57 protein-coding genes are annotated in these 57,671 nt (G+C 32.0%); 22 read left to right on the top strand and 35 right to left on the bottom strand.

Going from position 1 to position 57,671, the window contains the following annotated elements; translation table 11 throughout:
- Positions 1-33: 33 nt before the first annotated feature.
- The 4 genes from ACKTTV_RS19475 to ACKTTV_RS19460 form a co-directional block, all read right to left on the bottom strand.
- A complete protein-coding gene (locus ACKTTV_RS19475) occupies positions 34-1,407 on the bottom strand; it encodes a peptidylprolyl isomerase (protein ID WP_408032556.1) in 1,374 nt (457 codons plus the stop codon).
- The gene (locus ACKTTV_RS19470) at positions 1,370-2,242 is read right to left on the bottom strand and encodes a hypothetical protein (RefSeq protein WP_408032555.1); all 873 of its coding nucleotides are present in this window, start codon (positions 2,240-2,242) and stop codon (positions 1,370-1,372) included. The genes ACKTTV_RS19475 and ACKTTV_RS19470 overlap by 38 nt, the downstream gene beginning before the upstream one ends.
- Positions 2,243-2,249: 7 nt before the next feature.
- A complete protein-coding gene (locus ACKTTV_RS19465; protein ID WP_408032554.1) occupies positions 2,250-3,866 on the bottom strand; it encodes a peptidylprolyl isomerase in 1,617 nt (538 codons plus the stop codon).
- Positions 3,867-3,999: 133 nt separating this feature from the next.
- Entirely contained in the window at positions 4,000-4,281 is a 282-nt protein-coding gene (locus ACKTTV_RS19460; protein WP_408032553.1) for a DUF493 family protein, read from the bottom strand.
- Between the two features lie 89 nt (positions 4,282-4,370).
- Here ACKTTV_RS19460 and ACKTTV_RS19455 point away from each other — a divergent pair, with 89 nt between their 5' ends.
- From ACKTTV_RS19455 to ACKTTV_RS19440, 4 genes are all read left to right on the top strand, one after another.
- On the top strand, positions 4,371-4,904 hold the full coding sequence (locus tag ACKTTV_RS19455; protein WP_408032552.1) for an AAA family ATPase: 534 nt from the start codon (positions 4,371-4,373) through the stop codon (positions 4,902-4,904).
- Positions 4,905-4,909: 5 nt separating this feature from the next.
- A complete protein-coding gene (locus ACKTTV_RS19450; protein WP_408032551.1) occupies positions 4,910-6,799 on the top strand; it encodes a RecQ family ATP-dependent DNA helicase in 1,890 nt (629 codons plus the stop codon).
- Positions 6,800-6,862: 63 nt separating this feature from the next.
- Complete coding sequence (gene fmt, locus ACKTTV_RS19445) at positions 6,863-7,807, top strand: methionyl-tRNA formyltransferase (protein WP_408032550.1); 945 nt, start codon at positions 6,863-6,865, stop codon at positions 7,805-7,807.
- A gap of 184 nt (positions 7,808-7,991) precedes the next feature.
- Positions 7,992-8,264: an HU family DNA-binding protein gene (locus ACKTTV_RS19440; protein WP_408032549.1), complete on the top strand. Its 273-nt coding sequence runs from the start codon at positions 7,992-7,994 to the stop codon at positions 8,262-8,264.
- Positions 8,265-8,359: 95 nt separating this feature from the next.
- On the opposite strand, the gene bioA is transcribed toward ACKTTV_RS19440, so the two are convergent.
- From bioA to ACKTTV_RS19360, 16 genes are all read right to left on the bottom strand, one after another.
- Entirely contained in the window at positions 8,360-9,631 is a 1,272-nt protein-coding gene (bioA, locus tag ACKTTV_RS19435; protein ID WP_408032548.1) for an adenosylmethionine--8-amino-7-oxononanoate transaminase, read from the bottom strand.
- A 46-nt stretch (positions 9,632-9,677) separates the two neighbouring features.
- On the bottom strand, positions 9,678-10,163 hold the full coding sequence (locus tag ACKTTV_RS19430; protein ID WP_408032547.1) for a hypothetical protein: 486 nt from the start codon (positions 10,161-10,163) through the stop codon (positions 9,678-9,680).
- 13 nt (positions 10,164-10,176) lie between these two features.
- Positions 10,177-10,485, bottom strand: coding sequence for a cupin domain-containing protein (locus ACKTTV_RS19425; RefSeq protein WP_408032546.1), 309 nt, complete (start codon positions 10,483-10,485; stop codon positions 10,177-10,179).
- Positions 10,454-11,542, bottom strand: coding sequence for a biotin synthase BioB (gene bioB / locus ACKTTV_RS19420; RefSeq protein WP_408032545.1), 1,089 nt, complete (start codon positions 11,540-11,542; stop codon positions 10,454-10,456). Before bioB ends, ACKTTV_RS19425 begins: the two co-directional genes overlap by 32 nt.
- Positions 11,529-12,701 carry a beta-ketoacyl synthase N-terminal-like domain-containing protein gene (locus ACKTTV_RS19415; RefSeq protein WP_408032544.1) on the bottom strand — a complete coding sequence of 391 codons (1,173 nt, stop codon included), beginning with the start codon at positions 12,699-12,701 and terminating at the stop codon, positions 11,529-11,531. Before ACKTTV_RS19415 ends, bioB begins: the two co-directional genes overlap by 14 nt.
- 10 nt (positions 12,702-12,711) lie before the next feature.
- Complete coding sequence (locus ACKTTV_RS19410) at positions 12,712-14,163, bottom strand: NAD-dependent succinate-semialdehyde dehydrogenase (protein WP_408032543.1); 1,452 nt, start codon at positions 14,161-14,163, stop codon at positions 12,712-12,714.
- Between the two features lie 157 nt (positions 14,164-14,320).
- Positions 14,321-15,298: a 5-oxoprolinase subunit C family protein gene (locus ACKTTV_RS19405; RefSeq protein ID WP_408032542.1), complete on the bottom strand. Its 978-nt coding sequence runs from the start codon at positions 15,296-15,298 to the stop codon at positions 14,321-14,323.
- Entirely contained in the window at positions 15,298-16,173 is an 876-nt protein-coding gene (locus ACKTTV_RS19400; RefSeq protein ID WP_408032541.1) for a 5-oxoprolinase subunit B family protein, read from the bottom strand. The genes ACKTTV_RS19405 and ACKTTV_RS19400 overlap by 1 nt, the downstream gene beginning before the upstream one ends.
- 89 nt (positions 16,174-16,262) lie before the next feature.
- On the bottom strand, positions 16,263-17,027 hold the full coding sequence (locus ACKTTV_RS19395; protein ID WP_408032540.1) for a 5-oxoprolinase subunit PxpA: 765 nt from the start codon (positions 17,025-17,027) through the stop codon (positions 16,263-16,265).
- Between the two features lie 6 nt (positions 17,028-17,033).
- Positions 17,034-18,311: a 4-aminobutyrate--2-oxoglutarate transaminase gene (gene gabT, locus ACKTTV_RS19390; RefSeq protein WP_408032539.1), complete on the bottom strand. Its 1,278-nt coding sequence runs from the start codon at positions 18,309-18,311 to the stop codon at positions 17,034-17,036.
- Between the two features lie 14 nt (positions 18,312-18,325).
- A complete protein-coding gene (locus ACKTTV_RS19385; RefSeq protein WP_408032538.1) occupies positions 18,326-19,372 on the bottom strand; it encodes an ABC transporter permease in 1,047 nt (348 codons plus the stop codon).
- Positions 19,372-20,877: a sugar ABC transporter ATP-binding protein gene (locus ACKTTV_RS19380; protein ID WP_408032537.1), complete on the bottom strand. Its 1,506-nt coding sequence runs from the start codon at positions 20,875-20,877 to the stop codon at positions 19,372-19,374. The genes ACKTTV_RS19385 and ACKTTV_RS19380 overlap by 1 nt, the downstream gene beginning before the upstream one ends.
- A 185-nt stretch (positions 20,878-21,062) precedes the next feature.
- The gene (torT, locus tag ACKTTV_RS19375; protein ID WP_408032536.1) at positions 21,063-22,175 is read right to left on the bottom strand and encodes a TMAO reductase system periplasmic protein TorT; all 1,113 of its coding nucleotides are present in this window, start codon (positions 22,173-22,175) and stop codon (positions 21,063-21,065) included.
- A 230-nt stretch (positions 22,176-22,405) separates the two neighbouring features.
- The gene (locus ACKTTV_RS19370) at positions 22,406-23,746 is read right to left on the bottom strand and encodes an acetyl-CoA carboxylase biotin carboxylase subunit (protein ID WP_408032535.1); all 1,341 of its coding nucleotides are present in this window, start codon (positions 23,744-23,746) and stop codon (positions 22,406-22,408) included.
- Positions 23,743-23,994, bottom strand: a complete 252-nt coding sequence (locus ACKTTV_RS19365) for an acetyl-CoA carboxylase (protein WP_408032534.1) — start codon at positions 23,992-23,994, stop codon at positions 23,743-23,745. Before ACKTTV_RS19365 ends, ACKTTV_RS19370 begins: the two co-directional genes overlap by 4 nt.
- Positions 23,995-24,041: 47 nt before the next feature.
- Positions 24,042-25,328: a porin family protein gene (locus ACKTTV_RS19360; RefSeq protein ID WP_408032533.1), complete on the bottom strand. Its 1,287-nt coding sequence runs from the start codon at positions 25,326-25,328 to the stop codon at positions 24,042-24,044.
- 185 nt (positions 25,329-25,513) lie between these two features.
- On the opposite strand from ACKTTV_RS19360, the gene ACKTTV_RS19355 reads away from it, so the two are divergent.
- The 3 genes from ACKTTV_RS19355 (at position 25,514) to ACKTTV_RS19345 (ending at position 27,982) form a co-directional block, all read left to right on the top strand.
- Complete coding sequence (locus tag ACKTTV_RS19355) at positions 25,514-25,999, top strand: Lrp/AsnC family transcriptional regulator (protein WP_408032532.1); 486 nt, start codon at positions 25,514-25,516, stop codon at positions 25,997-25,999.
- 81 nt (positions 26,000-26,080) lie between these two features.
- On the top strand, positions 26,081-26,854 hold the full coding sequence (locus tag ACKTTV_RS19350; RefSeq protein WP_408032531.1) for a pentapeptide repeat-containing protein: 774 nt from the start codon (positions 26,081-26,083) through the stop codon (positions 26,852-26,854).
- 30 nt (positions 26,855-26,884) lie between these two features.
- Complete coding sequence (locus ACKTTV_RS19345) at positions 26,885-27,982, top strand: serine hydrolase domain-containing protein (RefSeq protein ID WP_408032530.1); 1,098 nt, start codon at positions 26,885-26,887, stop codon at positions 27,980-27,982.
- 49 nt (positions 27,983-28,031) lie between these two features.
- On the opposite strand, the gene ACKTTV_RS19340 is transcribed toward ACKTTV_RS19345, so the two are convergent.
- Positions 28,032-29,201 carry a THUMP domain-containing class I SAM-dependent RNA methyltransferase gene (locus tag ACKTTV_RS19340; RefSeq protein ID WP_408032585.1) on the bottom strand — a complete coding sequence of 390 codons (1,170 nt, stop codon included), beginning with the start codon at positions 29,199-29,201 and terminating at the stop codon, positions 28,032-28,034.
- Positions 29,202-29,394: 193 nt separating this feature from the next.
- Between ACKTTV_RS19340 and ACKTTV_RS19335 the strand changes: the two genes are divergently transcribed.
- From ACKTTV_RS19335 to ACKTTV_RS19300, 8 genes are all read left to right on the top strand, one after another.
- Positions 29,395-30,123 carry a class I SAM-dependent methyltransferase gene (locus ACKTTV_RS19335; RefSeq protein ID WP_408032529.1) on the top strand — a complete coding sequence of 243 codons (729 nt, stop codon included), beginning with the start codon at positions 29,395-29,397 and terminating at the stop codon, positions 30,121-30,123.
- Complete coding sequence (locus tag ACKTTV_RS19330) at positions 30,120-30,806, top strand: ZIP family metal transporter (protein WP_408032528.1); 687 nt, start codon at positions 30,120-30,122, stop codon at positions 30,804-30,806. The genes ACKTTV_RS19335 and ACKTTV_RS19330 overlap by 4 nt, the downstream gene beginning before the upstream one ends.
- A 98-nt stretch (positions 30,807-30,904) precedes the next feature.
- Positions 30,905-31,417, top strand: a complete 513-nt coding sequence (locus tag ACKTTV_RS19325) for a hypothetical protein (RefSeq protein WP_408032527.1) — start codon at positions 30,905-30,907, stop codon at positions 31,415-31,417.
- Positions 31,417-33,336 carry a tetratricopeptide repeat-containing sensor histidine kinase gene (locus ACKTTV_RS19320; RefSeq protein WP_408032526.1) on the top strand — a complete coding sequence of 640 codons (1,920 nt, stop codon included), beginning with the start codon at positions 31,417-31,419 and terminating at the stop codon, positions 33,334-33,336. The genes ACKTTV_RS19325 and ACKTTV_RS19320 overlap by 1 nt, the downstream gene beginning before the upstream one ends.
- A gap of 61 nt (positions 33,337-33,397) precedes the next feature.
- Complete coding sequence (locus ACKTTV_RS19315; RefSeq protein ID WP_408032525.1) at positions 33,398-33,991, top strand: hypothetical protein; 594 nt, start codon at positions 33,398-33,400, stop codon at positions 33,989-33,991.
- A 24-nt stretch (positions 33,992-34,015) separates the two neighbouring features.
- The gene (locus ACKTTV_RS19310) at positions 34,016-34,657 is read left to right on the top strand and encodes a response regulator (RefSeq protein WP_408032524.1); all 642 of its coding nucleotides are present in this window, start codon (positions 34,016-34,018) and stop codon (positions 34,655-34,657) included.
- Between the two features lie 82 nt (positions 34,658-34,739).
- Positions 34,740-35,150: a hypothetical protein gene (locus ACKTTV_RS19305; protein WP_408032523.1), complete on the top strand. Its 411-nt coding sequence runs from the start codon at positions 34,740-34,742 to the stop codon at positions 35,148-35,150.
- Between the two features lie 10 nt (positions 35,151-35,160).
- Positions 35,161-36,018: a hypothetical protein gene (locus tag ACKTTV_RS19300; RefSeq protein WP_408032522.1), complete on the top strand. Its 858-nt coding sequence runs from the start codon at positions 35,161-35,163 to the stop codon at positions 36,016-36,018.
- A 76-nt stretch (positions 36,019-36,094) separates the two neighbouring features.
- On the opposite strand, the gene ACKTTV_RS19295 is transcribed toward ACKTTV_RS19300, so the two are convergent.
- A complete protein-coding gene (locus ACKTTV_RS19295; RefSeq protein ID WP_408032521.1) occupies positions 36,095-36,655 on the bottom strand; it encodes a hypothetical protein in 561 nt (186 codons plus the stop codon).
- 46 nt (positions 36,656-36,701) lie between these two features.
- On the bottom strand, positions 36,702-38,213 hold the full coding sequence (locus ACKTTV_RS19290; protein ID WP_408032520.1) for a helicase HerA-like domain-containing protein: 1,512 nt from the start codon (positions 38,211-38,213) through the stop codon (positions 36,702-36,704).
- Positions 38,214-38,318: 105 nt separating this feature from the next.
- Here ACKTTV_RS19290 and ACKTTV_RS19285 point away from each other — a divergent pair, with 105 nt between their 5' ends.
- Together ACKTTV_RS19285 and ACKTTV_RS19280 are read left to right on the top strand one after the other, a co-directional pair.
- Entirely contained in the window at positions 38,319-38,798 is a 480-nt protein-coding gene (locus ACKTTV_RS19285) for a RidA family protein (RefSeq protein WP_408032519.1), read from the top strand.
- Entirely contained in the window at positions 38,767-39,396 is a 630-nt protein-coding gene (locus ACKTTV_RS19280) for a 7-carboxy-7-deazaguanine synthase QueE (RefSeq protein WP_408032518.1), read from the top strand. The genes ACKTTV_RS19285 and ACKTTV_RS19280 overlap by 32 nt, the downstream gene beginning before the upstream one ends.
- 73 nt (positions 39,397-39,469) lie before the next feature.
- On the opposite strand, the gene ACKTTV_RS19275 is transcribed toward ACKTTV_RS19280, so the two are convergent.
- The 10 genes from ACKTTV_RS19275 to hemA form a co-directional block, all read right to left on the bottom strand.
- Positions 39,470-40,795 carry a dihydrolipoamide acetyltransferase family protein gene (locus tag ACKTTV_RS19275; protein WP_408032517.1) on the bottom strand — a complete coding sequence of 442 codons (1,326 nt, stop codon included), beginning with the start codon at positions 40,793-40,795 and terminating at the stop codon, positions 39,470-39,472.
- A 264-nt stretch (positions 40,796-41,059) separates the two neighbouring features.
- Positions 41,060-41,962: an oxygen-dependent coproporphyrinogen oxidase gene (gene hemF / locus ACKTTV_RS19270; RefSeq protein ID WP_408032516.1), complete on the bottom strand. Its 903-nt coding sequence runs from the start codon at positions 41,960-41,962 to the stop codon at positions 41,060-41,062.
- Between the two features lie 29 nt (positions 41,963-41,991).
- Positions 41,992-42,738: an EI24 domain-containing protein gene (locus ACKTTV_RS19265; protein WP_408032515.1), complete on the bottom strand. Its 747-nt coding sequence runs from the start codon at positions 42,736-42,738 to the stop codon at positions 41,992-41,994.
- 81 nt (positions 42,739-42,819) lie between these two features.
- Positions 42,820-43,416: a TlpA family protein disulfide reductase gene (locus ACKTTV_RS19260; protein WP_408032514.1), complete on the bottom strand. Its 597-nt coding sequence runs from the start codon at positions 43,414-43,416 to the stop codon at positions 42,820-42,822.
- Between the two features lie 31 nt (positions 43,417-43,447).
- Positions 43,448-44,473, bottom strand: a complete 1,026-nt coding sequence (gene hemE, locus ACKTTV_RS19255) for a uroporphyrinogen decarboxylase (protein ID WP_408032513.1) — start codon at positions 44,471-44,473, stop codon at positions 43,448-43,450.
- An 81-nt stretch (positions 44,474-44,554) separates the two neighbouring features.
- Positions 44,555-45,844: a glutamate-1-semialdehyde 2,1-aminomutase gene (gene hemL, locus ACKTTV_RS19250; RefSeq protein WP_408032512.1), complete on the bottom strand. Its 1,290-nt coding sequence runs from the start codon at positions 45,842-45,844 to the stop codon at positions 44,555-44,557.
- A gap of 35 nt (positions 45,845-45,879) precedes the next feature.
- Positions 45,880-46,290, bottom strand: a complete 411-nt coding sequence (locus ACKTTV_RS19245; protein WP_408032511.1) for a hypothetical protein — start codon at positions 46,288-46,290, stop codon at positions 45,880-45,882.
- Positions 46,291-46,385: 95 nt separating this feature from the next.
- Entirely contained in the window at positions 46,386-47,366 is a 981-nt protein-coding gene (hemB, locus tag ACKTTV_RS19240) for a porphobilinogen synthase (RefSeq protein WP_408032510.1), read from the bottom strand.
- 105 nt (positions 47,367-47,471) lie between these two features.
- On the bottom strand, positions 47,472-49,064 hold the full coding sequence (gene hemC, locus ACKTTV_RS19235; RefSeq protein ID WP_408032509.1) for a hydroxymethylbilane synthase: 1,593 nt from the start codon (positions 49,062-49,064) through the stop codon (positions 47,472-47,474).
- Positions 49,045-50,316: a glutamyl-tRNA reductase gene (gene hemA / locus ACKTTV_RS19230; RefSeq protein ID WP_408032508.1), complete on the bottom strand. Its 1,272-nt coding sequence runs from the start codon at positions 50,314-50,316 to the stop codon at positions 49,045-49,047. The genes hemC and hemA overlap by 20 nt, the downstream gene beginning before the upstream one ends.
- Before the next feature lie 212 nt (positions 50,317-50,528).
- Here hemA and ACKTTV_RS19225 point away from each other — a divergent pair, with 212 nt between their 5' ends.
- From ACKTTV_RS19225 to ACKTTV_RS19210, 4 genes are read left to right on the top strand one after another with little or no spacing between them, the layout of a single operon-like run.
- Entirely contained in the window at positions 50,529-51,413 is an 885-nt protein-coding gene (locus tag ACKTTV_RS19225; RefSeq protein ID WP_408032507.1) for a helix-turn-helix transcriptional regulator, read from the top strand.
- Between the two features lie 46 nt (positions 51,414-51,459).
- Positions 51,460-51,972, top strand: coding sequence for a TrmH family RNA methyltransferase (locus ACKTTV_RS19220; RefSeq protein ID WP_408032506.1), 513 nt, complete (start codon positions 51,460-51,462; stop codon positions 51,970-51,972).
- Positions 51,973-51,985: 13 nt separating this feature from the next.
- On the top strand, positions 51,986-53,008 hold the full coding sequence (gene hemH / locus ACKTTV_RS19215) for a ferrochelatase (protein ID WP_408032505.1): 1,023 nt from the start codon (positions 51,986-51,988) through the stop codon (positions 53,006-53,008).
- A 6-nt stretch (positions 53,009-53,014) separates the two neighbouring features.
- A complete protein-coding gene (locus ACKTTV_RS19210) occupies positions 53,015-53,608 on the top strand; it encodes a CopD family protein (protein ID WP_408032504.1) in 594 nt (197 codons plus the stop codon).
- A gap of 69 nt (positions 53,609-53,677) precedes the next feature.
- Here the strand turns inward: ACKTTV_RS19210 and ACKTTV_RS19205 are convergent, their stop codons facing one another.
- Both ACKTTV_RS19205 and ACKTTV_RS19200 read right to left on the bottom strand, forming a co-directional pair.
- Positions 53,678-54,613, bottom strand: coding sequence for a T9SS type A sorting domain-containing protein (locus tag ACKTTV_RS19205; RefSeq protein WP_408032584.1), 936 nt, complete (start codon positions 54,611-54,613; stop codon positions 53,678-53,680).
- Between the two features lie 51 nt (positions 54,614-54,664).
- Positions 54,665-55,645, bottom strand: a complete 981-nt coding sequence (locus tag ACKTTV_RS19200) for a phosphatidylinositol-specific phospholipase C domain-containing protein (RefSeq protein WP_408032503.1) — start codon at positions 55,643-55,645, stop codon at positions 54,665-54,667.
- A 1,003-nt stretch (positions 55,646-56,648) separates the two neighbouring features.
- Here ACKTTV_RS19200 and ACKTTV_RS19195 point away from each other — a divergent pair.
- Positions 56,649-57,536: a LytTR family DNA-binding domain-containing protein gene (locus ACKTTV_RS19195; protein ID WP_408032502.1), complete on the top strand. Its 888-nt coding sequence runs from the start codon at positions 56,649-56,651 to the stop codon at positions 57,534-57,536.
- Positions 57,537-57,671: the final 135 nt, after the last annotated feature.

Genomic DNA, 57,671 nt, shown 5'->3' with positions numbered 1-57,671 from the left:
CATAGTTTTTAAACGGATTATAGTTTTAATTTTTTACTTATTTTCTTTTTTCCAATCTTTTTTGAAAGTACATTTTTTATGATCTCCACTTAACTTAATGTAAGTTTCTTGAATTTTATCTTTCGACCATTTTTCTAAAGTTTCTTCTTTCTTTTTTTCTAAAGCAAATTGTTGCATTCTTACATAATCTTCTATTATATCTGCTTTGTGAGTATTTGTTTTATGGCGTATAAAAACAACCTTATACATTTTCTCTCCTTCACGAGTTTCGTCATAGAATACATCGGTCATTTCTCCTTGATCTAATTCACTAATTCTACCAAATAAATCTGGAGGTAGCCTTGTTAGCTCAAAAATAGGTTCGCCTGTATATGGATTCATTATTAAACCACCACTTAGCTTAGTGTCTTTATCTTCAGAGTGTTTTCTTACGGCTTCTTCAAACGTTATTTTTCCTTCTTTAACATCCTTTACAATCTTTTCAATTTCCTCTTTAGTTTCTTTTAACTTTTCGTCAGAAATTTCTGGTTGCATTAAAATATGAGAAACCTCTCTTCCGTTACCTCTAATTTTATGTAATTTAATAATATGATATCCAAAATCAGTTTTAATTGGTTCAGAAATTTGACCTTCATCTAACGAAAATGCAGCTTCTTTAAACTCCTTAATAAAAGGCGTTTCTTTTGTTATTACCCCTAAGTTTCCTTTATTTTCAGCTACACTAGGATCATCTGAATTAATAATCGCTTTTAAACTAAAACTAGATCCACTAATGATATCTTCTCTAATTTTATTTAGTTTATCAATTATACGTTGTTCTTCCTCTTTCGCTGGTTCGGCATTTAAAACTAGTTGTGCTAATTCAACTTCAGCAGGAATTTCAGGTAATTCTCCTTTTTCTTTTAATCCATTAAAATAAACTCTCACCTCTTCAGGAGTAACATCAACAGCTTCAGTTATTTTTAGTTGCTCTTTTTCTATAAGTGCATTTTCTTTTTGCACTCTTTCCAATTCCTTTCTTAAATCTTGAATATCATTGAATCCATAGGCTTCTACCACTTTTTGTTCATCACCATATTCATTTATAAAGAACTGAATACTTCTGTTTACTTTATTGTCAATTTCTCCTTGAGAAACAGTAACACTATCAACAATAGCATGATGCGCTAATAACTTCTGATTCATTAACTCCTCCAACATCTCACAATCTGAAATTGTAATCTTCCCTTCACTTCGGAGCTCAACTTCTTTTTTAAATTTTTCAATATCAGAATTAAGTACAATATTTTTACCTACTACTACAGTAACTCCATCAACCTTCGTTTTCTGAGCATTTGTTGTTATAGCAAATAATAAGGTTGCTAAAAGACTAATATTCTTTAAAGTTTTTGTTTTGAATAGCATCATTTATCAGCGTTTTTTCAATCTCTCTAATTAATTCTCGTTTTCTCTTATGTAAAATAATTTGCTTAATTCTTTCAGTTACATGACTCAAAGGAGCAATGTTGTTTTTTTGCAAAATATTTTTTACCGACACCAAATATACTCCTAAACTATCTTCTTTCTGTATGAATTTTGATATTTTTAACAGATTTTCTTTAGATTCTGCACCAAAGGGTGGAATTTTTCCTTTTAAAAAGTTAAGAGTTACCCAAGTTGAATCTTGAAGTCGATATGATTTCAGACTTAATAGTTGCCTTTCCAAAGATTCTCGGTCTTCCTCCTCCTCAGATTTAAAACTTTTAATGATATCATCTTTTTCAAGGTGATCATTTCCAAAATGGACATAATCAAATTGAACAAGTTCATCATTTAAACGAAAGTTACTTTTATTACTTTCGTAATATTCCGCAACCTGTACATCTGAAACTATAGTATCAAGTTTTTGTTTTATTAATCTTTCTTTATAATTATTGATATACAAACTCGATTTGTAATCATTCACCAACTTTTCTATTTCAATACTATTTACTTCTGAAATGTTTTCTTCAGCTTTAATTAAAAAAAGTTGTTGTTTTGCCCATGTATTAATCAATCCTTTTACCACAACAGTACTGTCTTCCTTAGACATATTTTTTGGTAACAAGTCTATTATATCCTTTCTATATAAATGCTTGTTATATACTGTAGCGATAGGTTTTTCCTGCTGAATATTTTGCGTTTTAAAAGTAACTAAATCGCAAGAAATTAGTAGTTGAATACATAGTAGTAGTAGTAGTAGTAGTAGGAATATTTTTTTCACTGTTTATCTATTGATTATATATTTTTTTCAGTTTTTTAACCTCTTTTTCTCTTATTTGTATTTTGTTTTTATTTCTTAATTGCTCAATCCAATTGTTCTCCAAAGATTGCTGATAGTCGCTAATTACCTCCCCTTTTACATCTTCTAACTTTTGTTCTTTATACTTAGCTTTCTTACTATCAAAAAACTCTTGTAATCCTAAAGTATCTGTTGTTGACTTTTTCCATATTTTCTTTTGCATTAATTCAAATAGTAATAAGCCTTCTTTATACTCAGTTAATGTATACCTAAAATCTGGTTCTATGTTTACCAAGTCCTTTTTAAAATACTCAGTTAACTCATAGTTTTTAAATTGTTCAAATAATTCCAATAAATTTGAATTTCTTCGATACTTAATATACTCGTTAAACTTGTTGCCGTCTATTTTGGTATTGTCAATGGATATTACCCAATCTTGATTCTTTCCTGCGATATAATCTTTTACAGAAGAGGATTTAATTTTAGCAAAAGATTCTTTATTAACTTTTACATCATATTTCTTTTTTAACTTTTTTAAAACAGCTTCATATGATGCTTGTAATCTATCCGATCTTTTTACTTTACCTTCAATCTTCTTTTTAGCTATTTCATAAGGTTCAACAGGAAATTTATTTAATAATTTAACAATATGCCATCCAAAACGAGTTTTAAATGGTTCACTAATGTCATTAATATTTTTCATTCCTAGAACAGTATTTTCAAACTGTTCGACCATACTTCCGGTACCAAATCGTGCTAGTTTACCACCATTTTTAGCTGTTCCAGTGTCTTCTGAATACACCTTTGCTATATCATTGAACAAAGCTCCATCTTTTAACTTTTGGTATGCAGAATCAATTCTTACCTTTCCTACAATAGACTTATCTCTTACTAAAATATGAGCTGCTTCAAATTCACCTTGAGATTTACGTCTATCGGTAACTTTTACCAAGTGATATCCAAATCGAGTTCTGAATGGTTTTGAAACTTTTCCTACTTCAGTAGCATATGCATTGTCTTCAAAATTATAAACCATTTTAAAGGCAGAAAAATATCCCAAATCTCCTCTATTTAACTTAACAGAAGGATCTTCTGAAACCTCTAATGCTACATTTTCGAAAGATTCTCCTTTAAGTATTCTCTCTCTTGCATTTACAATTTTATTATAAGCTTCTAACGTATCTTTAGCACTTGCCTTTTGCGATACTCTTATAAGTAAATGACTTGCTCTGATTTCATTTACTGTTCTGTAATAAGCATCTTTAACTAATTGCTCCAAAGTTTCTTTATCTTGTAAATATGGCGCTATTAACTGGTTTTTATAGCCTTCTAATTCTTTTTGATACGATTTTAATGTATCCAATTTTAAGTCGTAAGCTTCCTTTACCTTTAATTTATAATTGATATATAAATCGAGATAATTATCAATATCCTTGGCTTCATTATCTACAACCAATCCTAAGTTTTTCTCATAAACTCTCTTAAACTCCGATACAGTTACTGAATTATCATTGATTCTAAATAACTCTTTATCTTTCTTTTGAGCAAATGTTGTTATAGCAATTCCTTGCAATACTATAGCTATTCCTAAAATTTGATTTTTCATGAACTTGTTTATCTATAAAGTTGGTTAAAGTTTATTTCTTAAAATTGAGATAAAAAGTCAAACTATGTTATTAAACGTTCTATTTAAGCAATGGTTTGAATAGATGATCTCATTAATTTGATTGAAAATCTAGTTACAACGATATAATTCCTTCTATAACCTCAGCCTTTCTGTAATATTGAATTACTTCATCAGAACTTTTTACAGTTATTTGAACTGAAACACTAATATATTTTCCAGTTCTTGATTTTTTTGTATTGATTACCGCTCCTCCATTATTAAACAAATCTTGAACCTCTTGTACTTGATTTCCAGTTGTTGGAACGATAAATTTATACAAATATTTTGAAGGAAATGTAGTAGTATCTTCTAATTGAACTTTTAATTTATTGTAAAATTCTTCTCTATCTGCCATAATTAATTGATCGACATTTTATTTTTACTCGCGTCGGGGACAAAATTACACTATTTATTAAATTTATAAATTGAAACTTCTATTTTTGCATGATGCAACAAAAAATCGTTCTTATTGGAGGACCAGGTACTGGTAAATCCACTGTTTTAAAAGAGTTTATTAAAAGAGGGTATCAATGTATGCCTGAAATTTCAAGAGAGGTTACTTTGAAAGCTCAAGAAGACGGAATAGATCAACTTTTTTTGGAAAAGCCTCTTTTATTTAGCGAACTTTTGTTAAAAGGGAGAGAAAAGCAATTTACAGATGCGGAATTGTCAAAGAATAAACTTGTATTTTTTGATCGTGGAATTCCTGATGTGCATGCCTATATGGATTATTTAAAAACGGATTATCCTAATACTTATGTAGAAAAAAGTTTACAATATAAGTATGATAAAGTGTTCATGCTCCGTCCATGGAAGGAAATTTATACTCAAGACAACGAACGCTATGAATCATTTGAACAGGCTATTGAACTTGATAAATTTCTTAGAAAAGCATACGAAGCCTTAGGATATTCAATAATTGATGTTCCTTTTGGTTCGGTTGAATATCGTTGTGACTTTATTCTAAATTCTCTTTAAAAACAATGTCTAATGACGCTCTTCATATATTAAAAAAATACTGGGGACATGACAGTTTTAGAGAACCTCAACATGAAATAATTACATCTATTTTAGAGGGTAATAATACCATTGCTCTCTTGCCTACAGGAGGTGGTAAATCTATATGTTTTCAAGTACCGGCACTCTTAAAAAGTGGAGTTTGCCTGGTTATATCGCCTTTAGTTGCTTTAATTCAAGACCAAGTTGATAGCTTGATCAAAAAAAACATTAAGGCAACAACAATTCCAGCAGGTTCTAGTCAAGATGAAATTATTACGTTGTTCGATAATATAAGGTTTGGAAACTACAAATTTCTTTATGTTTCACCCGAACGTTTACAATCAAAATTTATTCAAGAAAAGATTAAACAATTAAATGTTAATCTTATTGCCATCGATGAAGCCCATTGTATTTCGGAATGGGGCCATGATTTTCGTCCATCATATCTTGATTTGGATATTTTAAAGGAACTTCAACCAAATGTTCCTTTTATTGCTTTGACAGCTACAGCTACTAAAAAAGTAATTACTGATATTGGTAAACATTTGGGCATGGTTAATCAGAAAATTTTCTCGAAATCTTTTGTTCGAGAGAATTTAGCCTATCAAGTGTTTAAAGTGAATGATAAATTGGGAAGATTAGAAAGAATTCTAAAAAAAATCAATGCACCCATAATTATTTATGTTTCTTCCCGAAAAAAGACAAAAGAAATCAGTAATTATTTAAATGCTCAAGGTTTTAAATCGACTTATTATCACGGAGGACTAACCTCTATCGAAAAACAAACGTCCTTTGATAAATGGTTTTCGGAAGAATGCTTAATTATGGTTGCTACTAATGCTTTTGGGATGGGAATTGACAAACCCAACGTTAGAGCTGTTATTCATTTAAATTTACCCTCTTCTCTTGAGAACTATACTCAAGAAGCTGGAAGAGCTGGAAGGGATGGAAAAAAAGCATTTTCTGTAGTATTGACCAACGAGAATGATTTCCGTTCTTTTGAGGAAAATCAAACGAATAAATTCCCTAGTGTCAAGGAGATTAAAGAAGTTCATCAGAAATTATATCAAAACTTTCAAATTGCTAAGGGTGAATTAATCGATACTGCCTTTAGCTTTAATTTTCTTGAATTTTGTAATAAGTATAGTTTTAAACATGCGAAAACAAAAATTATATTGCAATTACTCAATTCTAATGGAATAATTGAGTTAAATACTCCAATTAATAAACGATCAACTATACAATTTTTGGTAAGAAGTAATCAATTGATTCAACTTGGAAAGAATAAAGATTATGGATTATTGATTCAAACATTATTGCGTTTATACGGGGGAGTATTCGAACAACCTGTAAACATCGATGAGTTTTTCGTTGCAAAAAAAATTGGAGCTACATCGTTCACCGTTGTTGAAAAACTCGAAAAATTAGGTAACCTAGAGGTACTAAATTATCAGAAAACAGGTAAGAATTCGGAACTCTATTTCTTACAACCAAGAGAAGATGACCTTGCTATCAATCGTATTTCTAAAAACATTAAAGCTTTTTTAAATCAGAAAATAAAAAAATCGCGTCAAGTACTTGATTTTATGAAGAACAAAGATATTTGCAGAGCTGTTTTATTGGTTGACTATTTCAATGAAAGCATTGAAGATTGTGGTATTTGTGATATTTGTTTAGAAAAGAAAAAAAGTAAAAACAATACTAGTATAGATAAAGCTATTATCAAACTACTTTCTAATTCAAAAGAATTATTTTCTAATGAAATCTGTGAAGGCATAAATGGTAAAGAAGAAGACATTTTAATAAATTTGCGAAGATTACTTGCTGATGATGTAATCGGCATAACTTTGTATAACAAATACTTTTTAAAATGATGGATTTGAAATAGTTTCTATATTGACTCCATCAGTAAACCTAAAAGATCTAATATAAATTAAATGAAAGACTTACGCATAGTTTTTATGGGAACACCAGATTTTGCTGTAACCATATTGAAACATTTGGTAGACAATGATTATAATGTTGTTGGTGTTATTACTGCCGTTGATAAGCCAGCAGGACGAGGAAGAAAACTAAACGAATCTGCCGTAAAAAAATATGCGCTATCTCAAAACCTCCCTTTGCTACAGCCTAAAAATTTAAAGAGTGAAGAGTTTCAAGAGGAATTAAAAAAATGGAATGCTAACCTACAAATAGTTGTAGCCTTTAGAATGTTACCTCGTTCCGTTTGGGCAATGCCAGAATATGGCACCTTTAATTTACATGCCTCTTTACTTCCTGAATATCGCGGTGCTGCTCCAATTAATTGGGCTATTATTAATGGAGAAACAAAAACAGGAGTAACGACCTTTTTTATTGATGATAAAATTGATACTGGAGAAATCATTCTTCAGAAAGAAACTTCTATTGGAGAAAATGAAACTGTTGGAGAACTGCATGATAAACTAATGTATTTAGGTGCTGAGCTTGTTAAAGAAACTGTAGACTTAATTTCGAAAGGTGATGTGACTACAACAAAGCAACCTGAGTTGGAAGAAAAACCAGCTCATAAGCTTTTTCCTGAAAATTGTAAAATTGACTGGTCAAAGTCATTATCCGATATATTCAATCATATTAGAGGTCTAAACCCTTACCCAGCGGCTTGGACAACTATTTATAATAATGAAAAGGAAATTAGTGCAAAACTTTATGGTGTTTCCAAAGAATATTTTGAGCATGAATTCGATCCAGGTAAAATAATCACATCAAAATCTGAGTTAAAAATTGCCACCAAAGATGGCTTTCTAATTATTGACCAAATTAAGCTTTCTGGCAAAAAATTAATGGACGCTAAAAGTTTATTAAATGGATATCAGTTTTCAGAAGATGCTATAGCTCGCTAGCCCTTTATTTATAAGGAATTGCAGTTTTCAACAGAAAAACAAGCTCGGTTATTAACAATTATTTGGTTTTTATTAACAAAATACTATTTTTTCCGACCCAAATGTTGCACAATCCCGCATTCCGTCTATATTTGTTAAGCTTTTTAGCGAGAAATATTAATTAATTTTTAAAATCATTAAAATTATGAACAAATCAGATTTAATCGATGCAATGGCTGCTGACGCAGGAATTTCAAAAGCTGCTGCAAAAGCTGCATTAGAATCATTCACTAACAACGTATCTAACACTTTAAAAGGTGGAGGTAAAGTTGCTTTAGTTGGATGGGGAACTTGGTCTGTATCTGAAAGAGCTGCTAGAACAGGGAGAAATCCTCAAACTGGTAAAGAAATCCAAATTGCTGCGAAAAATGTAGTTAAGTTTAAAGCAGGAGCTGGTTTAAGCGACACTGTAAACTAAGATTTTAATATCACGTCTATATAAAAGGCTACCAATATTGGTAGCCTTTTTTGTTACTTCATATTATTTAAGTATAAAACTTTATATACATCGTATTATAATTCATCTATCGCTTTTTCTATAACCTCGTAAATTCTATTCAACTGCTTTTTTTCAATAATATAAGGAGGCTGGATATAAATTGTATTTCCTAAAGGTCGCAAAAAAACACCTTCATCCATAAAGAAACTCAAAATCTTATCTCTTAAATTTCCATAATATCCAAACTCAGAATTCAGCTCTATACTTAGAATAACTCCTAAACTGGAAACAGTTTTAACCTTTTTATTCCTTAAAATCTTTTTACGAAAATCTGAATGCATTTTAGTTATTTCCTTTATTTTCTTTTGCATGGCTTCAGTTTGCAATAGTTCAATTACTGCAATAGCCGCTGAACAGGCTATCGGATTGGCAGAATAAGTATGACAATGGAAGAAACCTTTGGAAATCTCATTACTTAAAAAGGCTTCGTATATTTCTTCTTTACATGAGGTAATAGCCATTGGAACCATTCCTCCTGTTAATGCTTTACTTAAACAAATGATATCAGGTTTTGTTTTCATATGGTCGGATGCAAACAACTTTCCTGTCTTTCCAAACCCCGTCATTACTTCATCTGCAAGCAATAATATATCTCTTTTACGCAAAAAACTTAATACCAGTTCTAAATCTCTTGCTTCATGTATTTTCATACCTGCTGCTCCTTGAACTAAAGGTTCATAAATAAAACCAGCAACATTCTTCTTTAACACGATAGCATCTAACATCTTTAGAACTTTTACATTATTTAACCCATTTGGAACTGGAATTCTTTCAATATCCATAAGATAATCCTCAAAAGGTCCGTTATACACAGAAAGACCTGAAACTGCCATTGCTCCAAAAGTATCTCCATGAAATCCGTTTTCAAACGCAATAAATGTATCTCGTTTTTCTCCCTTATTAAAGTGATACTGTAACGCCATTTTTATAGCCGCTTCCACGGCAGTTGAGCCGTTATCATTAAAAAATATCCTATTTTGATTATTAGGTAAAATTTTAATCAGCTCTTCTGATAATTTTACGGCAGGTTCATGCGTAAAATCACTAAACATTATTTGATCCAATGTCGTTAGCTGTTTATATACACTTTTTATGATCGTATCATTACAGTGACCAAACATACAGGTATACCAAGAAGAGATAGCGTCGATATACTCTTTTCCATCCTCATCTGTTAAGATACATCCCTGCCCTTTTACAATTGCTAGACTATCAGGATGTGTTTGATGCTGTTTCATGGGATGCCAAAGATGCCTTTTATCCCTTTCTTTTAGTGTTGGTTCCATATCCCACTTTATATCAATTAAAATTACAATGTAAATAAATTGGTTATTATTCTTTATGTTCTTTCAACCATTTTTTTGCATTTATAAGATCCCCCTCTTTTCTTCCTAAACAAAATTCTCTATAATAAATCTTCCCATTTTCATCAGGCACCGCTTCATAACCTGTCATATAATCACCTCTCGCCGCGATTGTATAAATAAACACTCCACTAGCGTAAGCTGCTGAATTCAAAGAATACCACTCTCCTACTATGTATCTTTTATCCAGAATTTTTCCATAACCAATCCAATTATATCCTTTTGAATTATTCCTACTTTCAAAACGTATACCTCTGAAAAAATCTTTTTTAATTTGAATTTCCTCTATTACCCAATCCTCTTTTTCATTCGCCATTTTCCATGATGAAACCCACTTACCGAGGATTTTTTGCTTGGTTGTTTTTGCCAAAAAATAATTAAATGATAACGGGATAAGATATGACGTTATGCCTCCCAATAGTAATCCTGAAACTACTTGTAAAACACTATTCATTTCCTTACTTATGTCATTTTAACTCTATCTCAATAAATGAAAAACAATAATTATTTTCATTTATAACGTTATGTTCAACACCCAGCTCTCGATAATAAGACTTTCCTTTTTCTATATGATGCAAAACCTTCGTCTCTTTATTTTGAATTGAAAGAGTTCCTTCCGATTGTGGAACTACAATATAGTTATATGCATGTTTGTGCCAACCAGTTTCAGTATTGGGTTCAAACAACCATGAAGTTACTCTAACTTTTTCGTTGTCAATTTGTATCGCACTACTTGCCTTTCTTCTATCCCCCTCTTTTCTTTCTTGATTTTTCATTTCGCTCAATTTTATATTCTGGACGTGTCCATTTTGGATTCTCTCCTAAAGATTTATATCGAGAGTTTTCTGCTTCAACTGTCTGAGGTTGCTCTTTTTTAGTAAATGGCTTTTGAGGAATTAATCCTAAATTTTCAAACATTTTCATATCCTCATCTACTGCTGGGTTTGGTGTAGTTAATAATTTATTACCAGCAAAAATAGAATTTGCACCTGCGAAAAAGCACAATGCTTGTCCTTCTTTACTCATTTGGGTTCTACCCGCAGATAAACGTACTTGTGTATTTGGTAGTACAATTCTAGTAGTGGCTACCATACGAATCATGTCCCAAATTGCAACAGGTTTTTCCTTTTCTAAAGGAGTTCCCTCAACTGCCACCAAAGCATTAATTGGTGTTGACTCTGGTTGTGGATTCAAAGTTGATAATGCCACTAACATCCCAGCTCTGTCCTTAGCTGCCTCACCCATTCCAATAATTCCACCCGAACAAACTGTAATATTTGTTTTACGAACATTCTTAATAGTGTCTATTCTATCTTGATACCCTCTTGTTGAAATAACCTTTTTATAATATTCCTCAGAAGAATCTAAGTTATGATTGTAGGCATATAATCCTGCTTCTGCTAGCCTCATTGCTTGATTTTCTGTAACCATTCCAAGTGTGCAACAGACCTCCATATCTAGTTTATTAATCGTTCTAACCATCTCCAACACTCTGTCAAACTCAGAACCATCTTTCACATTTCTCCATGCTGCTCCCATACAGACTCTAGAACTACCACTATTTTTTGCTTTATTGGCAAGCTCTTTAACCTCCGCTACCGACATCAAACTGTTTTTATTAATATTCGTATGATACCTTGCTGCTTGAGGACAATATCCACAATCTTCCGAACAACCTCCTGTTTTAATGGAAAGTAAGGTCGAAACCTGAATCACATTCGGATCGTGCTGTTTTCTATGTATCGTTGCCGCTCTGTACAACAACTCCATTAGTGGACTATTATAAATTTCTAAAATTTCTTCTTTCTTCCAATTGTGCCTAACTTCTTGCATAAAACTCTTTATTTGATAATATTACACTTACAGCATTCCCTCCAAACCCAACCGCATTTATGAGGACATTTCTTATTGGATTTGGAGTTCGTTGCTTATGAATATAGGGGACGTCTATGACTTTTTGATATTGCAACATTAAGATTGCCATTTCAACACTAAGCAATCCAGATGCTCCAAAAGTGTGTCCTATTTTCCATTTGTTTGATGTTAGAAAAGGGAGTTGCTTTCCAAACACTTTCTGAATAGCTTTATATTCTGAAAAATCCCCCTTAATCGTTCCAGGTGCATGCATCACGATTACATCAATTTCTTCTTTATTGATATTTTTTAATGCCATTTTCATTGAATCTTGAAAGCATTTAGCATCACTAGAAATTGATATATTATGAGTTAATACCTCAGTTGCATAACCGACTTCCTTTATATATGCCAAAGTATTTTCTGTTTTCGGGTCTCTCTCCAAACAAATACTGCACGCACCCTCACCTAACACCATGGTATTTACAGTTTTTGTCAAGTCGAGTGACCTACAGGGGTATTCTTCGTCATTTTTAGCATAAATCTTCAAAGCATTCATCTGTGCCAATGTGAAAGCAGTTAATGGTGCTTCACTACCTCCAACAAGAAACTTATCTGTCATTCCTGATTGTATCCATGCAACTCCATTGAGTAACGAATGTAAAGCCGTTGAACATGTTATTGAATGAGAAATTTGTGGTCCCTTTGTTTTTAAATCATGACCTACCCAAGAAGATATGTTACCCAATGTGGTCGTTGGCGATGCCAATGTTGAACTTTTACCTTCAATTAAAAACTCCGAAAAATACTTCTCAAAAAGTTCTGTTGCTCCTCTAGATGACCCTATGTTAACACCAAAACTGTCCTCCGGAGTCCAATTGGAACTTTTATATGCCTCTCTAGAAGCATATAATGCGTACAAAACAGACAAGTCCAACCTACTATATTTTTCATCTTCTTTCTGTAATTTTTCAATTACAGCGTTGGTATTTATTTTCCCTGTAACTTTTACTTCATTCTCTACCTCTTGTAGACTCAAAAAATGCTTAGATAACTTATAATTCTTCCAAATTTCTTCTTTAGTGTCTCCTAAAGAAGAAATCGATCCAATCCCCGTAATTCCAATAACCTCATTCATTTATTCAATCTTACAATCCTCCAACACATATGTACTTTATTTCTAAATACTCTTCAATACCATATTTCGATCCTTCTCTACCTATTCCACTTTCTTTAACTCCTCCAAATGGAGCAACAGTCGTGGAAATTTTACCTGTGTTAACACCTACCATTCCATAATCTAGTGCTTCGGATACCCTCCAAATTCTTGCATAATCTTTACTAAAGAAATAAGAAGCCAATCCATACGGTGTATTATTGGCCATAGCAATTACTTCTTCTTCTTTAGAAAATCTAATAAGTGGCGCAATAGACCCAAATATTTCTTTATTAAATACATCCATCTCTTCATTCACATTTCCAAGTATTGTTGGCGGAAAAAAGTTTCCTTTCTCTTTATCTAGACTCCCTCCAACAATAACCTCTGCTCCTTTAGTGCTAGCATCCTCAACCAAATCACTTAAAAAGTTTACTGCACTTTCATTTATTAATGGTCCTATGACTGTATCCTTTTCTACTCCATTTCCAACTTTCATTTTTGTCACCTCTTTAGATAATTTATAAGTAAATTCATCATAAATACTATCATGAACAAATATTCGGTTTGTACATACACATGTTTGACCTGAATTTCGAAACTTAGAAGCAATTACTCCTTCAACAGCAGTATTGATATCAGCATCATCAAAAACAATAAATGGCGCGTTTCCTCCTAGCTCCATAGATACTTTTTTCACTGAGTTTGCACATTGCTTCATAAGTATCTTTCCGACATGAGTAGAACCCGTAAATGATATTTTTTTTATTATCGGGTTAGAGGTTAGCTCTTGCCCTACCTCAATAGGCCTATTGGTTGTTATAATATTAATTACTCCTTTCGGAATACCCGCCATTTCAGCTAATATTCCAATAGCCAATGCTGATAAAGGAGTACTCTCTGCTGGTTTTACAACCACAGTACAACCAGCGGCCAGTGCAGGAGCAATTTTTCTTGTAATCATTGCATTAGGAAAGTTCCACGGAGTAATAGCTGCAACGACCCCTACTGGTTGCTTAATGGTTAAAATTCGTCTATTCTTAGCATTTGTAGGAATTGTTTCCCCATACGTTCTTCGAGCTTCTTCCGAAAACCATTCTATAAAAGAGGCTCCATACTTAATTTCTCCCAAAGCTTCTGTCAAAGGCTTTCCTTGTTCTAAGGTTAGTATGTATGCTAATTCATCTGCGAATTCTAATTGCAAATTGAATAACTTTTTCAATAATTTCGCTCTGTATTCTGCCGTTTCATTCTTCCAGTCTTCCAAAGCTACTTGAGCCGCGGAAATTGCTTCTTTGGTTTCCTCTCTTCCTAAATCTGGAACCTCAGCAATTTTGCTATTGTCAAATGGGTTTCTCACCTCGAATGTTGCTCCATTTGATTCTAAAACCCACTCTCCATTGATGTAGGCTTTCTCTTTTAAAAATCTCTTATAATCTCTCATATATCCCTTTGTTTAGGACAAAACATATCCCTTTACGTATTTAAAACTCACTGTTTTTAATACATATTCTGTTGGTTATTTAAATGAAAGAGTGCTTCATCCTTTATGAGTGAAGCACTCATAATCAATCATAACTCAAACTATAATGAAAAAAAATTTAACTTTTATCTATAAAACGTTTCACCTCCTGTAGTTGTTTACTTCGCTCTTTTCTTGCTAGCAAAGCCTCATCCATGGTGACTTTAATAAATTTTACAGGTCGGTTTGGAGGTAGTTGACCTATAATATCCATATCCGCAGAAATTACTGCTCCTAAAGTAAAATAGCCCCCTCCTGAAACGGCATCTCGATGTAAAATTATAGGTTCCGTTCCTCCTGGAACTTGAATAGAGCCATAAGAATAGCAACTATCGACAATGTTAGAAGGATCCGAACCTGCTCCAAACGGTGGTTCTCTATCTACAAACTCTAATTTGGTTCCTCCTTTAAATCGATATCCCATTCTATCAATTTCTAACCCAACCTTCCAAGTATCTTTAAAAAACTGTTCTTGAGAAGCTGGTTTTATCCTATGCCAATAAAGCCCTGGCAATACCCTTAATTCGGTAACTTCGGAGGTAGCTCTCCTTAAATTTTCAGGGATTGTTTTTCCTATTTCTGCTGTATTACTTGTATTTCCTATTGGTAACGAATCTCCTTTTGCTATTACCTTTCCTTTAACACCTCCTAAAGAACCTATTACATAGGTCGATCGACTTCCTAAATCTTTAGGCACATCAATTCCTCCAGCAATAGCTATGTAAATTCTTGCACCAGATTTGATAGATCCAAAAGACAAAACCTGTCCTAATTTAATCTCAAGTGCTGTCCAAGTAGGAACTTCTTCACCATCTATTTTAACGGTAATTTCGGCTCCTGTGATCGCTATAACCGAGTCCTTGTTAAACATCAAATGTGGTCCCATAAACACTGCTTCCAGTCCTGCTTCTCCTTCATCATTTCCTACTAATAAATTCCCTACCTTCAAAGCAAAACTGTCCATAGCTCCAGACATTGGTATTCCTAAGTGAAAATATCCTGGCCTTCCTAAATCTTGAATACTTGTAATAAGTCCATGTTTTAATACTGTAACCATTATTCTGATATTTTTTGAACTAAGTTCTTGTTATACGAATTGATATCTCTGTTATATTCATCAAGATTAAAGGTTACTTCCTTTATATTAGGTTTATACGTATTTACTTCAATCTCTCTGACTATTTGATCATATTCATTCCTTTCTATTGGCCTGAATTTTATAATATCACCTGGTCTAAAAAAGACCATAAAATCTTCAAGGTATCTGACATCTTGCTTTGGGTCGTAAATTGGCAACGGTGTTACTCCAAACATTTGATACCCTCCTGCTCCTTTGACTGAATAAATACAAGCAAAACAACCTCCATGCCCCAAGGTTAACTTGGGAGTATCGGTTCTTGGTCGTAAATATTTTGGTACTTGAATTTGTTGTTCACGTTCTACCATTTGATACATAAATGGTAAGCCTGCAACAAACCCAACCATTGAAACAAACCAAGGAGAAGAAGAATGTGCTTCAATAAAAGCTTCCACCGATTGATAATTATTTATTTCCGAAGCATACTCTAAATCGGTTCCATCGGGTTTCTGATGTCGATCTCGGAATCGCATTAAAGTTTCATGGGTCCAAGGATCATTATAAAGCACAGGAATTTCAATAATTCTTGTTTTTATTTCCTTTTGAATATTATTTTCAGACTCTTGTTCTATTTTCTTTACTTTATTTAATAGTGTATTAGGTTCTATTATATCAGGATTGAACCTTAACTGAAAAGAAGCATTTGCCGGACATATTTCAGTAACACCCTCTATATTCCCTTTCTTGATTGCCTCTGTTAAAGAAAGTACCTTAAAAAAAGGGGCTAAAGACATTTCCTCGCTACACTCAACAAACAAGTGCTCATCTCCTCCAAATGTGTATCTAGTTTTCATCGGTATATATTTTATCTTTTTTCGTCAATTGTAATTCACCTCAAATCTTTACAATATGTACTGATTTTTATAGCTAATTCCATTTGATCTTAATAATTATGCGCTCCTATTGTGATATTATTTTCTTTCAACCCAGAATTTAAAACTGAAGCCAATTCTAAACTTCCTGGTGTATCAGAATGAAAACATATCGATTCAAATTCTATATCAATAACATTTCCTGTTACTGTTTCTACTTTATTCTCAAGAACAGCTCTTAAAACTTTATCTAATACTTTTTGAGCATCCAGTTTATCTACATGCCTTGTAAACACAATGGATCCATTATCTCCATAGTCTCTATCTGCATAAAATTCTCTCACTACCGGTTGACCTATTTCTTTTGCAGCAAAATAGGTTTCGGTATTCCCCATGCAAAAAATAGGAATTGCACTATTCGTATTTTGTAGTGTCTCCATAAATTTTGCAGCTAACTCTTTGTTTACAGCCATTTCCATGTACAAAGCTCCATGGGGTTTAATATGATTTAACGACGTGTTGTATAGATTGCAAAACTCTTTCAAAGCTCCAACTTGATAAACCATATCATTTATTAACTCATCTACCGAAGCATTAATTTTTCTACGTCCAAATCCTTGTAAATCTCTATATCCTGGATGTGCGCCTACTTGTACGTTATTCTCTTTTGCCAATCGTACTAATCTATTCATATGATTAGGATCACCGGCATGAAAACCTGTGGCTACATTAGCTGAACTTATAAACGGTAGAATGTCTTGGTCATCAACATTAGATACAAACCACTGTCCAAAAGCTTCTCCCATATCACAATTAATATCTATTTTTTTATTCATGTTGATTTAACTTTTAAGTAAATTATTTATAATCTCTTCAAATATATCAAGCCCCTCATTCAATTGGTCTTCTGGAATCGTCAATGGAGTTAACACCCTGATTGCGTTACCATTAATACCACAAGATAACATAATTAGCCCTTTTTTAATAGCTTCTTTTAATATTGATTTTACCAATGAAGCATTCGGTTTAAGAGCATCTCCTTCCTTCACAAATTCAACTGCTATCATTGCCCCTAACTGCCTTATATTTCCAATAGTTTCAGGATATTTGTTTTTTAATTTGTAGAGTCTATTTGAAACAATCTCGCCAATCTTATTTGCTTTTTCGCACAGTTTTTCTTCCTGAATTGTTTCAATAACAGCTAGTGCAGCTGAACAACCTATTGGAGAACCTCCAAATGTTCCTCCCAAACTTCCAGAAGCGTCCATTATTTCAGATTTACCAATTACAGCAGACAATGGAAAACCACCCGCTAAGCCCTTTGCAACTGTGATCAAATCTGGCTCAATATTGTATTTCTCAGTGGCGAAAACAGTTCCTGTTCTCGCAAATCCTGTCTGAATTTCATCACATATCAATACAATACCATGCTCTGTACATATTTTTCGTAGCTCTTTTAAAAATGCAATTGGCGCAATATTAAATCCTCCTTCACCTTGAACAGGTTCTATAATCATCGCCGCTATATCCTGTGGATCAATTGTACTTGCAAAAAGATTTTTAAGAGCGTTAAGAGAATCCTCTATGGTAATTCCATAGTATTCAATTGGAAAAGGAATATGAAAAATGTTTATTGGAAATGGACCAAATCCTCGTTTATAAGGCGCTATTTTCCCCGTTAATCCCAAACACATATTTGTTCTTCCATGAAATCCACCATTAAAAGAAATTATTCCTGTTCTTTTTGTATAAGCTTTTGATATTTTAATCGCATTTTCAACGGCCTCTGCTCCAGTTGATAAAAACACCGATTTTGCATCATTAATCGGTGCTAAATCACTCAATTTTTCTGCTAATTTAACTCCGGACTCGTAAGGATTAATCATAAAGCATGTATGCGTAAAACTTTCTATTTGTTGATGCATTGCTTCATTAACTTTTGGGTGGTTATGTCCTGTGTTTACAACAGCGATCCCAGCACCAAAATCAATATATCTTTTACCTTCAACATCCCATAATTCCGAGTTGGAAGCTTTTTCTATATAAATAGGATATAAGTTTTTTTGTCCTTTTGCGATAACCTTATCCTTTCTTACTTGTAATTCTTTATTTTTAGTCATAATAATTTTATTCTTTAAGAGAATTTAAACCTGTACCTATCAAATATGATTGCTAAAATGAGTAAACTTCCTAGTAATATCATTTGCATATACGATCCAACTTGAAGTAAGTTCATTCCGTTTTGTACCATAATGATGAAAAAGGCACCTAATACTACATTTTCAACTTTACCTATTCCCCCTCGTAAAGACACTCCTGCAATAACGCAAGCCGCAATTGACTCTAACGCCACTGTTGCTCCTAAATTAGTCTCTCCTGACTCTACTCTTGCTGTCAGTAAAAATCCAGCCATTGACGCTAACAATGCGCATAACACATATGATAGTAGAAGTATTTTCTTTGTGTTTATCCCCGATAGATTTGCTGCTTTAATATTTCCCCCAACTGCATATATATAAGTTCCAAGTTTTGTTCTATTCATAACAAACCAAAATATTATAATGGCTAGCAATGCGAACAATACTGGTACCGGAACACCAAATAGTTTTCCAAAACCAAAAATGTTTCCAAACTCAGGAATCAATCCTGTTACGGGAACTCCTCCAGTTATAAATAAAGCAAAACCTGCACCGATGGACTGTACTCCTAAAGTCATGATAAATGGAGATACTTGAAATTTTGAAACTCCTACACCATTTAAAAACCCAATAATTAAGGCTGAAAGAATACTAGCTAAAATTCCTACCAATATTATTGCCCAAATCATATTTGGAAATATGGATGCGGCATATATCATTGCCGTTGATGACATTACCGAAGTAATTGCTATTGAAGTTCCTACAGATAAATCAAAACCACCTGTAATTAAAACAATCATTTGTCCTAATGATACCAAGGTTAGATATACTGATTGCCTCGCTACATTTGTTAAGTTTTGAAGTGTTAAAAACTTATTTGAAAATAGCGTAAATACAATAATTGCTATTAATAAGAAAAATGGTAACACCCCTGAAGTATTGAAAATTCTGAAAAAAATTCTCCTTACTGTGTCTCGACTAAATCGCACATTCGCCCCTTCTATATTTCTATTATTCTCTTTTGACATGATTTTAGTCCTCATTAAAAAAAATTATTTAAAATGTTCTTTTCGTTTATTTCTTTGTCTTTTAATTCTTTTACAACTTTTCCTTTCGAAAAAACCAATACTCTATGTGATAGATTTATGACTTCTGGTAAATCAGATGAAATTACTATTACCGCTTTTCCTGCCTCCACTAATTCTTTAATTAATAAGTAAATAATCTCTCTCGTACCTACATCAACTCCGACAGATGGCTCATCTAAAATGTATACCTCAAATTGAGATACTAAGCCCTTTGCAAATAATATTTTCTGTTGATTTCCCCCTGAAAGACTTGATACAAGTTTGTTATAATACTTCTTATTTATATCTGACTTGTTCGATGCTGATTCAGCTATTTCTGATTGCTTTGTTTTCCTAATCACTCCATATTTTGAAACAACATCTTTTCTAAGTAAGACATTTGCTTTAATATTAAGTTCTGTATTCGCTAATAGCTGCAATCCTTCTTTTTTCCTATCAGAAGTCAAGTAAAAGATTCCGTTTTGGATGACTTTCTTTGTAGATTTTTTACACACATCCTTTCCATTAAGAATTGCTGCCCCCTCTACTATAGGTTCAAGCCCCATTAAACTTCTCCAAAACCTAGACTTACCACTTCCAACTAATCCTGCAACACCTAATACTTCGCCCGACTTTACATCTAAGCTCAATGGATCTAACCCTTTAGGCTGAAAATTAATGAGTGATAAAGCTGTTTTATCTTCCTTGTTTTTTGTTATTTTCGGGTAAATTTTATCAATTGCTCTACCCGCCATACATTCCACGAGTTCTTTATCTGAAATTTTATCCAAAAAGAAGGTGTCGATAAGCTGACCATCTCTTAAAACTGTTATTTTATCAGCTATTTCACGAAATTCCTGTATTCTATGGGATATATAAACAATACCAACTCCCTTTTCTCGTGCTTTATTGATAAAACTAAACAACTTGCTTACCTCTTTATCTGTAAGAGAAGCTGTTGGCTCATCTAGAATTAAAACTTTCGCATTTTCTTTGAAAGCTTTAACGATTTCAACCATTTGCTGCTCTGCTCTAGATAATTCTGACACCTTCTTATGGACTTCAATCTCAAACTCTAAATCTTCGAAATATTTTAAAGACTCTTTTACTATTTGTTTTTTATTGAGAAATATTGATTGTGATGGTTCACTTCCTAAAAAAATATTCTCTGCAACCGTTAATGTTGGCACCAATGAGAATTCTTGAAATACTGTTCCTATACCATTATTTTTAGAATCTTGAACCGAGCTAAAACGAACTTTTTTATTATTCACATAAATATCTCCTCTAGTAGGTTTAATTACCCCTGCTAATATGGACATTAGCGTAGATTTTCCTGCTCCATTTTCTCCAAATAGTACATGTACTTCTCCTTTCTTCAACTTGAAATCGACATTTTTCAATGCTTGCGTTCCAAAGAAGCTTTTAGAGATTCCCTTCATCTCCACCAGAAAATCAGTATTTATAGTTTTTGTAGTCATAAAATTGATCCAAAAGATTTTTATACCATCTACACCTTGAATTTACCGTAGTAAAACGCCCTTTTACCCTTTCTACTTCATTAGAAAAAGAAACCATAAGCAATGGCTATGCTTGATTTTTATAATTTGTATAAAGAAAAAAAATCATCATTTTCTTTTACAGTAAATTCAAAATACAAATGGTATTAGTTTACATTGAAAATAGGTACGTGCATTGTTGGAGGTAAAATATCCGACCTTGGTACCGTATTAATATTGTTTTTATCGATCACCTGAATTTTTGGTCCTACATGCTTGTAGTAAGGTTTTCCTTCCAATATTCGAACTGCTTGATCAACTGCAAATCGACCTTGTAAAACCATTGCATCTGCAGGCGCCGCCATAATGAAGTTTCTCTTAATTCCAGAATATACTCCTGGTGTCATGTAAAACGACAACAACTGCACTTTACCTACTAAATTTCGTTCTCTTATTAACCCTTGAGCAGCTTCAGCTGTAACTGCCGTTCCTGCCAGATACTTAACTTCAGGATTACTTTGTAAAACATCTTCTACAAGTTTTAATTGAACTTCTTTTCCTGTATCTCCAAACTTTGGTTCTATAATTTCAAGTGAAGAGTTTTTAGTTGCCTCCATAAATCCTTTATGAGCGGCTTCAACCCAACCTGCTCCAGCGGGTCCTGGAAACCAACCTACTTTTACTTTTGCACTTCCTGCAGGATGTTTTTTTGCTAAGTAAGCTCCGGTTTCATATCCCATTGTATAAAATGACACTAAAGATTTCGCTTTAATATCTTTTGAAGAAACCCCGTTCACTAAATCAATAACTGGTATGTTTTTATTTGCCGCTTCTTTTATGATATTATTTAATCCATCTCCCGAAATTGCTCCGACAATTAAAGCATCAGCGTTATTTGCAATACAATCTTCTAATTGAGAAATTTGTTTGTTTAAATTCGTGTATCCACCAGCTTCTACTAAATTAATTTTCACTCCTAGCTTTTTTGCCTGATCGATAATACCATAATTTACTCCCAACCAATAAGCATCTTTCATATGCGGAAAAGACACACTGATTTTGTACTTTTTTGAAGCTTTATCTAAGGTTACATAGTCGATATCCTTAACAGTTCCGTCACTCGAAAAAGCAGGAGTCACTTCTTGTGCTGCATAGGTCTCCGATTGTGATGGTTCTTCCTGAGTAATGGTAGCTTCCTGATTTTTTTCTTTGTTCTTACAACTATTCAATCCAATAGTAAGAATGAATAAGAAATAGAACTTCATACTAATATTTTTCATACGTTTAAATTTTAATAATCACATGATTTTTAAACTAATTATAGAATTGAGAACATACATAATCGCTATGCTCTCGCATTAAAAATTTCAAACATTCTCCTTTGTAAAAAAATGTCTTAAATTTATTAATGCTCATTTCATGTGTATATATTTTATTTGTTAGTTGTCACTTAACCTGAAACATCAAAAACAAAAGTTTGATGCTACAAGGTTTATTGAAATAGAATTAATTACTTAAGTAGTTTTTCTAAGAATTGTGTATCTGTAGCTCCACTTAATACATCATTATTTTGGGTTAACTTGATATGTAAAGGAATCGTAGTTTTTATACCCTCAATATTTAAATCTTCTAAAGTATTTCTCAATTTTGAGATGGTTTCTCCACGTGTATCTCCATGAATAATTAACTTACCTATTAAGGAGTCATAAAACATAGGTATGGTATAACCTTCGTAAATAAAGGTGTCAAATCGCACATCATTGGAGTTAGGAATACCTAGTTTTTCAATTTTACCTGGAGATGGTAAAAAGTTGTTATCTGAATCTTCCGCATTTATCCTACATTCAATAGCATGCCCCTTAATTTTCACATCTTCTTGTTTAATTGAAAGCGGTATTCCAGAAGCTATTTTAATCATTTCCGCAACAAGATCTACACCTGTGATCATTTCGGTTATAGGATGTTCAACTTGAATGCGAGTATTGGTTTCTATAAAGTAAAACTCTTCACTAGTATCATCATAAATATATTCAACTGTAGCCGCCCCAGTATATTTAACCTCCCTTACTAAATCAAGTGCTTTCTCACACATTTTAGCACGAACTTTCTCATCAAGATTTACGGCAGGAGCTTCTTCCCAAACCTTTTGTCTTCTTCTTTGAATAGAACATTCTCTTTCAAAAAAATGGATAAAGTTTTCACCATCTCCTAAAATTTGAACTTCAATATGTCTGGCTTTTGATATATATTTTTCCATATACAATCCTCCATCTCCAAAAGTAGATTTTGCTTCATTTTGAGCTTGAAGAAATGTATCGGCAAGAGCCTCGCGGTTATGCACTATTCGGATTCCTTTTCCACCGCCTCCTGCTAAGGCCTTTATCATAATTGGAAAACCAATTTTTGTAGCTACTTGAACCGCTTCCGAAATATCCTTTAACCTTCCATTACTTCCAGGAACGGTTGGCACTCCTACTTTATCTGCTAGTATTCTTGCTTGCACCTTATCACCAAGCATACTAATAACACTTGCATTCGGTCCTATAAATATTAGACCTGCTTGTTCTACTGCTTCTGCAAATTTTGCATTCTCTGATAAAAATCCGTATCCTGGATGAATAGCATCTGCATTCACCTCTTTAGCAGCGTTTACAATTACTTCAATATTTAAATACGATTTTGAAGCTATTGGTGATCCAATATTTATGCTTGAGTCAGCCAGTTTTACCGCTAAAGACTCCTTATCTGCCTCACTATAAACCTGAACCGTTTTAATTCCTAGTTTTTTAGATGCTTTAATAATTCTAACAGCTATTTCCCCTCTATTTGCTATTAATATTGATTTAATCATGATTCAGATTCAATTATTGCTATTACTTGTCCAACATTCACCGGCTCCTCATTTTCAACGGTGTACTTTACTAGCTTCCCAGCTATTTCAGATTCTATGGAGTTAAAAGTTTTCATTACTTCTATTAAAAACAATGTATCTCCTACCTTAACTTCATCTCCCTCTTTTTTAAAATCATCACTTTCAGGGCTGGGTTTCTTATAAAATATTCCTGGTAAAGGCGCTATTATTTCTGTAATTGTTTTCATCCGTTTTAACTTAATTTTAAAATTGAGAACGTAACGCTCTTATAATGTTAGAAAAGAAAGATTGCTCCTAATGAAAATACATTGGCCTCTGGTGCAAAGACTTTATGCCTTCCTTGAAGTGTAAATTCTGACTTAAGAATTAAGTTGGAATTAAAGGAATATGATAAGCTATTCGTAAGTCTATCTGCGCTTTCGCTATACTCCAAATTATTACCTACAACTTGATCTTTTACCTTACTTGCACCATAATTAACTCCTAGAGCTATTGGTGAATCTTTAAAACTGTACGTTGCTTGTGCATAATATCCCTGAGTTTTTACAGTTTCTATATTGCTTCCAACCTGAATTGCAGGACCAAACATTAAACCAGCATCACCAATTCCATCAGCATAATAATAGTAACCTGAAAGGGTTAATCCACCAGTCTTAATTTTCATGAAAGCATCAACCCCAAAACCAGACAGGTCAGAATCAGTACCATTATCTCCAATATCTTGAGAAATAAAAGCAGAACTGAAATAAACATTAGTGTTTTTAAAATCTTTATTGAAGGCATATTTCCCATGTACTCCAACATTCTTAGGATTATTTGTAAAACCAAATGGTGTTCCGAAAGCTCCGTAAATATCAAAGGAAGCGAAAGGATCGTACATTCCTAATGTTAATGTAGATGTGTTTCCAAAGAAAGACGGAGTTGTATAATTTAGTTGTGATATTTTGTCAACGAAAATATATCCATACCCAACTCCTGCCAGTGTAGTATTTCTAGGTGTCGCAAAAGAATAATTTGCTCCCACTCCAAAAATACTTAAGTCATAATAAATAGCATCTAGTCCAAAAATCCCAAAATCTCTACCGATTAAGAAGCTACCGTGCTTCGGGGTATTAATTCTTATGGATGCTTGTCGTATTTCAACAGGAGCAAAACCAAATCCTCTTGATTGTGGCAACGAGGCATCTACTCCACTATTTGATAAACCAAAGGCCAAACCAAAAGTACTTACAACTGTAGTTCCGTCATCAAATGTATACTGAGGCATAAATGATAAAGTAGCCTGGCTAATTCCATTTCGTAATGAATGAAATGTTTCTTCTTCTATTCCATTGACAACATCCTCTTTTTGATTCGTAATAACATAATATGCATTTACTTGTCCCGAAAATTTAATTTTCCAATTGTCATTAAGTTTTAACTGTAACCCCTCATACGGCTCTTGTACTTGAACTTCTTTTTTTACCTGTTTGTCATCTTGGCTATAGATATGATTACTGAGAGAAATCATCCCAGCAATCATAACTAGCTTTAATAAGTTCTTCAATGTAGTAATTTTCATAATCTGTAATTAATTATTAATAAATTTTGCATTTCCGATACAATATTATGCAAATTTTTTCATTAATAGAAATAAAAATGAAAATAATTTCATTTTAAAGACTTAAAACAATATATTTTGCATTTAAAACAACACAAATAAAAAAATTTATAATTGTTGATTTTTTAAGACCAAACTCATTAATTATGTATGACCTATATTTGAAAAAAAGTAGAAATATTAAAACGATGGAAGAAACACAACTTGACGACTTAGACTATAAAATCATAAAACACTTGCAATCAGATGGTCGGATGTCATTTACCGAAATTGCCGAAGATTTAGATGTTGCCGTTAGTACTATTAGAAATAGATACAACAGAATTATTGATGAAAAAATATTACGTATCATTGGTAGAGCAGAACCTCAAAAACTTGGATTAAATGCTTATGTTAGAGTTATGTTGGCGGTTAAACCTGCAAAAAAAATTAATTCTGTCATCGATACAATTAAAGATTTTCCTGAAATAAGTTTTTTAGCCATTACTTCTGGAAAATTTAATATTGAATTAAACTTAATGTGCAAAAACAATAATGCTCTACTTAAAAGAATAGATGCTATTAACAATACTGATGGTGTGGAAGAGCTTCAAATTACTATGTATTTGGATGTTTTAAAATGGGGGCAATAGTGAGTAAATATTGTTTTCATTAAATTAATTGTCACAATTCAAAAACAGTATTGTCTTTCTAATATAATTTAAACCTACATTATGAAAAATATAGTTATTCTAATCGCATTACTGTTTTCTTTTTCAATTGTTACAGCTCAAAAAACAATTGACGCTCATGACATCATGCAAGATGTTAAAAATGGAAAGACCATTCAATACTCTAACGCTGTTATTAAAGGTATTTTGGACTTCACATATATGAACGAAGCCCTTCCTAAATTACCCAAAAGAAAACGTTGGTGGAACAATGGTGGATCAAATGAAGTAACTAAACAAATTACGAGTAAAATTTCTTTTGTCAACTGCACTTTTAAAGATGATGTATTAGCCTATATTCCTCATGAAGATAGTGGTTATACCTTTGTAGCCAACTTTGAAAGTGATGTAATTTTTAAAGGGTGTTCTTTTGAGCAGAAAGCAATGTTTAAATATTCTGATTTCGAAAGGTTAGCTGACTTTTCTTCTTCAAAATTTAATGATGATACCACATTTAAATATGCTAATTTCGAGAATCATTCTAACTTTAAAAATGTTTATTTTGATGAGCCTGCAACCTTTAAATATGCTAATTTTAAGGAACATGTAAGTTTTGAAAACTCTGTTTTCGATGAAACAGCAACCTTTAAGTATACTGAATTCAATAGAGGTGTATCATTTAATAATGTTCAGTTTAAAGAAGATTTAAATATAAAGTACACTAAAGTTAAGGGTGATTTTGATATTGAAAACATGGAGGTCGCTTTCGATATCGATTCAAAGTACACCAAAATCAACGGAAGAAGTTTCAACAAATACCTTTTAAAGAGAAAATAAAAAGCTCTAACTACTACAAAATTTAACTTAATGAAAAAAACACTGGTTCTTATTTTAACCTTTGTATTGTCTTACAATGCATCTATCGTTTCACAAACCATTTCTAATTCCGTTTTTGACAAAACTGACAAATACGTGAAAGAAATAATGGACACAAATGGAATTATAGGTCTTAATTACGCCATCTTAGTTGATGGTGTAGTTGTTCATAAAAAACAACTGGGATATGCTAATTATGAGCACAAGGTTCCAATGACCAATGACAAGCTCTTTGCTGTAGCTTCCATTTCAAAATTATTTAGTTCAACAGCACTTCATAAACTTTTATTAGAAAAAAACAGAAGTATTGATGAAACTATAGGCAGTTTTTTACCCGAAAGAAATGATTTACCTAGCTCTTGGTTAAAACTACCTTTGAAGCAGCTTTTATCACATACTTCAGGTATTCCAGATCAAATAGACTATCAAGTTTATTTAGCACCTAGGGATGACAATGAAGTTATCAATGCTATGAAAGACAAACCGTTTGATTTTGAACCAGGTAAAAAATCAAAATATAATGCCACTGGCTTTTTTCTGCTTAGATTGGTAATTGAAAAGTTATCTGGAGAAGACTTTGAAACTCACATGAAAAAGCGTTATTTCGAGAAATTCAAGTTAAATTCCGCGGAATATGGCGGTTTTAAGAAAGTGGTAAAAAATAGGGTTAAAAGCTATAGAAATGTAAATGGTAAACTAGAAATGTTTCCTCTAAGCTACTCTCCCACAATGTACGCCGCTGCTGGAATTAACATTAACTTAGATGATTTAACCAAATGGTTTCAAAATCTCTATAATGAGAAAATACTCCCAAAAGAGACTTTGGATAAAATTTGGACACCAGTATTATTAAATAACGGAAAACCTGGTTATTTTGGTCTTGGGTGGGAAGCTGCAGAAGTTGGAGAAAATATTAATGCTGTTGGACATGGAGGAGCTGGAATTTCATCAATAAGACATTTTTATGGTAAAGGTTTAAAACAAAATATAAGTGTGATTTTTTTGTCAAATGGAGCTAAAAACTGGAAAGTATATCCAAATAGTATTGGTGCTAACATTGCCAATATTGTTATGACGGAATTACAATAAGAATAGAATAACTTAATAATAAAAAAGAGCTCCATGTGGAGCTCTTTTTTTATATATCTGAAATATCTTTTTTTATCTTCTTACTTCCTTCATAAAGCTCATATTTCACGAACCTACAATCTAAATCTCCATTTTTCAAAGGGATTCTTTTTGATGTTCTTAATCCTACATTTTTTAAGGCCTTAATATCTGAAGTTATTAACCAAGCTGTAGAGTTTGAATAATTGTGTTTTAAAGTATCTCCTATTTTCCTGTAAAACTCAGCCGCATCAATATTTAAACGTTCTCCATAAGGAGGATTAAATAAAATAGTTGTTTTTCCAAAAACCTCTTTTTTCGAATTAAAAAAGTTTACATGATGCACACCTATAAACTCATCTAAATTCGCATTTATAATATTTTGCTGAGCTTTCCTTACTGCAGAAGGTGCTTTATCAAATCCCATAATTTTAAAATGAGAACTTCTGATTTTTTTGAGCAATGAATCCTGAATAACAAAGTATAAATCTTCGTCATAGTCATTCCAATTTTCAAATCCGAAATGCTTTCTGTTTATATTAGCAGGAATTTCATTAGCTATCATTGCAGCTTCAATTAATAAAGTTCCAGAACCACACATCGGATCTATAAAATTTTCCTCTCCTCTATATCCAGAAAGTAAAACTAGTCCTGCAGCTAACACCTCATTAATCGGTGCAATATTGGTAGCACTTCTATATCCTCTTTTGTGCAAAGACTCTCCTGATGAATCTAAAGAAATCGTCAACCATTCATGATGAATGTGAATATGTATTTTTAAATCTGGGTATTTTAAATCAACATTTGGACGCTTTTTAAATTTGTGCATGAAATAATCAGCAATAGCGTCTTTTGATTTTAGACTGATATAATGAGAATTTGAAGTAAAATTTCTTGAGTTCACAACAGAACCAATAGCAAATGTACCATCAACTTCTAAATATCGCTCCCATTTTACCCTCTGAATAGCTTCATATAAATCTTCTTCATCAAAAATTTTGCTACGCTTAATAGGCTTTAAAATTCTAATCGCTGTACGCAAAGCAATATTTGCCTTATACATGAACCCTTTGTCACCTCGGAAGCTTACATTTCTAACTCCTTCAGTTACTTGCATTGCTCCTAACTTACGTAATTCATCAGCTAACACTCCTTCTAACCCAGCAATGGTGATAGCTGTCATTTTAAAATCTTTCTCCATGTATATATATAAATTCACAACAAAAGTAGTATTAATTTGTATGGAATCCATAACATAATGGCACAAATAGAATTATCACTATTCAAACTTCAGAAATTGAATAATTTTCCACAACTAAAGTCGAAAAATGATTTTATTTCAAACTGTTATTCAAAAATGTAAGTTTTGCGTATTTTTGCTGACACTTTTAACTATGGATACAAAACAAGATTGGTTTACCTCGTGGTTTAACACCCCCTACTATCATATACTATATAAGCATAGAAACGATTCTGATGCTCAGTTTTTTATAAGAAATATTACTACTTTCTTAAACCTTCAAAAAAATAGTTTTGTAGCGGATGTTCCTTGCGGAAAAGGAAGGCACTCTGTGTATTTAAACTCTTTGGGCTTAAATGTTAGAGGAGGAGACTTAAGCTCCAATAGCATTGAACATGCAAAACAATTTGAAAACGACACGCTAAAGTTTGAAGTTTGGGATATGCGAAAACCAATTGAAAACAAGTATGATGTTATCTTCAATTTGTTTACAAGTTTTGGTTATTTTGAAGATGATAGTGATGATATTTTGGTTTTAAATAACTTTAAAAACGGGTTAAAAGAAGATGGTAAACTTGTATTAGATTTTTTGAATGTTGAAAAAGTTAAAAACACGATAATTCCATATGAAGAAAAGGTTATTGATGGAATAACTTTTAAAATAAAAAAGGAAATAAAAGATGGATATATCCTAAAATACATAGCTTTCGAAGCTGACAATGAACATCACTCTTATACCGAACAAGTGAAAGTATTGTCTCTTGAAAAAATGCAGCATTATTTTGAAACCGCAGGTTTAAAAATTAAACATATATTTGGAGATTATTCCCTTAACACATTTGACAAATCTAATTCGGATAGATTAATCTTAATAGCTGAATGAGTTCTATATTATTAATAATATCAGTTTTACTTGGTGCACTGATCGTTTTGTTTATCAAACCGAAGAATAACTTTATTAGCCTTTTATTGGCTTTTAGTGGTTCTTATTTATTATCTGTTACTGTATTACATTTACTTCCTGAAGTATACACTGAAACTTCTTCTCCAAAAACCGTTGGTATTTTAATTCTAGTTGGAATCTTAATTCAATCCATTTTAGAATCTTTTTCAAAAGGGGCGGAACATGGACATGTACATTTACATTCAGATAAAAACCACTTTCCTTGGCTATTATTTGTTAGTTTAAGTATTCATGCGTTTACTGAAGGTTTACCCATTCATGAACATAGCGATCATCAGCACAATTTGTTATGGGCTATTTTTATTCACAAAATTCCTATTGCAATTATTCTTACCACCTTTTTAATAAAGGTGAAATATTCTAAAAAAATGATTGCATTTTTTTTAATATTCTTCTCTTTGATGAGCCCTTTAGGTATTTTGGTATCTGAAAACTTTGCGTTTATTCAAAAGTTTCATGCAGAAATTACTGCATTTACTATTGGTATTTTTCTTCACATTTCAACTATTATATTATTTGAAAGTTCAGAAAACCATAAGTTCAATATCCAAAAGTTTGCCGCCATTTTGTTTGGTATCTTATTGACAATATTCACCTTGTAGTAGTTTTTATTTATCTTTAAAAGAAAAATACCTAGTTGTAGGGATGCTTATAACCTTAACATAGGCATAATTTTGAAGATAAATAAAAAACATATAAGATGAAATTAACTTTAAACACTACGCATTATCAATTACAAAATACACTTTTAGGTAACTCTACTCAGTTTCACAGCCTACAGTCGGATATTGAGCATAGTATTAAATTTGCTCCATTAATTAACCTTGTACAAACTAAAATTGGTATGGCAACGAGGTACTTAATGATTGTCAACTTTTATTCCTATGAAAACACAAGGATTCAGAGTATTGAGATTGATATTGTAGAGGGTAGATTAGTGTTTGACATTATGCTAGATTATACTGAACTAAAAGCACCAAACCATAGTATATCTGAGTTGATAATTGATCTTAGTCATAATTCAGATCTTCATTTATTAATAGACTCTCTTCTAAGATTTCAATATACTGTATTTATTTCTAATCCTTTAGAAAGAAACAGTTATAACCCCGATGAAAATTCCTTCACTCTTAATTATGATAATAGAAATTTTGCAAGTGGTGTAACTGATCCCATAAACGATTACCCTTTAATTCAGGCTCCGAACATATAATGTCTAAATACGCTATTTTTTGTCTACTTATCTTAAATTCCTTTTTAATATCATCTCAAGAAGTAAATGATTTACAAATCGTAAAAGATTCTCTTGAAATATTTATTAAAAACAGAGAAACTGATAAGGCGTTATTACTATTAAAATCTATACCTGAAACTCTTCAAAATGAAGATTTCAGGTATGACATTATACATAAAAACATTTTTTACTGCTACTATCTTCAAAAAAAATATGATAGTTGCAAATCAATCCTTGATATAGTAAAATTATATAAGAATGCCCTTAGCCCGAAACATTTAAGTAATTACTATCTAAATAATGCTTATTACTTTAAAGAGAAGAATAATCTGGATTCGTCAGTTTACTATTATACTAAATCTCTTCATTTTTTTGAACGGGACACCTCTAAGAATATTACCGAGCGTGCAAATATTTATGCCGGGTTAGCATCAGTTTATAGTCAAACTAAAAACTCTAAAAAACATTTATTTTATTTAAAGAGATATTTAAATGAAGCTAAAAAATCCAAGAACGATTATAAAATTGGAGCAGCTTTAAACAACCTTGGAGTTTTTTATGACAAAAATCAAAACCCTGAAAAAGCCTTGTTTTATTTTAAAAAATCTTTGAAGTTTAAGCTGAGAAACACAAACAGGAACTCTGTTCTTCAAAATATAGGGTCAATTTATTTAAATTATTATAACAATTCAGATTCCGCATCTTATTACAATAAAAAAGCTATCAATGAGTTCACATCGAATCGAACATTAGCACACATTCACTATGATTTATCCGTAATCGAAAAACGTAGAAAAAACTATCAAAAAGAAAACACAGAGTTATTAGAAGCATTGTCTAAGCTAAAAACAGATCCTTTTGTTGAGTTAGAATTATCTATCTATAAAAATCTATATTTAAACTTTGTCAGGTTAAATTCTATTGACCGCTCTGTTTTTTATTTAAAAAAATACGATTCTTTAAATGAGAAGTTTACTAATGATAACTTAATTAGAAAAACGGAAGAAATTGAAACTCAATATCAAGTTGAAAAAAAAGAAGTTCAGATAGAAAATTTAAAACATTTGAATACTATAGCTTCAGAAAAAGCTAAAGCCAAACAAAATCAAATTATTGCTTTAACAGTGTTTATAATACTCGGGTTCACAACAACTTATTTAATACTTAAAAACTCCAGAAAAAAGCGCTTATTAGCTGAACAAGAAAAAGACTTGGAACAACAAAAGAATCTTACTCTTTTAAAAGAGCAAGAAATAACTGCCATTAACGCAATGATTGATGGTCAAGAAAAGGAGCGCATAAGAATTGCAGAAGATTTACACGATAATATCGGTAGTGTGCTGGCAACCCTAAAACTACATTTTGAAAACCTTCAGTTAAACAGAGATAAAAAACAGTTTGATCAGGATGTGTTATTTCAAAAAACCGAAACGCTAATTGACGAAGCTTATTTAAAAATTAGAAGTATCGCACATGCAAAAAACTCTGGAGTTATTGCTAATCAAGGTTTACTTGTTGCCGTAAAATTAATGGCAGAAAAAATTTCTTCTGCAAATAAAATCCAGATTAATGTTATTGACTTTGGATTGAATAATAGACTTGAAAATAGTCTGGAAATTGCGCTTTTTAGAATTATTCAAGAATTGGTAACCAATGTTATAAAACATGCTAAAGCTACTGAAGTAAACATTAATATTTCCCAATTTGATGACCATATTAACCTTATTGTAGAAGATAATGGAATTGGATTCAACTACAATGCTATAGACCATTCACAAGGAATGGGCTTAGGCTCCATAGAAAAGCGCGTGGATCATCTTGAAGGTTCTTTTGAAATTGATTCTACAACCAATAAAGGAACTTCAATTATTATAGATTTCCCTATAAATAATACTTAAACATAGGTATTTACCAGTTTGATGTATTGTTTAATTTTGATAATACTAAATACGATTTTAAATGAATTTTATTACGAACTTTCTTGTATCGATAGATCAGCTAGGAAATGTTCTAGCTGGAGGAAATCCAGATAATACAATTTCTTCAAGAGTTGGATATTATACAGAAAAATACTACCCTGAGGAAAGAATTCCATTTCGTTGGCGTTTGTTCAGAGATATAATCAATTTTACTTTCTATCCAATTGATGGAAAAAATCATTGTAAAGAAGCTTATTTCAATGATGCTGGAGAAGAGTTTGATCCAGGTACTAGTGATGTTGCTGTAGCAATACTTGCTGTTCTAATTACAATTAGTTGCTTTTTCATTGCCACTTTACTTTATTTATTATATCTCTTAGGTATTGTTTCTCCAAAAAAAATTAATAGAACCAATAAAATAAAACAGCGATTACGAATGGTTGAAGCCAAACTGAGAGGTATATATTCGGAGTTAAATGAATACCAAATTCAAGTAGATAATGAACTTGATGAAATTATAGATGATACCCAAACCACTTTAGAAGAAATAATAGCTAAAATTGAAGGAATTTTAAAACTTAAGCAGCGATTGGCTGATTTTAAAAAAGCAAAACTGAATAATAAAAACCAATAGTGCATAAAACAAAAACGATTAAGTATGATTACAATGGTAATGGCAGAAGATCATCAAATGCTTATTGATGGAGTACTGTCCTTTTTTGAATACAATGATGAAATATCAATTCTAGGAACCGTAAACAACGGTGAAGATTTGGTTAAACTCGTTTCTTTAAAACAACCCAAACTGGTTATTACAGATATTAGAATGCCAAAAATGGATGGAATTGAAGCTACTAAACTTATTAAATCGCGTTTTCCTCATATACGCGTACTAGCTTTAACGATGTTCGATCAACCAGATGCTATTAAACAAATGCTTGATGCCGGAGCAACAGGATACCTTTTAAAAAACTCTGGAATAAAAATGCTCTCTGAAGCTATTGAAAAAGTAGCCAAAGGAGAAACTTTTTTTGATCCGAATGTCGCTTTTAATTTCATGAATGATTACATTGACGAGAATTCCAATATAGGTAAAACTGAAAAGGTAGTACTATCAAATAGAGAAAAAGAGATTCTTCATTTAATTGCTAATGGAAAAACTTCAAAACAAATTTCAGAGATACTTTTTATTGCTAAAACCACTGTAGATACGCATAGAAAAAATATGATCCGTAAGCTAGCACTTTCTAACGGAAATGAGTTGGTAAAATATGCTATTGAAAAGAAGTATCAATTCTAAATTACCTAGTTATAGGGATATTATTCTCCTTAATTTCAATATAATTTTGAAGTATTAAAATAATCTATTAGACTTTAAAATTATGAATTCACAAACTATTCAAAAACAATTCTCTGAGTTATTAAACTCAAATATAGGAAACAATTTACCTCTAGAAAACGAAGATCAAAGTATTATAAACGCTTATAAAACCGAATTTAAAACCCTTTCTGAGGAAGAAAAATTACTTGGTTTTAATAATATCATAACAAGTTCCAGAAGATGTGGTTTTGCTAATGGAGGTACAAATCAATACTTATTAAATACTGATAGTAAAAATAGGTATCGAGTAACAATTAAAACAAACTGGAGAAGTGGCATTCAAAGTGGCTCACATTACAGAACACATATAATTGAAGCTGGATCGAAATTGTTTTTAGGTTGCACAGACTCAGGATATATTCCTATCACGTATTATAGTCGCTTTGTTGTTGGTGAAGTAAAAATCAATTAAAAAAACAGTTATGAAAGCATTTCAACTTTTAACACTTCTTTTTATACTAAACAGTCATTCATATGCTCAAGAAAAATCGATTACTCATTATTATGTAAATCAAAACAGTATTGAATACATAGGGCGTGTAAACACTAAATCAGAGTTAAAATTAAAGCCCGTTGAATCAAGAGATAGTATTATCGAGTCAATTAATAACAAAACTAATTTCATCGGAATTATTCTAAAACCCGTTGCTAAACTCGTTATAAACAAACTTGCAGATATCATTTATAAACCCGAAAAATTTGCAAAAAATAATAGTGCTAATTACTCTCTTTTAGACGAACCAACACATGCAAAAACAAGTGTTTTCGATAATAAAACATTAATCTATTCTAACTATAGTGAATTACCTGGCAGGAAAGAGTCAAAAGAAAGTGGCCACTTTTTAAAAAACAACCTGCTATTAAATTTTAGTTTTCATGACCATGAAAAAAGTCAAAATAGATTCAAAATATTGCAATTAGAAGAATACCTGTACAATTATACAAGTGTTAAACTAAAAAGAAAACATCATAAGGTTAACATTCTTATTGATATAAAAGTTTCTTATTTCGATAATGACGGGTTATTGCAATCATACAATTTAAAAACAATTGAAATTGACAACGCAATACCCAAGGGAAAATCTTCAAAGTTACAAACTCCTAAAGAAAAAGTAAGAAGGTACATTCCAATAGTTCACCCAATTGAATCTATTAGTATAAGTGTAAATGAAGTAAATGCACGAAAAAAGGTATGGGATAAATGGTTAAAATTATATACCGACAATAAAGATAAAATCAACGACTTCATCGATGATAAAATTGATGAAATTAAAGAATAACATTCATTAAAACATGAAACAAAAAAAGAGGCTCATATCATAAAGTACGAGCCTCTTTCTACTTATATTTTAAAATTTAGTTAAACCAAATTGTCAAAGATTTGATTTTTGCCAAATCAGGAATTTGATCAATACTAACTTTTTGCATACTAAATTCTTTTAAGCCTAAGTCTTCCTTGTCAATAGCAATAGTTGCATTTAAATCGTCAATAAAAAGAGTTGCAGATGAAAAAGACGTTTCAACTTTACTAATTTTATTGTTCGCATTTATTTGTTGAAAATCAGAGTTGACATTTAACCCAGACTTTGTTTGAAATCTTTCATCAAAAATTTCAATGCTTTTAATAGTCGAAGTCGAATCTAATTGTTCTTTAGGAACGATTGTCAATAAGTGCTTTCCTCCTTTTTCATAAATTTCATACTTATCATCATCGCTGATATCAAATTGTCCTTTTTCACCTTCACTTAAGATTTTAACTATTGAATCATTCGGAAATATCGCATCAATTTCTTGTATGGTAGTTTTGGTTGTTAACTTACCAACCTTCCCTTTAGATACATCAAACTTATTATTACTACATTGAACGAAAGCCAATGAAACTAATACTACCGCTAATATTTTAAATAGTTTTATCATTTAATTTGTTTTGTTTATAACGTTTTTCTTTTGATTAAAATTGTTTTTAAATTACTTTTTTTAAGATTCCAAATACACTTCTTATGAATGTAGCACTTGTTAAAACCTTTACTATTGGGTTCATTCGTGTACTTTTTCTTGATGAAGAAGAGCTTCTTCTTGTCGATTTCCTTTCTTCTACATCTCTTTCTTTTTCTTTATTAATCCTCTTAATTTTATCATTTAACAATTCATAAGCACTTTCTCTATCGACTGTGTCATTATACTTTTTTATCAATTTAGAATTATCTAATACTTCTTGAATTTCTTTTTCAGTAAGTATATCCATTCTACTCATCGGCGCCCTTAACATAGTTCTTACTAATGGCGTAGGAATACCTTTCTCGTTTAAAACAGACACCAAAGCTTCTCCAATTCCGAGTTGTGTTAATACTTCCTCTGTTTTATAATATTCAGAATCTGGATAATTCTCTGAAGCTAATTTTAATGCCTTTCTATCCTTTGCCGTAAAAGCACGTAAAGCATGCTGAACTTTCATACCCAATTGAGCTAAAACATCCTCTGGAACATCTTTCGGATTTTGAGTTACAAAATACAAACCGATTCCTTTTGATCTAATCAACTTCACTATACTTTCTATTTGGCTTAATAGAGCTTTAGAAGCTTCATCAAAAACTAAATGGGCCTCATCAATAAATATGATCAATTCTGGTCTTCCACTATCTCCTTGCTCAGGAAATGTTTCATATACTTCAGCGAGTAATTGTAACATAAATGTAGAAAACAACTTTGGTTTATCTTGAATATCGGTCAATCTTAATACTGAAATTACACCTCTTCCGTTTTCATCTATTCTTGTTAAATCATCCACCTCGAAAGAACGCTCTCCAAAAAATAATTCACCTCCCTGTTGTTCAATCTCAACAATTTTTCTTAAGATTGCTCCAGTACTTGATGAAGAAATTCTTCCATATTCTTCTTGAATCTCTTCCTTTCCTTCATTTGTAATAAACTGAAGTAACTTTTTAAAGTCCTTTAAATCTAAAAGAGGTAATTGATTATCGTCACAATACTTGAATATAATAGCTACAATTCCAGCTTGTGTTTCGGTTAAATCCAAAATTCTAGACAAAAGAACTGGCCCAAACTCAGAAACCGTTGCACGTAATCGAACTCCGTCTTGTTCTGAAATGGTTAAAATTTCAATAGGAAACTTTTTAGCGTCAAATGGTATTCCAATTTTCTCATGACGTTCATCAATTTTTGGATGCCCAGTACTAGCTTGCGCCAAACCACTTAAATCTCCTTTAACATCCATAAGTAATACAGGAATTCCTTTTTCAGACATATTTTCAGCTAAAACTTGCAGTGTTTTTGTTTTACCTGTACCTGTTGCTCCTGCAATTAACCCATGTCTATTTAAAGTTTTAAGAGGAATGTTTACCAAAGCATTGGTTATCGTTTCTTCCTCTAACATACCTGCTCCTAAAGTTAAATACTCTCCTTTACAGGCATATCCTTCGTTGATATGATCAAAAAAAGCCTCTTTATTACTCATTTCCGTCTAAAATTTTGATAAAAATACTATTAATTATAGCATTTCAAAAAACACCGTTAATTTTATTTATTAACTTTACCAATATTGAGGTTTAAAATTCTAAGTATGAAAACTAAATTAATCACTTTAGCCTTTTTATGTTCGTTTACCTTTTCGTGTGTAAAAAAAGAAAAGCCAAACCTTATATATCATTCCTCAAAGTTAGAAAGAAAGAAAAATGCCCCTTTTTCAGATGCTGTCGAAGTTGGTAATGTTTTATACTTGGCAGGTCAAGTTGGGATACATCCAGAAACTAAAAAATTAGCACCTGGAGGCATTAAAGGAGAAACGATACAAGCTCTCGAAAATATTAAAGATGTATTGAATTTACATGGATCAGATATGGAGCATGTAGTAAAATGCACGGTTATTTTGGCAGATTTGAATGATTTTAGTCAATTTAATGCAATTTTCCGTAAATATTTTCCTAAAAATAAACCCGCAAGAACTACCTTTGCAGCCGATTTATTGGTAGATGCCAAAATTGAAATTGATGTAATCGCGGTAAAAGCAGATGGATTTAAAGACGCAAGAGTTAGTAAATAAGGGAGAAATGCTTCCATTAATGGAAGAGTTTTATACAATTCAAGGTGAAGGTGCACATACGGGTACTGCTGCATACTTTATTCGTATTGGTGGTTGCGATGTAGGATGTCACTGGTGTGATGTCAAAGAAAGCTGGAACGCGGCTCTTCATCCTCCAACACATGCTGATATTATTGTTGAGCACGCAAAAAAGTATGCTGAAACAGTTGTTATAACTGGTGGGGAACCTTTGATGTGGAGTTTAGATTATATAACTACTCAATTAAAACATAATAATATTAAAACTCATATTGAAACCTCAGGTGCTTATGAATTTTCAGGTATTTGGGATTGGTTTTGTTTATCTCCTAAGAAAACAAAACTTCCTCTTGATAGAGCTTATATAGAAGCTGATGAACTGAAAATGATTATTCATAATAAAAATGATTTTAAATTTGCCGAACAGCAAGCGGAAAAAGTGGGAGAAAAATGTCAATTATTTCTGCAACCTGAATGGAGTAAGAAAGAAAAAATGACTCCTTTAATCATTGACTATGTTATGGAAAATCCTAGGTGGAGAATTTCCTTGCAAACACATAAATATTTGAATATTCCTTAGTTAATATTCATTATAAAAAATAAAAAAAGTCGTGTTTTTAACACGACTTTTTTTATTTTTTATATTTTCCTTCTTAGAAATCTTGATTTACATCCCAAGCTTCTAATATCTCTTTAAAAGTCTTAATAAACATTCCTCCTAAGGCTCCGTTAACAACTCTATGGTCGTATGAGTGAGAAACAATCATTTTATGACGGATTCCAATGAAATCTCCTTCTGGTGTTTCAACTACAGATGGCATCTTTCTAATTGCTCCTAAAGCTAAAATAGCAACTTGCGGCTGATTAATAATAGGCGTTCCCATAATTGAACCAAAACTTCCTACGTTAGTAACTGTATATGTACCACCTTGGATTTCATCTGGCTTTAATTTATTAGCTCTTGATCGTTGGGCCAAATCATTCACCTGCTTTGTCATTCCAACCAAACTCAATTGATCTGCATTTTTTATAACAGGAACAATTAGATTTCCATCTGGAAGAGCAGCTGCCATTCCTAAATTAATATTTCCTCTTTGGATAATTTTATCTCCATCTACAGAAATATTAATTAATGGGTGCTTTTTTATTGTTTGTGCTACAGCTTGCATAAAGATAGGTGTAAAAGTAAGCTTTTCACCTTCTCTTTGTTGGTAAGCATTTTTTACTTTATTTCTCCAGTTTACAATATTGGTTACATCAATTTCAATAAATGATTGAACATGAGCAGAAGTTTGAATAGAATCAACCATGTGCTTTGAAACAAGTTTCCCCATACGGCTCATTTCGATAATTTGATCTTCCCCTCCTAAAGTAATTGGAGTTGATACAGGCTTTGGCGCGGTTTTTTCAACCTTTGCTGCAGCGGCTTTTGCTACTGGTGCAGCGGTTGCTTTAGGTTGGCTACCTCTATTTTCAATGAAATTTAAAATATCTTTCTTGGTAACTCTTCCTTCTTTTCCTGATCCTTGAATTCCCTCTAACTCTGCAATTGAAATACCTTCAGCCTGAGCGATACTTTTTACTAGTGGTGAATAAAAACGATCACTTGATGATGTATCTATCGATGCACTAACTGTTTCTTTAGCATTAGAAATAGTTTTTTCTACTTCTGCTACAGCAGCTGGTACCTCCTCTTTCACCTCTGAACTGTCAGAAGAGCTTGCTCCCGTATCTTCTCCTTCAATTTCGATAACTGCAATTGTTTGTCCAACTTGAACTACAGCATCTTTTTCAAATAATATTTCAACTAATTTACCTTCTACTTCACTAGGTACTTCGCTATCTACTTTATCAGTGGCAACCTCTACAACGGTATCATCTAATTCAATTGTATCTCCTACTTCTTTAAGCCAAGAAGTAATTGTCGCTTCTGCAACACTTTCACCCATTTTAGGTAACTTCAGTTCGTATCTAGCCATGTTTAATTATTTTTTACGCTTGCGAATTTACTAAAAACTAATGATTTTTCTATGTTTTTATTGTAAAAGATTTCGCAAACACACTTCGTTTTTTTACATTATTCGTAAAAAAATAGCAAAATTAAAGGTTTTAACAAAAAATAAACATTTCAAAAAACACCTTTATTGAATATTCTGTATTCTCCAATATTTACAAAATAGTTCGCTTTTTAACTTAATAAACGTATAAAAAAAGCTACAAATAAATCTTTGTAGCTCTTATATTTAAACCCATTCTTTTGGATTTTTTAATACTTCTAATAATTTTTCTTCATGGGAACCTTTTTCAGGATGATGATCGTATTTCCATTGAACTATAGGAGGCAAACTCATTAAAATACTTTCAATTCTACCGTTTGTTTTCAACCCAAACAATGTGCCTCTATCATGTACTAAATTAAACTCTACATACCTTCCTCTTCTCACCTCTTGCCAATCTTTATGATCTTGAGTATATTCATTATTCTTACGTTTTTCCACTATTGGCACGTAAGAGTTTAAAAAGCTATTTCCTACTTCTGTAACAAAATCATAACGATTCTTTAGCGAAAACTCTTCAGTTTCTTTTAAATAATCAAAAAACAATCCACCTACTCCTCTAGCCTCATTTCTATGAGTATTCCAAAAATAGTTATCACAAGTTTCTTTAAATTTTGGATAAAAACTATTATGGTGCTTATCGCAAGCATCTTTACAAACCCTATGAAAATGTGTAGCATCTTCATCATATAAGTAATAGGGAGTTAAATCCTGTCCACCACCAAACCACTGAGTAACTATCTCTCCTGTCTCATTATACATTTCAAAATAACGCCAGTTTGCATGAACAGTTGGAATAAAAGGGTTTTTAGGGTGAATCACTAAACTTAATCCACAAGCGAAAAAATCACCTTCCTCAACCTTAAACTGCTTTCTTAAAGCTTCTGGTAACTTTCCATGAACTGCCGATATATTTACTCCCCCTTTTTCAAAAATATCACCATTTTCTATAACTCTGGTTCTTCCTCCACCTCCTTCTGAACGCTTCCAAAGATCTTCTTTGAATTTAGCCTTCCCATCAACTTCTTCTAACTTACTCGTTATAGTCTCTTGTAATTCTTGAATATAAGCGTAAAACTGGTCTTTCATTTCTGATTATTATTGTATTGCAAAAATAACTATTCTATTAGTTCTGTAGTATGAATTCTTTCGATTGTTTCTGTTGTAGCAGCAGTAACTGAAAGAGGTAACACAAGGATAACCCCTACTACAGGAATTAACAAAAATAGAATGAAAACTATACCGTTACCAATAGCGGTTCCTTTATTTTTCCATACAAAATTTATACTTTCCTTATATTTATAATGGCGCTCTAAGGTATAATCCATATTTCCAAAGCCAGCATAGTATGACTGCATTAAAAAAAGAATAATGGTTGAAAAAAAACCTAATACTGGAACAAAACTAAAAAGTAGTATCGGAACTGTAAAAGCCAACTCTCGTGCTATGTTCCGTAAACTTATTCTTACTCCTCTGACCAACTGTTCTCTAAATGAAGTCATGCGATGGTCATGGCTTTTACCATAAAAGTGTTTTTCTATTTTTTCAGAAACTGGGCTCATAAATGGTGCCGAAAGTGCAAGCACAATATGTTTATAAATTAACAAACCCAAAACTAGAATTATTAAACCACTAAGAAATGTACTAATTACTTCAAAGGTTTCTTTACCAAACTCCCATTTCCAAAAGTTTGCCAGATAATGCCCAACATTATCCGAAAGTGAATATGCAAGTGAACCTATTACAATTGCAGTTACCAAACTTATTACCATTGGTATTACAAAAAATTTCCACAGTTTTAATTTCGAAATTAAAGGAAAGGCTTGGGCATAAGCTCTTATTCCTTTTAAGATGTTAGCAATCATATCTTACAATTTATTGTATAAAAGTACAAACCTCTTTCTGATTTTAGAAAGAGGTTTGTACTTTTTTATTGTTAAAAAATTTTATAAAACTGGTTTAATGAATTCTTCGAGTTCTTTCTCGTTTATTTCATTTACTTTATCCCAGTTCATTTCCTTAGAAGGGTACGCTGCACCTCTTCTAATACTTAAAAACTTTTTATCTTTTCCAATTAAATAAGTAGTTGGATAATCTAACTTGTGAAAGAAACCATACGATTCAGTGTATGCTTTGTTATCAAACTTCTTAGTTGGAGGAATTAATTTAATTCTTGGATCAAGTTTCTTTTGCATTCTTTGGATACCATTTAAATCGTCCCAGAAAAACATTAAAAATTCAACTTTTCCATCATACTTCTCAACCATCTTATTAAGTGCTGGGATATCGCCCCAACAAGGAGCGCATCTTGTTGATGCCGCAATTAATACGATTGGTGTCTTAACTTTGTCTGTGCTAATTTTTTTTCCATCAATTGTTACGAAATCATAATTTAAAAGATAAGAACCTTTAAGGCAGTTATTTATTAATCCTTCCGCAGTTTCTTCCTCACAATTGTTCACGGCAAAATTGTAATATACCTTCTCTTGTGCTGAAAGTCCAATTGAAAACAAAATACTTAATAAGAATACTACTTTCTTCATATACTTTAGGGTAATTAAGGGGATTACTATTTTATACCTTGTATTCCTTTACGGCTTCAATAAATGCTTGAGCGTTTTCTAAAGGAATATTGGGTAAAATTCCATGCCCCAAGTTAACAATATATTTGTCTTTACCAAACTCATTTATCATTTGGTGTACCATTTTTTTAATTTCAGCAGGTGGAGACAACAATCTTGAAGGGTCAAAATTCCCCTGTAAGGTTATATTTCCTCCTGTTAAATAACGTGCGTTTCTGGCTGAACATGTCCAGTCTACTCCTAAAGCTGATGCATTTGACTTGGCCATAACATCTAATGCAAACCAGCATCCTTTTCCAAAAGCAATTACTGGAATTTCATCCTTTAACGCTTCAATTATTTGGTTTATATACTGCCAAGAGAACTCTTGATAATCAGTTGGAGATAACATTCCTCCCCAAGAATCAAAAATTTGAACAGCATTTACACCTGCTTTTACCTTTGCTTTTAAATATGCAATAGTGGTCAACGTTATTTTAGTAAGCAATTCATGTGCCAAAACTGGTTGAGTAAAACAAAATTCCTTTGCTTTATCAAAATTCTTAGACCCTTGACCTTGCACCATATAACATAAAATTGTCCAAGGAGAACCTGCGAATCCAATTAATGGAACCTCATCATTTAGTTTTTCTTTTGTAGCGGTAATAGCCTCAATTACATATCCTAACTCTTCATGAACATCAGGAACTATAACTTGATCTAAACTCTTTCTATCTCTGATTGGGTTTGGTAAATACGGACCAAAGTTAGGTTTCATTTCAACCTCTACATTCATCGCTTGAGGAACTACTAAAATATCAGAAAACAATATAGCAGCATCCATTCCATATCTACGAATTGGTTGCACTGTTATTTCAGAAGCCAATTCTGGAGTTCTACATCTTGTAAAAAAGTCGTACTTTTTTCTTAACTCCATAAATTCAGGTAAATACCTACCTGCCTGACGCATCATCCAAACTGGTGGTCTATCCACCGTTTCACCCTTTAAGGCTCTTAAAAATAAATCGTTTTTAATCATTTTTAAATTTATGCCTCTACGAAGATAACCTTAAATACATATACATCAAAGCTTTACTTCTACTTTACGAGGCTTTTTTAATTACATATTCGCTACTGCTTCAATTGATTTATCAATCGCTTTCATAATTTTTTTCAAATCTTTCTCTGAAATAGCTGACGACAAGAACCATGCTTCAAATTGCGATGGAGGTAAAAACACACCTTTTCTTATCATTTCCCAAAAGAAAACAGCAAACTTTTTTGTATCACTTTCTTGAGCTTGCTCAAAGTTAGTCACATGAACATTCGTAAAAAACGGGTTAATCATTGAACCAAATCTATTTACCGTAATTTCTACTCCATGCTTCTTTGCGGATTCAAGCAAAAATACTTCTATTATTTGAGCTACCTCGTTAAACTTTTCATAAGGATTTTGCTTCTTTAACTCAGAAAGTGTAGAAATACCCGCAGCCATAGCTATAGGGTTTCCACTTAGTGTTCCCGCTTGGTACATACCACCTAAAGGCGCAACCATTTCCATAATTTCATTTCTAGCTCCATAAGCCCCCACAGGAAAACCTCCACCAATTACTTTTCCTAAACAAGTAATATCGGCTTCAACTTCAAATAACTCTTGAGCTCCTCCAAACTTCGATCTGAAACCTGTCATTACCTCATCAACAATCAGTAAAGCTCCTTTTGAGTTTACATACTCTTTCAATTCTTTTAAAAAATCGTTTTGCGGAGTAACTACCCCCATGTTTCCAGCAATTGGTTCTAAAATAACCCCAGCAATATCATCATTCGCCTCGAAGTGTGCTTTTACACTATCTAAATCATTATAATTTGCTATTAGCGTATTTTTAACTGCTCCTTCAGGCACTCCTTTACTTCCAGGTAAACTCAATGTAGCTAATCCCGAACCCGCTGCAACTAACAAAGCATCCTGATGACCATGATAACAACCAGCAAACTTTACAATTTTATCTTTTCCTGTAAATGCTCTTGCCAAACGTATTCCACTCAAGACGGCTTCCGTACCTGAATTTACAAAGCGAACTTTATCCATCCCTGGAAAAGCATCACAAACAATTTTGGCTAGTTTAATTTCATTCTTGGTAGACGCCCCGAAAGAATATCCGTTTTTTAACGCCTTTGTAATTGCTTTTTGAACTTTCTTATGACGATGACCGAGAATCATTGGTCCATAAGACAAAACTAAATCGATGTAAGAATTACCATCAACGTCGGTAATTTTACTTCCTTTGGCCTTTTTAATAAATAAAGGATTTCCTCCTACTGATGCAAAAGCTCTTACTGGAGAGTTAACTGCACCAACCAAATTTTCTAATCCTTTATTGTAAAGTTCTTGCGATTTCTTAAACTCCATCAAACTTTATATTCTTTTTAGTTGTTGTTATTCTTTTATTGTTTTTTCACCTTTACTATTAAAGGCTGTTCTTTTCCTTCTGCTAAATCAAAATAAAATCCATCCTTTTTTGATTTTACTTTAATGATCATAGTAGAAAACTTATCTTTTTCCGTTCCTACATGAATTTTATTCCCTACCAGCTTCCACTGTGTTCCTCTTAGCATTCTAGTAACTTCAGAAAAAGTTTCGGACATATGGGTTGTTTTTATTCCAAAGTTATTGGTCTTCTTAAAATAAAAATAAGCCCCTCTGAAACCTTCAATTACTTCCTTAACTTCGGCTTTTTTCGATTCAACTTTCACTTCTTCTACTTTCCAAACACCTTCAATCATTTCCTTTGAAAGGTCTTGAGAGAATATATTTGTTATTGAGAATAGTACTATTACTAATAAAAACTTTTTCATGAGTTTATTTCTTTTAATGTTCATGTTTATACTTAATTGCCTAAAAGTAATCAATACCTAGAAAATTATTCGTTTTAAACATGTTAATTTCGTAATTATTGCTTCTTTAACAACTTGGCTGCCTCTTTAGCAAAATAAGTTAGAATAATGTCAGCCCCTGCTCTTTTCATAGATAATAAAGTCTCCATCATTACTTTTTCACCGTCAAGCCAACCTTTTTCTGCAGCTGCTTTCAACATTGCATATTCACCACTTACATTGTATGCCGTAACAGGTACATCGTAATTATCTTTCAACGATTTAATAATATCTAAATACGCCAAAGCCGGTTTCACCATAATCATATCAGCCCCTTCTTCAATATCCAAATCAGCTTCAATTAATGCTTCTTTTGAATTCGCAGGACTCATTTGATATGTTTTTTTATCTCCAAATTTTGGAGCAGAATCTAAAGCATCTCTAAATGGTCCATAAAAAGCACTTGCGTATTTCGCGGTATATGACATGATTGATACATGAGTATACCCAGCTTCATCCAATACTTTTCGAATATACCCGACTCTTCCATCCATCATATCAGAAGGTCCTAAAATATCAGCACCAGCCTCCGCTTGTACCAAAGCCATTTTACCTAAAATTTCAAGTGTTTCATCATTTAGTATTTCACCATTTTCTACAATACCATCATGACCGTCACTAGAATATGGGTCCATGGCAATGTCTGTCATTAAAGCAATATCAGGAAACTGTGACTTAATTTTTCTTAAAGCCTGAATGTAAAGCCCATCTTTATTATAACCTTCCGTTGCATATTTGTCCTTCTTATCATCTCCTAAAGAAGGGAAAACACAAAATCCTTTAATTCCAAGTTCAACACACTCCTTTATTTCTTCCAATAATAAATCCAATGAAAAACGGTAAATACCAGGCATTGACTCGATTTCTTGCTTTTCATTAGTTCCTTCGATAAGAAACAACGGAAAAATAAAATCATTTACTGATACACTGTTTTCTTTCACCATTGCTCTTATTGCAGCAGATTTGCGATTTCTTCTTGGTCTTCTTGTATTAAACATTGGGTCTGATTATGTATCCTCGTTGAGGAATTTTGGTAAATTAAATTAATCTGTTTATATGGTAAAAAGAAGATAAAGATATGCTCTTTATCTCTTTTATAAAGCTTAAGATTCTTTAGCAAAATGTAGGCTTACCATTTCAATAACGCTTTCAACAGTAGGAATTTTTGCTATTTGTACATTCTTAAAATGTTTAGACGCTTCTTTAGCCGTGGTATCTCCAATACAGAAAGCTATTTTATCTGCTTCATTTTCTTGTATGTAACTCTCGACAGTTGATGGACTATAAAATAACACGCCTTCAACCTTGTTATCCAACTTAACTGGACTGTACATTGTTTTGTAGGCTTCTATTTCATTGACAACAATATCTTTTGCTTTCAACAAAACCGCCAAGGTATCCAACCTTAAATTACTGCAGAAATAAGTTACTTCTTTTTGCTCAATATTTTCTACTATGTATTTCGCTAATTTTTGAGCATTGTTTTCTGCATGTTTTACTTTTCCTATTTTTTGCTCTATCAACTTTTTAGTTCGTCGACCAACACAATATATATTTTTAAAACTTAACTCTTCTTTAGTAAAGTTATATAGTAAGGCTTCTACTCCATTTTTGCTGGTTATTACTACATTTTCCAAATCTTTTTTAACCTCTTTAGGAGCAATACGGTTAAATCTGATTTTTATAAAATCACTATCCTCTACTTTAACTGTAGTTGGTAATAATTTCTTTTGAGTTTCTGAAAGCTTTTTTGTTGAGTAAATAGAAAACTCTTTTTCTATTCCCTCATCTTCCATCATTATAAACTTTCCTCCTCTTTCTATAATTTTAGTAGCACAATCTTTTGCTAAATATTTATGTGCTCCAAGCTTTACTTTTTTAGTAACCTCTAATTTTTTGCTCCCATCTCTACTCAGCAACACACCTTTAAAAGTTATCTCCTTTTCAACCTCGTTAATCATTGCTAGGGCTCCTATAGGTGCAGTACAACCTCCTTCCAAACGGTTTAAAAACTCACGTTCAATTCCGGTACAAGTTTCAGTGTCTCTATCATTTATAATAGCACATGCTTCCTTTGAAAACTCGTCTTCTTCCAATGCCGTTACCATAATGGCTCCTTGGGCCGGAGCAGGAATCATCCATGATAAAGAAATGGCGCCTTTAGGACGCTTACCTATTCTTTCTAATCCTGCAGCCGCAAAAACAGCTCCGTTCCAATCATTGTTGTCTAACTTTTCAAGGCGTGTATTTACATTTCCTCTTAAGTCTACAACTTCATGTGTTGGATATCTATTTAACCATTGTGCTTTTCTACGAAGGCTTCCTGTTGCAATAACTCCTTGTTTTTGCCCCATGAACTCTTCCGTATCCTTTAACACTAAAATATCGTTGTGATTTGCTCTTTTTAATACCGCCGCTTGTATGATCCCTTTAGGTAGAATCGTTGGTACATCTTTCATGGAATGAACAGCAATATCAATATCGCCATTCAACATAGCAATATCAAGGTTTTTAGTAAAAATTCCAGTAATACCTAATTCATACAAAGGTTTATCTAAGATAATATCTCCAGTAGATTTAATTGGTACTATTTGTGTTTGATATCCTTGTTCTTCGAGTTGCTTTCGTACTTTGTTAGCTTGCCATAATGCCAACTCGCTTTCACGTGTACCTATTCTAATTATTTTTTGTTGCATCTACCGATTCTAAATTATTTCCAAAAACTTTTGACATTACTTCAATACTTAAGTTAATTGAAGTGTTTTCGTCTTTTAAATGTTTTACAAATTGAGTTGTTATTTTCTGAATTAATCTTGATGTAATAACCTCTGCTTGTTCTTCATCAAAATTTTCTATCTTTTTCTTATGAAAGTCTATTTCATCTTTTTGAATAGCTTGCAACGATTGTTTTAATGCATTAATCGCAGGAGTAAATTTCCTATGGCTCAACCACTCGTTAAACTCTTCTTTATGAGTATCAATAATAGACTCGGCAACAGGCACCTCCTGTTGTCTTATGGCTAAAGTTTCGTCTGTTATTTTGGAAAGTTCATCTACATCGATTACGGTAACACCCGATAATTCTTTCACCTCTGCCGAAACATTCGCTGGCATCGATAAATCAAGTATCAATAATTCTTTATTTGCAGGTACATGATCTTTAGTTATAGTCGGTTTATTCGCTCCAGTAGATACTATTAATACATCAGCATTTGCTACTTCATTTTGTAACTCACTAAATTTCGCATGTCTTATGGAGCTATGCTCAGCCACAAACTCTTGAGCTTTCTGTTCTGTTCTATTTACAAGACTTACCGTTTTGTTATTGGTATACTCTGAAAGGTTTTTACAAGTATGTTTTCCCATTTTCCCTAAACCAAATACCAAAACACTTTTAGAGTTGTGATCGGGTAAATTGTTTATTAGGTATTGCACAGCAGCATAGGAAACAGAAGTTGTACCAGAACTTAATTTGGTTTCATTCTTAACGCGCTTACTCGCCTGCATTACACAATTTAGTAAACGCTCCAAGTATGCATTTGTAGTTCCTACTTCTTTTGCTTGTTTAAAAGCTTGGCGCAATTGTCCTACAATTTCATAATCTCCAAGAATTTGGCTATCCAAACCTGTTCCCATTCTAAACAAATGCTGTATTGCATCTTGGCCTTTATTAACATATGAAACTTTGGCAAACTCTTCAACCGATCCATTTGAGTGGTTACACAACATACTTATCAATTGAAAAGGATGTTCAGCAAAACCAGTTATTTCGGTTCTGTTACAGGTAGATAAAACAAAAAGCTCGTTCATCCCTCGTTGCTTTGCTTCCTTTAAAAGAGCCAGTTGACTTTCCTTTGATAAAGAAAACTTTCCTCTTGTACTAGCATCAGCTTTTACGTAACTGATTCCAATGTTATAAAACTTAGTAGGTCTATTATCTGTATGCATTAATATCTTCTTCCTAAAAATCACTCAAAAATAGAAACTTTGTATCTTTAAAAATATCGCTAGAAGAACTTTTAATGTCGTTTCAAGTTTTTTAATCTCACGATATCGCTAAAACCCTTAAAAATGTGTACTTTTGCAGTGAAATTAACTATTGAGAAACAAGTAATATAGAATAATTCTAAATAAAAATTATTTAACCAAATCACTTGCCTATGTCAAAAAATGTCGCCAGAAGTACATTTAGAGAAGTTCCTCTTGAAACAGGTTTTTCGGTTCTCAAGTTCCAGAACAACACTGAAGAGGCTGATTATTATAATAGAGATGTGGATAATTCTTTTATTCAGATTCACTATTGTGTAAAAGGTAATAGTAAATTTCATTTTAATAATGGTAACTATACCTTCAATGTACTAGATAAACATTCTATTTTTCTATACAATCCTCAGCAGAAACTACCTATTAATATGGAAATCCTTCCTAAGACATGGGTTATTTCAGTGTTAATCTCTATTGAAAAGTTTCACTCTCTATTTTCGAAAGAAGCGGGTTATATACCTTTTTTAAGTGAAAACAACAAGAATAGAAAGTACTATGATAATACAGAAATTAAGAGTTCTGTTTTACTTGTACTACAGCAAATTTTTGCTGCTGACAGCCATAGCTCAATGAGAGACTTGTATATAAAAGGTAAAACTTACGAACTTTTAAGTCTTCATTTTGATAGTGGTGAAAATACAAATGACGAATATTGTCCTTTCTTAGTCGATGATAAGGAAGTCTTAAAAATTAGAAAAGCAAAAGATATTATTATTTCTCAAATGAGTGAACCGCCTACTCTTCAACAACTCGCAAATGAAGTAGGACTTAATCTAAAAAAACTAAAAGAAGGTTTTAAACAAATTTATGGTGATACGGTATATAGTTTTTTATTTGATTATAAAATGGAGCATGCCAGAAAACTACTTGAGAGCAACCGTTTTAATGTTAACGAAGTTGGTTTACAAGTTGGATACAGCACTTCAAGTCATTTCATTTCCGCTTTCAAGAAGAAATTTGGAACCACTCCCAAACAATATATAATAAACCTAAACCAGTAACCCCTCATCTACAACCTTTAACTATTTAAGAGTAGATTTATTAGCAATGAAACAACTTACTCATTACGATATCAAAAACCAGGAGAATAAATTCCCTATTACTATTGTTTGTGATGCAATTCGCACCCCTGAAAATATAGGCATGTGTTTTAGGATTGCTGAGAGTTATGGAGTATCGAAAATATATTTACACGAAAACTCTCCTACTATTGAAAACAGAATAGTAAAGAAAACAGCACGCAACACATTACAACAAATAGAACATTCAACTTATAGTGATTTTTCATCCTTATTAAGCGGTTTAAAGGAAGAAAATAATGTAATTATAGGTATTGAAATAACCGATGAAAGTATAAATATAAGCGATTATGATTTTACGGCTCATCAAAAAATTGTACTACTTTTGGGCAGTGAAAGACATGGCGTGAAGGAAGTAAATTATGCAGATGCAACTGTTTCTATTCCTATGTATGGAAGAAACTCATCTATGAACGTGATTCACAGCTTAGCTATTACTTTATACGAAGTAACAAATCAATTATTAAAAATTAACAAATAAAAATATACTTTTAATGAAAGGTGTTTTATTAGTAAACCTTGGATCACCCAATAGTACTGATCCAAAAGATGTAAAAAAATACTTAGGAGAATTTTTAATGGATGAAAGAGTCATAGATGTTCCTTTATGGCTTCGTACATTTATTGTTAAAGGTATTATTTTAAATACTAGACCTAAGAAATCAGCCGAAGCATATCAGAAAATTTGGTGGAAAGAAGGATCTCCTTTAATTGTTTTATCTGAGCGTTTACAAAACAAAGTTCAACAAAAAACAGAACTTCCCGTTGCTCTGGCTATGCGCTATGGAAATCCGTCTTTAAAAAGTGGTCTTCAAGAGCTTTATGATAAAGGTGTAAAAGAGGTTCTTTTAATACCTCTTTACCCTCAATTTGCCATGGCTACAACGGAAACAATAACGGTATTAGCAGAAGAATTGAGACAAGAGTATTTCAAGGATATGAAAATAACTGATGTTCCTGCGTTTTATAATAAACCAGAATATGTAAGTGCTCTTTCAAATAGTATTAAAGATTATTTAGCCGATAAGGAATACGATCATATATTGTTTTCATACCACGGTGTTCCTGAACGTCATATTAAAAAATCAGACATAACCAAATCTCATTGTAAAATTGATGGAAGTTGCTGTAATACGCCTTCAAAAGCACATGAGTTTTGTTATAGACATCAGTGCTATCAAACCACAAAAAATGTGATTAAAGAGCTAAATTTAGACGAATCTAAAGTTAGCACTTCCTTTCAGTCTAGATTAGGTGTAGATCCTTGGCTTCAACCTTACACAGATAGAACTATTGTAAGAAAGGCTGAAAAAGATGGTATTAAAAATTTAGCCATAGTAACTCCTGCATTCGTCTCAGATTGTTTAGAAACTCTTGAAGAAATAGCAATGGAAGGTAAAGAAGAATTTATCGAGGCTGGTGGTGAAAATTTCTATACAGTTCCTTGTATTAATGATAACGACGAGTGGGTAAACGTACTTTCTGGTTGGATTAATGAATTTAATTCTAAAAACTAACTTTCTATGGACTTCTTGTACATAAAAGCGCTTCATATTATTTTCGTTGTCACTTGGTTCGCTGGGCTCTTTTATATTGTTCGGTTATTTATTTATCATGTTGAGGCGGAAAAAAAAGAAGAACCTGCTAAATCCATTCTCCAAACTCAATATAAGTTAATGGAAAAGCGCTTATGGTATATTATTACTTGGCCGTCTGCAATATTGGCAAGTGTATTTGCTTTTTGGATGCTTTACAGAAACCCTTACTATCTTCAAATGCCTTGGATGCATGTTAAGTTATCTTTTGTATTAGCTCTCTATTTTTATCATGGAGCTTGTCAGAAAATTTATAAGCAATTGCAAAATGATGTAGTAAAATATACTTCATTAAAACTACGTATTTGGAATGAAGTAGCTACTATTATTCTATTTGCTGTGGTATTCTTAGTGGTTTTACAAAATGCTATCAATTGGATTTGGGGAGTTGTAGGAATAATTCTAGTATCTGTTTTATTAATGCTTGGTATTAAACTTTATAAAAAAATTAGAGCAAAAAAGAACTGGGATAAATACGAACAAGAGTTAATTGAAGAAGATAAACAAGAAGAGAGCCTTTAATCAGGCTCCCTTCATCCCTATTGAAAAAGTAGTATTCTGAGAAAAAAATTCTCAAAATTGTCAAGCAATTTATTTAATGAGTAACTTTTTGATTAAACGAACTCCATTATTTCTCTCTATTTCAACAAAATAAGCGCCACTTGATTTACTTTTAAAGTTAGAAGTTTCAATTGGTATTTTATTTAATCCTTCCGTCAAGTCAAAGTTTTGTTTATATACTAATTGTCCTAAAACATTGTATATTTTTAATTCAGCTATTTCCTTAACCGAAGCATTAATCATAAGATCGAACTTATTAGAAGTCACAGGATTTGGATACAAACTAACTGACATACCATTTTCTTTACAATCTAAACAAGCTTTTGGTCGCTTAGTATTACCGAATGCAATACTATTCCCTTGTTTATCTATTATGGTTTCTTCTATTTCTGTATTCCCTGAACCCTTTGTCTCTCTTCCTGAATATCTATAATTCCAAATTTTCACAGAACTTACCTCATCATTCCAACTTGAAAAATGATCTGTAATGTCATTTATATTATACCAACCTGATGATCCCGCTCTGAATTGTATCCACCCTCCGGAATAATCAGCATCTCTATACATCCTTACTGTCCAACTTGGTGGAATTCTTAAAGATGATATTTCATCATTACCCACACTGGTATTAGTAAGCGAATCATCATAAGAGCCATTAGTAAAACTAGTGAGGCGGCTTCCATCATCAGTAAAATTTACATCTTCGTAAAAATGTACCGCTTCAGGAATCGACAACCAGTACAACGAAGATATCTTATCATTCATAGCTCCTCCAACATAGCTCACATTGCCTCTTAAAGAAACATATTTCCCTCCATAATCGTTATGTTCATATCCAAAATACTCATACCCAGGTTTAACTTTTACAGAAGAGATTTCATCATTAAAATCATACGAACTTGACAATCTTCGAAGATCTCCATTTATTCTTATTGCATCTCCTCTATAGTTCGAATCTTCATATATTACAGCCCTTGTATTAAAAGCCCATTCATCAAAATTAACTTTATATATAGCCTAAATTAGTGGCGCTTCCACCCAATCTAAAATCAATACTCCATAGCTTTTATCTATTTTTTTCATATAATTTTTTACTCTCGGGTTCATATAATCTGAAACAGCAGTAATATTGGGTATTGGAGTGGGAATACCAACTATATTAGTTGAAGTATAACCATTTATTGCATTTAAATAAAGGCGGTTACTGTACCTGTTATTCTGAGCTTCCTCCATTAACTCCTTAACTCTTCCCCATTTTCTATCTTTATTTTTATCGCAATTATTAAAAGGCCATGAAAAACAGGAATCTGTTCCTAAATCATAATAGTTATTTACTTTGATGTAAGGTCCATTAAGATTACCAGCATATGGACTTGCTACCGAAGTAACATTATCTATCGGACTATACTTGATACCAGGAACATTATTAAGTTTTCTAGTAATCAATAATATTCTACTCCTCAACTCTTTTAATCTCGGAAGTCTGTTATCAGTGAAAAATAATTTACTGTAAGAAGGATCGTTAATTATATTTCTAAGTTCTGTCGAAAGCTTACTCGCACTTCCTTGATCACTTTGAATCGTCATTATAAGGGCCTCATTCTTGTTTTCGTTAAAAAACCTTTTAATAGCTCCCAAAACATCTCTTTTAAATCTGGTATGAAACTTAATATCACCATGAACTATTATTGGGTCACCTGATAAATAAGAATCACTTTCTTTTAAACGAATATCAAAAAAACGTATTCCTTTGTTTAATTGCTCATAAAACGATAAGTTTTGCGTAATGTAAGTCGACCGAGGAAAAACATGTTGCTCCCCGGTTAGATCCGCCTTTCCATAAGCTCCAGTATCATGAGTTCCTGGTATTGTTAGGTTCGCAATATTAGTTTCCGGATCAAGATAACTCATCCAGTCATTTCCTTTCTGACCAAAAAGCCATAACGATTTGCAGAATAGGATAACGGTTAAAACTCGCTTTGTAATTAGTTGTTTCATATTCTAAATTTACAGTTAATAAAGTACCACCCTTCAAACTCATTAAAACTGATAAACAAACAGTTACACAACAATATTACCCGTTTTTTCAATCCCTTTCACAGAACACAATCTTACTCAATAATTATTTTCATATAACGAAACATAAAACACTTAAAAACAACACTTTAAAAACAAAACCCTTACATCTAATAGATGTAATAATTTCATTAAACATTCTTCTTTTCTAAACTTGACCAACCTAAAACACCATGAAAGCACAGTAAACAAGACAAAATATTTTTTTCAAAAAACATTCTTAAAAGTATAATTAACCCAATAGCTCGAATAAATACAATTCACGAGGTCATGAATACAAAAAACAAAAGAGAGCTAAATGCTCTCTTTTATTAAATTAAGGGGAAATCTATTTAATAATAAATAGTAAAGGTTATTTTTTTCAAACAATTGCAAAGTGTAGTAAACTTTGTTTAACAGCACTTCTTCTTTCTCGTTTACAGTGTAAAAGTATTTTAAATATTCTTTTAAAATTAATCCATTCATAGTAGTAAAAGCAAGGTTTCATCAAAACCAAAACAATCAATTGAAAAACAACAAGTTATATATTTTGTTTTTTCTCGGAAATTTTAGATTTTTTCAAATAAAACACTGTTAATTTGTAAGCCATAAAAAAAGCAAAATAGAAAAATATCTATTTTGCCTTCACCGTAAACAAATTGTCCCCCCACAGACCAACCTGAATACTAAAACAAAGAATGCAATAATAACATTGTCTGTCTGTTATTGGCACAATTATTCCTTGTTCTGTGGTCAAAATTAAACTTTAAAAATCATGATGTTAGACTTTGTCATTTTTAGGATCATTAGATTCCACAAAACCATAATTAAATATTTAAAACACAATATGTTAATATTTTGTGGTTTTCACACAATTCTATATTGATTTGCATTTAAATATTTAATATCTTGTATGTCATCCCTTAAATTAAAGCTGTACCTATACATGAGTGAACGATTACCTTCGATAATTGGGTTATTCGAGAAAAAACATTATCGCCCTAATGAATTATATGACAAAAAAAAATCTGTGATTTTTACATTCATAGCTACCTTTTTGTTGATTCAGCTATTCCCTTTTTCTAATATTAAATTTAATGAATTTAGTTCGCAGCTATTTACATCGGTAGTTTTTGCTTTACTTGCCAGTGTTTCCTATTTAATTAACTACCACATTTTTAAACCAACTAAAAGAGATCCTTGGCTATACAGACATGAGGTTTTATACCACGCATGCATTTTTCTAGGTATATTTTTTCTTATCAACCTATTCGCTTATTTTTTCCTAAACCTTTCGTTAAAATACATTGTTAGAGAAACATCTTCATTCTCTTATTCGATTGAATTTACTATAAAATCACTTATTTATACAAGTGTTTTTGGTGTAGTTTTTTATATACTTATTAATTTTTTTGATTTGGTTCATTACATAACCAATAAAACCAAACTTAATATTGAACTAGATGATAATTCTAAGGGAATTTTAGACCTCAGAGGTAAAAATAAAAATGAACGATTGGTTATTCCTGCTTCTAACTTAATTTACATGAAATCTGAAGGTCATTATGTTAGTATCTATTATACTCTTCTTGATAAGCAAAAGCTGAATAATGTAATTTTTAGATCGAGTATGAGTGAAATAGAAAAAAACTTAGAAATTCATAATTCTATTATTCGCTGTCATAAATCATATTTTATAAATTCTGACCATGTCAAGGCAATTAATTATTATGGAAAAAAATTCTATGCAATTATTAATGGCTTTAACAAGAGGATTCCAATTGCTGCAGACAAAGTGGAAATACTAAAAAGTACTGTACCATCAACTATTTAACAATTTTTAACATACAATCATGTTACATTTTTCGATCTAATTCTTCTAATAAGAAAGTATTAGTTGGGAGGAAAGGTTTTCAAATTGTTGGTCTTTCCTCTTTTCATTTTAACAACATGCACTTCACCAGTATAA

This window comes from Tenacibaculum xiamenense, assembly GCF_964513065.1.
GTDB lineage: Bacteria > Bacteroidota > Bacteroidia > Flavobacteriales > Flavobacteriaceae > Polaribacter > Polaribacter xiamenense.
The sequence above is the reverse complement of the archived record's forward strand: the minus strand, read 5'-3'. Positions and strand labels throughout refer to the sequence as shown.

Excerpts from the sequence above, each read along its gene's own strand:
- ACKTTV_RS19475 (WP_408032556.1), bottom strand. The coding sequence starts at position 1,407 with ATGATGCTATTCAAAACAAAAACTTTAAAGAATATTAGTCTTTTAGCA.
- ACKTTV_RS19465 (WP_408032554.1), bottom strand. The coding sequence starts at position 3,866 with ATGAAAAATCAAATTTTAGGAATAGCTATAGTATTGCAAGGAATTGCT.
- ACKTTV_RS19460 (WP_408032553.1), bottom strand. The coding sequence starts at position 4,281 with ATGGCAGATAGAGAAGAATTTTACAATAAATTAAAAGTTCAATTAGAA.
- ACKTTV_RS19455 (WP_408032552.1), top strand. The coding sequence starts at position 4,371 with ATGATGCAACAAAAAATCGTTCTTATTGGAGGACCAGGTACTGGTAAA.
- ACKTTV_RS19450 (WP_408032551.1), top strand. The coding sequence starts at position 4,910 with ATGTCTAATGACGCTCTTCATATATTAAAAAAATACTGGGGACATGAC.
- fmt (WP_408032550.1), top strand. The coding sequence starts at position 6,863 with ATGAAAGACTTACGCATAGTTTTTATGGGAACACCAGATTTTGCTGTA.
- ACKTTV_RS19440 (WP_408032549.1), top strand. The coding sequence starts at position 7,992 with ATGAACAAATCAGATTTAATCGATGCAATGGCTGCTGACGCAGGAATT.
- bioA (WP_408032548.1), bottom strand. The coding sequence starts at position 9,631 with ATGGAACCAACACTAAAAGAAAGGGATAAAAGGCATCTTTGGCATCCC.
- ACKTTV_RS19430 (WP_408032547.1), bottom strand. The coding sequence starts at position 10,163 with ATGAATAGTGTTTTACAAGTAGTTTCAGGATTACTATTGGGAGGCATA.
- ACKTTV_RS19425 (WP_408032546.1), bottom strand. The coding sequence starts at position 10,485 with ATGAAAAATCAAGAAAGAAAAGAGGGGGATAGAAGAAAGGCAAGTAGT.
- bioB (WP_408032545.1), bottom strand. The coding sequence starts at position 11,542 with ATGCAAGAAGTTAGGCACAATTGGAAGAAAGAAGAAATTTTAGAAATT.
- ACKTTV_RS19415 (WP_408032544.1), bottom strand. The coding sequence starts at position 12,701 with ATGAATGAGGTTATTGGAATTACGGGGATTGGATCGATTTCTTCTTTA.
- ACKTTV_RS19410 (WP_408032543.1), bottom strand. The coding sequence starts at position 14,163 with ATGAGAGATTATAAGAGATTTTTAAAAGAGAAAGCCTACATCAATGGA.
- ACKTTV_RS19405 (WP_408032542.1), bottom strand. The coding sequence starts at position 15,298 with ATGGTTACAGTATTAAAACATGGACTTATTACAAGTATTCAAGATTTA.
- ACKTTV_RS19400 (WP_408032541.1), bottom strand. The coding sequence starts at position 16,173 with ATGAAAACTAGATACACATTTGGAGGAGATGAGCACTTGTTTGTTGAG.
- ACKTTV_RS19395 (WP_408032540.1), bottom strand. The coding sequence starts at position 17,027 with ATGAATAAAAAAATAGATATTAATTGTGATATGGGAGAAGCTTTTGGA.
- gabT (WP_408032539.1), bottom strand. The coding sequence starts at position 18,311 with ATGACTAAAAATAAAGAATTACAAGTAAGAAAGGATAAGGTTATCGCA.
- ACKTTV_RS19385 (WP_408032538.1), bottom strand. The coding sequence starts at position 19,372 with ATGAGGACTAAAATCATGTCAAAAGAGAATAATAGAAATATAGAAGGG.
- ACKTTV_RS19380 (WP_408032537.1), bottom strand. The coding sequence starts at position 20,877 with ATGACTACAAAAACTATAAATACTGATTTTCTGGTGGAGATGAAGGGA.
- torT (WP_408032536.1), bottom strand. The coding sequence starts at position 22,175 with ATGAAAAATATTAGTATGAAGTTCTATTTCTTATTCATTCTTACTATT.
- ACKTTV_RS19370 (WP_408032535.1), bottom strand. The coding sequence starts at position 23,746 with ATGATTAAATCAATATTAATAGCAAATAGAGGGGAAATAGCTGTTAGA.
- ACKTTV_RS19365 (WP_408032534.1), bottom strand. The coding sequence starts at position 23,994 with ATGAAAACAATTACAGAAATAATAGCGCCTTTACCAGGAATATTTTAT.
- ACKTTV_RS19360 (WP_408032533.1), bottom strand. The coding sequence starts at position 25,328 with ATGAAAATTACTACATTGAAGAACTTATTAAAGCTAGTTATGATTGCT.
- ACKTTV_RS19355 (WP_408032532.1), top strand. The coding sequence starts at position 25,514 with ATGTATGACCTATATTTGAAAAAAAGTAGAAATATTAAAACGATGGAA.
- ACKTTV_RS19350 (WP_408032531.1), top strand. The coding sequence starts at position 26,081 with ATGAAAAATATAGTTATTCTAATCGCATTACTGTTTTCTTTTTCAATT.
- ACKTTV_RS19345 (WP_408032530.1), top strand. The coding sequence starts at position 26,885 with ATGAAAAAAACACTGGTTCTTATTTTAACCTTTGTATTGTCTTACAAT.
- ACKTTV_RS19340 (WP_408032585.1), bottom strand. The coding sequence starts at position 29,201 with ATGGAGAAAGATTTTAAAATGACAGCTATCACCATTGCTGGGTTAGAA.
- ACKTTV_RS19335 (WP_408032529.1), top strand. The coding sequence starts at position 29,395 with ATGGATACAAAACAAGATTGGTTTACCTCGTGGTTTAACACCCCCTAC.
- ACKTTV_RS19330 (WP_408032528.1), top strand. The coding sequence starts at position 30,120 with ATGAGTTCTATATTATTAATAATATCAGTTTTACTTGGTGCACTGATC.
- ACKTTV_RS19325 (WP_408032527.1), top strand. The coding sequence starts at position 30,905 with ATGAAATTAACTTTAAACACTACGCATTATCAATTACAAAATACACTT.
- ACKTTV_RS19320 (WP_408032526.1), top strand. The coding sequence starts at position 31,417 with ATGTCTAAATACGCTATTTTTTGTCTACTTATCTTAAATTCCTTTTTA.
- ACKTTV_RS19315 (WP_408032525.1), top strand. The coding sequence starts at position 33,398 with ATGAATTTTATTACGAACTTTCTTGTATCGATAGATCAGCTAGGAAAT.
- ACKTTV_RS19310 (WP_408032524.1), top strand. The coding sequence starts at position 34,016 with ATGATTACAATGGTAATGGCAGAAGATCATCAAATGCTTATTGATGGA.
- ACKTTV_RS19305 (WP_408032523.1), top strand. The coding sequence starts at position 34,740 with ATGAATTCACAAACTATTCAAAAACAATTCTCTGAGTTATTAAACTCA.
- ACKTTV_RS19300 (WP_408032522.1), top strand. The coding sequence starts at position 35,161 with ATGAAAGCATTTCAACTTTTAACACTTCTTTTTATACTAAACAGTCAT.
- ACKTTV_RS19295 (WP_408032521.1), bottom strand. The coding sequence starts at position 36,655 with ATGATAAAACTATTTAAAATATTAGCGGTAGTATTAGTTTCATTGGCT.
- ACKTTV_RS19290 (WP_408032520.1), bottom strand. The coding sequence starts at position 38,213 with ATGAGTAATAAAGAGGCTTTTTTTGATCATATCAACGAAGGATATGCC.
- ACKTTV_RS19285 (WP_408032519.1), top strand. The coding sequence starts at position 38,319 with ATGAAAACTAAATTAATCACTTTAGCCTTTTTATGTTCGTTTACCTTT.
- ACKTTV_RS19280 (WP_408032518.1), top strand. The coding sequence starts at position 38,767 with ATGGATTTAAAGACGCAAGAGTTAGTAAATAAGGGAGAAATGCTTCCA.
- ACKTTV_RS19275 (WP_408032517.1), bottom strand. The coding sequence starts at position 40,795 with ATGGCTAGATACGAACTGAAGTTACCTAAAATGGGTGAAAGTGTTGCA.
- hemF (WP_408032516.1), bottom strand. The coding sequence starts at position 41,962 with ATGAAAGACCAGTTTTACGCTTATATTCAAGAATTACAAGAGACTATA.
- ACKTTV_RS19265 (WP_408032515.1), bottom strand. The coding sequence starts at position 42,738 with ATGATTGCTAACATCTTAAAAGGAATAAGAGCTTATGCCCAAGCCTTT.
- ACKTTV_RS19260 (WP_408032514.1), bottom strand. The coding sequence starts at position 43,416 with ATGAAGAAAGTAGTATTCTTATTAAGTATTTTGTTTTCAATTGGACTT.
- hemE (WP_408032513.1), bottom strand. The coding sequence starts at position 44,473 with ATGATTAAAAACGATTTATTTTTAAGAGCCTTAAAGGGTGAAACGGTG.
- hemL (WP_408032512.1), bottom strand. The coding sequence starts at position 45,844 with ATGGAGTTTAAGAAATCGCAAGAACTTTACAATAAAGGATTAGAAAAT.
- ACKTTV_RS19245 (WP_408032511.1), bottom strand. The coding sequence starts at position 46,290 with ATGAAAAAGTTTTTATTAGTAATAGTACTATTCTCAATAACAAATATA.
- hemB (WP_408032510.1), bottom strand. The coding sequence starts at position 47,366 with ATGTTTAATACAAGAAGACCAAGAAGAAATCGCAAATCTGCTGCAATA.
- hemC (WP_408032509.1), bottom strand. The coding sequence starts at position 49,064 with ATGCAACAAAAAATAATTAGAATAGGTACACGTGAAAGCGAGTTGGCA.
- hemA (WP_408032508.1), bottom strand. The coding sequence starts at position 50,316 with ATGCATACAGATAATAGACCTACTAAGTTTTATAACATTGGAATCAGT.
- ACKTTV_RS19225 (WP_408032507.1), top strand. The coding sequence starts at position 50,529 with ATGTCAAAAAATGTCGCCAGAAGTACATTTAGAGAAGTTCCTCTTGAA.
- ACKTTV_RS19220 (WP_408032506.1), top strand. The coding sequence starts at position 51,460 with ATGAAACAACTTACTCATTACGATATCAAAAACCAGGAGAATAAATTC.
- hemH (WP_408032505.1), top strand. The coding sequence starts at position 51,986 with ATGAAAGGTGTTTTATTAGTAAACCTTGGATCACCCAATAGTACTGAT.
- ACKTTV_RS19210 (WP_408032504.1), top strand. The coding sequence starts at position 53,015 with ATGGACTTCTTGTACATAAAAGCGCTTCATATTATTTTCGTTGTCACT.
- ACKTTV_RS19200 (WP_408032503.1), bottom strand. The coding sequence starts at position 55,645 with ATGAAACAACTAATTACAAAGCGAGTTTTAACCGTTATCCTATTCTGC.
- ACKTTV_RS19195 (WP_408032502.1), top strand. The coding sequence starts at position 56,649 with ATGAGTGAACGATTACCTTCGATAATTGGGTTATTCGAGAAAAAACAT.